Source organism: Mycobacterium sp. DL (assembly GCF_039729195.1).
GTDB classification, from domain to species: Bacteria; Actinomycetota; Actinomycetes; order Mycobacteriales; family Mycobacteriaceae; genus Mycobacterium; species Mycobacterium hippocampi_A.
Genome location: NZ_CP155796.1, coordinates 461,374 through 519,044, shown reverse-complemented (window position 1 = coordinate 519,044; position 57,671 = coordinate 461,374). Strand labels below are relative to the sequence as shown.

Annotated in this window: 50 protein-coding genes (1 of these 50 running past the window's edge); 23 read left to right on the top strand and 27 right to left on the bottom strand. The window is 67.7% G+C overall.

The genetic code is table 11. The features are described 5' to 3' along the window. The 5 genes from ABDC78_RS02460 to ABDC78_RS02440 all read left to right on the top strand — a co-directional run. Window positions 1-2,124, top strand: the 3' portion of a protein-coding gene (locus tag ABDC78_RS02460) for a lipocalin family protein (protein WP_347133305.1). It extends 12 nt beyond the left edge of the window; only the last 2,124 of its 2,136 coding nucleotides appear in the window; its start codon lies beyond the left edge, outside the window; it ends in the stop codon at window positions 2,122-2,124. A gap of 182 nt (window positions 2,125-2,306) precedes the next feature. Beyond that, on the top strand, window positions 2,307-3,278 hold the full coding sequence (locus ABDC78_RS02455) for a GGDEF domain-containing protein (protein WP_178359543.1): 972 nt from the start codon (window positions 2,307-2,309) through the stop codon (window positions 3,276-3,278). Between the two features lie 76 nt (window positions 3,279-3,354). Continuing rightward, window positions 3,355-5,601: a molybdopterin-dependent oxidoreductase gene (locus tag ABDC78_RS02450; protein WP_347133304.1), complete on the top strand. Its 2,247-nt coding sequence runs from the start codon at window positions 3,355-3,357 to the stop codon at window positions 5,599-5,601. Between the two features lie 29 nt (window positions 5,602-5,630). Next, window positions 5,631-6,386, top strand: coding sequence for a hypothetical protein (locus ABDC78_RS02445; RefSeq protein ID WP_178359541.1), 756 nt, complete (start codon window positions 5,631-5,633; stop codon window positions 6,384-6,386). A gap of 49 nt (window positions 6,387-6,435) precedes the next feature. After that, window positions 6,436-7,695, top strand: coding sequence for an FAD-dependent oxidoreductase (locus tag ABDC78_RS02440; protein ID WP_178359540.1), 1,260 nt, complete (start codon window positions 6,436-6,438; stop codon window positions 7,693-7,695). A gap of 143 nt (window positions 7,696-7,838) precedes the next feature. Here the strand turns inward: ABDC78_RS02440 and ABDC78_RS02435 are convergent, their stop codons facing one another. After that, a complete protein-coding gene (locus ABDC78_RS02435; protein ID WP_178359539.1) occupies window positions 7,839-9,629 on the bottom strand; it encodes an Hsp70 family protein in 1,791 nt (596 codons plus the stop codon). A gap of 89 nt (window positions 9,630-9,718) precedes the next feature. Between ABDC78_RS02435 and ABDC78_RS02430 the strand changes: the two genes are divergently transcribed. After that, window positions 9,719-10,177, top strand: a complete 459-nt coding sequence (locus tag ABDC78_RS02430) for a nuclear transport factor 2 family protein (RefSeq protein ID WP_178359538.1) — start codon at window positions 9,719-9,721, stop codon at window positions 10,175-10,177. A gap of 28 nt (window positions 10,178-10,205) precedes the next feature. Here the strand turns inward: ABDC78_RS02430 and ABDC78_RS02425 are convergent, their stop codons facing one another. Continuing rightward, a complete protein-coding gene (locus tag ABDC78_RS02425; RefSeq protein ID WP_178359537.1) occupies window positions 10,206-10,877 on the bottom strand; it encodes a L,D-transpeptidase family protein in 672 nt (223 codons plus the stop codon). Between the two features lie 112 nt (window positions 10,878-10,989). Between ABDC78_RS02425 and ABDC78_RS02420 the strand changes: the two genes are divergently transcribed. Then, window positions 10,990-12,534, top strand: a complete 1,545-nt coding sequence (locus tag ABDC78_RS02420; RefSeq protein WP_178359536.1) for an HNH endonuclease signature motif containing protein — start codon at window positions 10,990-10,992, stop codon at window positions 12,532-12,534. Between the two features lie 19 nt (window positions 12,535-12,553). On the opposite strand, the gene ABDC78_RS02415 is transcribed toward ABDC78_RS02420, so the two are convergent. Both ABDC78_RS02415 and ABDC78_RS02410 read right to left on the bottom strand, forming a co-directional pair. Beyond that, window positions 12,554-13,357: an SRPBCC domain-containing protein gene (locus ABDC78_RS02415; protein ID WP_178359535.1), complete on the bottom strand. Its 804-nt coding sequence runs from the start codon at window positions 13,355-13,357 to the stop codon at window positions 12,554-12,556. 2 nt (window positions 13,358-13,359) lie between these two features. Then, window positions 13,360-13,962 carry a helix-turn-helix domain-containing protein gene (locus tag ABDC78_RS02410; protein ID WP_178359583.1) on the bottom strand — a complete coding sequence of 201 codons (603 nt, stop codon included), beginning with the start codon at window positions 13,960-13,962 and terminating at the stop codon, window positions 13,360-13,362. Window positions 13,963-14,025: 63 nt separating this feature from the next. Between ABDC78_RS02410 and ABDC78_RS02405 the strand changes: the two genes are divergently transcribed. Next, the gene (locus ABDC78_RS02405; protein WP_178359534.1) at window positions 14,026-15,522 is read left to right on the top strand and encodes a bifunctional phosphatase PAP2/diacylglycerol kinase family protein; all 1,497 of its coding nucleotides are present in this window, start codon (window positions 14,026-14,028) and stop codon (window positions 15,520-15,522) included. Here the strand turns inward: ABDC78_RS02405 and ABDC78_RS02400 are convergent. Then, window positions 15,476-16,084 (bottom strand): phosphatase PAP2 family protein, encoded by a 609-nt coding sequence (locus ABDC78_RS02400; protein ID WP_178359582.1) that lies wholly within the window; start codon window positions 16,082-16,084, stop codon window positions 15,476-15,478. The two genes, ABDC78_RS02405 and ABDC78_RS02400, sit on opposite strands and share 47 nt — an antisense overlap. A 186-nt stretch (window positions 16,085-16,270) precedes the next feature. Between ABDC78_RS02400 and ABDC78_RS02395 the strand changes: the two genes are divergently transcribed. Then, window positions 16,271-16,753, top strand: a complete 483-nt coding sequence (locus ABDC78_RS02395; RefSeq protein ID WP_178359533.1) for a hypothetical protein — start codon at window positions 16,271-16,273, stop codon at window positions 16,751-16,753. Between the two features lie 34 nt (window positions 16,754-16,787). Here ABDC78_RS02395 and ABDC78_RS02390 read toward each other — a convergent pair whose 3' ends face one another. Beyond that, window positions 16,788-17,552, bottom strand: coding sequence for a trans-aconitate 2-methyltransferase (locus ABDC78_RS02390; RefSeq protein WP_178359532.1), 765 nt, complete (start codon window positions 17,550-17,552; stop codon window positions 16,788-16,790). A 48-nt stretch (window positions 17,553-17,600) separates the two neighbouring features. On the opposite strand from ABDC78_RS02390, the gene ABDC78_RS02385 reads away from it, so the two are divergent. After that, a complete protein-coding gene (locus tag ABDC78_RS02385; RefSeq protein ID WP_178359531.1) occupies window positions 17,601-18,815 on the top strand; it encodes an alpha/beta fold hydrolase in 1,215 nt (404 codons plus the stop codon). Here the strand turns inward: ABDC78_RS02385 and eccE are convergent. The 12 genes from eccE to ABDC78_RS02325 all read right to left on the bottom strand — a co-directional run bounded on the left by eccE (window position 18,802) and on the right by ABDC78_RS02325 (window position 34,398). Then, window positions 18,802-19,722 (bottom strand): type VII secretion protein EccE, encoded by a 921-nt coding sequence (eccE, locus tag ABDC78_RS02380; RefSeq protein WP_178359530.1) that lies wholly within the window; start codon window positions 19,720-19,722, stop codon window positions 18,802-18,804. The genes ABDC78_RS02385 and eccE overlap by 14 nt on opposite strands. Continuing rightward, on the bottom strand, window positions 19,719-21,092 hold the full coding sequence (mycP, locus tag ABDC78_RS02375) for a type VII secretion-associated serine protease mycosin (RefSeq protein ID WP_347133557.1): 1,374 nt from the start codon (window positions 21,090-21,092) through the stop codon (window positions 19,719-19,721). The genes eccE and mycP overlap by 4 nt, the downstream gene beginning before the upstream one ends. Beyond that, window positions 21,092-22,546 (bottom strand): type VII secretion integral membrane protein EccD, encoded by a 1,455-nt coding sequence (eccD, locus tag ABDC78_RS02370; RefSeq protein ID WP_256736136.1) that lies wholly within the window; start codon window positions 22,544-22,546, stop codon window positions 21,092-21,094. The genes mycP and eccD overlap by 1 nt, the downstream gene beginning before the upstream one ends. After that, window positions 22,528-23,397, bottom strand: coding sequence for an ESX secretion-associated protein EspG (locus ABDC78_RS02365; RefSeq protein ID WP_178359528.1), 870 nt, complete (start codon window positions 23,395-23,397; stop codon window positions 22,528-22,530). Before ABDC78_RS02365 ends, eccD begins: the two co-directional genes overlap by 19 nt. Before the next feature lie 9 nt (window positions 23,398-23,406). Beyond that, window positions 23,407-23,694 (bottom strand): WXG100 family type VII secretion target, encoded by a 288-nt coding sequence (locus ABDC78_RS02360; protein ID WP_178359527.1) that lies wholly within the window; start codon window positions 23,692-23,694, stop codon window positions 23,407-23,409. 30 nt (window positions 23,695-23,724) lie between these two features. Beyond that, complete coding sequence (esxG, locus tag ABDC78_RS02355) at window positions 23,725-24,018, bottom strand: type VII secretion system protein EsxG (protein WP_178359526.1); 294 nt, start codon at window positions 24,016-24,018, stop codon at window positions 23,725-23,727. Further along, window positions 24,015-25,607 carry a PPE family protein gene (locus ABDC78_RS02350; protein ID WP_256736135.1) on the bottom strand — a complete coding sequence of 531 codons (1,593 nt, stop codon included), beginning with the start codon at window positions 25,605-25,607 and terminating at the stop codon, window positions 24,015-24,017. The genes esxG and ABDC78_RS02350 overlap by 4 nt, the downstream gene beginning before the upstream one ends. A 1-nt stretch (window position 25,608) precedes the next feature. Next, window positions 25,609-25,917 carry a PE family protein gene (locus ABDC78_RS02345; protein WP_178359525.1) on the bottom strand — a complete coding sequence of 103 codons (309 nt, stop codon included), beginning with the start codon at window positions 25,915-25,917 and terminating at the stop codon, window positions 25,609-25,611. After that, complete coding sequence (gene eccCa, locus ABDC78_RS02340; protein WP_178359524.1) at window positions 25,917-29,909, bottom strand: type VII secretion protein EccCa; 3,993 nt, start codon at window positions 29,907-29,909, stop codon at window positions 25,917-25,919. The genes ABDC78_RS02345 and eccCa overlap by 1 nt, the downstream gene beginning before the upstream one ends. Continuing rightward, complete coding sequence (gene eccB / locus ABDC78_RS02335) at window positions 29,906-31,438, bottom strand: type VII secretion protein EccB (RefSeq protein ID WP_178359523.1); 1,533 nt, start codon at window positions 31,436-31,438, stop codon at window positions 29,906-29,908. The genes eccCa and eccB overlap by 4 nt, the downstream gene beginning before the upstream one ends. Further along, on the bottom strand, window positions 31,435-33,297 hold the full coding sequence (gene eccA / locus ABDC78_RS02330; RefSeq protein WP_178359579.1) for a type VII secretion AAA-ATPase EccA: 1,863 nt from the start codon (window positions 33,295-33,297) through the stop codon (window positions 31,435-31,437). The genes eccB and eccA overlap by 4 nt, the downstream gene beginning before the upstream one ends. Before the next feature lie 192 nt (window positions 33,298-33,489). Then, the gene (locus tag ABDC78_RS02325) at window positions 33,490-34,398 is read right to left on the bottom strand and encodes an oxygenase MpaB family protein (protein WP_178359522.1); all 909 of its coding nucleotides are present in this window, start codon (window positions 34,396-34,398) and stop codon (window positions 33,490-33,492) included. Between the two features lie 92 nt (window positions 34,399-34,490). On the opposite strand from ABDC78_RS02325, the gene ABDC78_RS02320 reads away from it, so the two are divergent. After that, on the top strand, window positions 34,491-35,111 hold the full coding sequence (locus ABDC78_RS02320; protein ID WP_178359521.1) for a TetR/AcrR family transcriptional regulator: 621 nt from the start codon (window positions 34,491-34,493) through the stop codon (window positions 35,109-35,111). A gap of 83 nt (window positions 35,112-35,194) precedes the next feature. On the opposite strand, the gene ABDC78_RS02315 is transcribed toward ABDC78_RS02320, so the two are convergent. Next, window positions 35,195-35,770, bottom strand: a complete 576-nt coding sequence (locus tag ABDC78_RS02315) for a VOC family protein (protein ID WP_178359520.1) — start codon at window positions 35,768-35,770, stop codon at window positions 35,195-35,197. Between the two features lie 89 nt (window positions 35,771-35,859). Between ABDC78_RS02315 and ABDC78_RS02310 the strand changes: the two genes are divergently transcribed. The 5 genes from ABDC78_RS02310 (at window position 35,860) to ABDC78_RS02290 (ending at window position 41,185) form a co-directional block, all read left to right on the top strand. After that, entirely contained in the window at window positions 35,860-36,501 is a 642-nt protein-coding gene (locus tag ABDC78_RS02310; RefSeq protein ID WP_178359519.1) for a TetR/AcrR family transcriptional regulator, read from the top strand. Continuing rightward, window positions 36,494-37,630 (top strand): alpha/beta hydrolase, encoded by a 1,137-nt coding sequence (locus ABDC78_RS02305; protein ID WP_178359518.1) that lies wholly within the window; start codon window positions 36,494-36,496, stop codon window positions 37,628-37,630. Before ABDC78_RS02310 ends, ABDC78_RS02305 begins: the two co-directional genes overlap by 8 nt. Continuing rightward, window positions 37,627-38,574, top strand: a complete 948-nt coding sequence (locus ABDC78_RS02300) for a 2-hydroxyacid dehydrogenase (protein ID WP_178359578.1) — start codon at window positions 37,627-37,629, stop codon at window positions 38,572-38,574. The genes ABDC78_RS02305 and ABDC78_RS02300 overlap by 4 nt, the downstream gene beginning before the upstream one ends. Window positions 38,575-38,636: 62 nt before the next feature. After that, entirely contained in the window at window positions 38,637-40,826 is a 2,190-nt protein-coding gene (locus ABDC78_RS02295) for an acyl-CoA dehydrogenase (RefSeq protein WP_178359517.1), read from the top strand. A 38-nt stretch (window positions 40,827-40,864) separates the two neighbouring features. Further along, window positions 40,865-41,185 (top strand): hypothetical protein, encoded by a 321-nt coding sequence (locus ABDC78_RS02290; protein ID WP_178359516.1) that lies wholly within the window; start codon window positions 40,865-40,867, stop codon window positions 41,183-41,185. 72 nt (window positions 41,186-41,257) lie between these two features. Here ABDC78_RS02290 and fadD2 read toward each other — a convergent pair whose 3' ends face one another. After that, a complete protein-coding gene (gene fadD2, locus ABDC78_RS02285; RefSeq protein WP_178359515.1) occupies window positions 41,258-42,943 on the bottom strand; it encodes a long-chain-fatty-acid--CoA ligase FadD2 in 1,686 nt (561 codons plus the stop codon). A 54-nt stretch (window positions 42,944-42,997) separates the two neighbouring features. On the opposite strand from fadD2, the gene ABDC78_RS02280 reads away from it, so the two are divergent. From ABDC78_RS02280 to ABDC78_RS02260, 5 genes are all read left to right on the top strand, one after another. Next, a complete protein-coding gene (locus ABDC78_RS02280; protein ID WP_178359514.1) occupies window positions 42,998-44,245 on the top strand; it encodes a DNA polymerase domain-containing protein in 1,248 nt (415 codons plus the stop codon). A gap of 150 nt (window positions 44,246-44,395) precedes the next feature. Then, a complete protein-coding gene (locus tag ABDC78_RS02275) occupies window positions 44,396-44,803 on the top strand; it encodes an STAS domain-containing protein (protein ID WP_178359513.1) in 408 nt (135 codons plus the stop codon). A 156-nt stretch (window positions 44,804-44,959) separates the two neighbouring features. Then, on the top strand, window positions 44,960-46,150 hold the full coding sequence (locus ABDC78_RS02270; protein WP_178359512.1) for an acyl-CoA dehydrogenase family protein: 1,191 nt from the start codon (window positions 44,960-44,962) through the stop codon (window positions 46,148-46,150). Window positions 46,151-46,175: 25 nt separating this feature from the next. Beyond that, window positions 46,176-47,351 (top strand): acyl-CoA dehydrogenase family protein, encoded by a 1,176-nt coding sequence (locus ABDC78_RS02265; RefSeq protein ID WP_178359577.1) that lies wholly within the window; start codon window positions 46,176-46,178, stop codon window positions 47,349-47,351. An 11-nt stretch (window positions 47,352-47,362) separates the two neighbouring features. Beyond that, window positions 47,363-47,602, top strand: coding sequence for a hypothetical protein (locus ABDC78_RS02260; protein WP_178359511.1), 240 nt, complete (start codon window positions 47,363-47,365; stop codon window positions 47,600-47,602). Between the two features lie 4 nt (window positions 47,603-47,606). On the opposite strand, the gene ABDC78_RS02255 is transcribed toward ABDC78_RS02260, so the two are convergent. From ABDC78_RS02255 to ABDC78_RS02245, 3 genes are all read right to left on the bottom strand, one after another. After that, window positions 47,607-49,214 carry a sulfite reductase flavoprotein subunit alpha gene (locus ABDC78_RS02255; RefSeq protein ID WP_178359510.1) on the bottom strand — a complete coding sequence of 536 codons (1,608 nt, stop codon included), beginning with the start codon at window positions 49,212-49,214 and terminating at the stop codon, window positions 47,607-47,609. Window positions 49,215-49,303: 89 nt separating this feature from the next. Next, window positions 49,304-49,918, bottom strand: coding sequence for a TetR/AcrR family transcriptional regulator (locus ABDC78_RS02250; RefSeq protein ID WP_256736133.1), 615 nt, complete (start codon window positions 49,916-49,918; stop codon window positions 49,304-49,306). Window positions 49,919-50,041: 123 nt separating this feature from the next. After that, window positions 50,042-51,259: an MFS transporter gene (locus ABDC78_RS02245; protein WP_347133303.1), complete on the bottom strand. Its 1,218-nt coding sequence runs from the start codon at window positions 51,257-51,259 to the stop codon at window positions 50,042-50,044. Window positions 51,260-51,333: 74 nt separating this feature from the next. On the opposite strand from ABDC78_RS02245, the gene ABDC78_RS02240 reads away from it, so the two are divergent. Then, entirely contained in the window at window positions 51,334-52,209 is an 876-nt protein-coding gene (locus ABDC78_RS02240; protein WP_178359509.1) for a LysR substrate-binding domain-containing protein, read from the top strand. A gap of 11 nt (window positions 52,210-52,220) precedes the next feature. On the opposite strand, the gene ABDC78_RS02235 is transcribed toward ABDC78_RS02240, so the two are convergent. The 4 genes from ABDC78_RS02235 to ABDC78_RS02220 are packed head-to-tail and all read right to left on the bottom strand — an operon-like array spanning window position 52,221 to window position 56,473. Further along, entirely contained in the window at window positions 52,221-53,093 is an 873-nt protein-coding gene (locus tag ABDC78_RS02235) for a sugar phosphate isomerase/epimerase family protein (protein ID WP_178359508.1), read from the bottom strand. A gap of 1 nt (window position 53,094) precedes the next feature. Beyond that, a complete protein-coding gene (locus ABDC78_RS02230; RefSeq protein ID WP_178359507.1) occupies window positions 53,095-54,126 on the bottom strand; it encodes a Gfo/Idh/MocA family oxidoreductase in 1,032 nt (343 codons plus the stop codon). 17 nt (window positions 54,127-54,143) lie between these two features. Beyond that, window positions 54,144-55,049, bottom strand: a complete 906-nt coding sequence (locus tag ABDC78_RS02225; protein ID WP_178359506.1) for a sugar phosphate isomerase/epimerase — start codon at window positions 55,047-55,049, stop codon at window positions 54,144-54,146. Then, entirely contained in the window at window positions 55,046-56,473 is a 1,428-nt protein-coding gene (locus ABDC78_RS02220) for a sugar porter family MFS transporter (RefSeq protein ID WP_178359505.1), read from the bottom strand. Before ABDC78_RS02220 ends, ABDC78_RS02225 begins: the two co-directional genes overlap by 4 nt. 136 nt (window positions 56,474-56,609) lie before the next feature. Here ABDC78_RS02220 and ABDC78_RS02215 point away from each other — a divergent pair, with 136 nt between their 5' ends. Then, window positions 56,610-57,602, top strand: coding sequence for a LacI family DNA-binding transcriptional regulator (locus ABDC78_RS02215; protein WP_178359574.1), 993 nt, complete (start codon window positions 56,610-56,612; stop codon window positions 57,600-57,602). Window positions 57,603-57,671: the final 69 nt, after the last annotated feature.

Below are 57,671 nucleotides of genomic sequence, written 5' to 3'. Positions count from 1 at the left end.
CGTTGGGCGATCTGGCTGGGAACCTTCGGCGCGGGTGCGTGCATCGCACTCGGCGCCGGACAGGGTGTCGCCGCGGCTGACACGGACTCCTCAGACAGCGGTGGTTCGACGAGCCGGTCAGGACAGGACTCGTCGCAGACCTCAGATGATTCGTCGGCCAAGCGCGACGACGCGGAAAGCTCGAAGGACACGTCAAGCTCCAAGGACACCTCAACCGATCCTGCGTCGGTTCCGTTGTCCAAGCGCTCAGACAAGGCGGAAGAGGAATCCGAGTCCGACCGGGTGAACACGCTGGACCGCGAGACCGCGGCAGACGACAGCGCTGCGCCCGATGCTGAGCCTGCCGACGCCGATGCCGACGCCGACGCCGACGCGACGACAACGACAAAGCGCTCGGCTGTGCCCGCGCCGGTCGACGCGGTCGTTGATGACCAGTCAACGCCGGCTGCCGAATCCGAGACGTCTCCCCCGCAGGAGAGTTCAGCCGAAACGACCGCCGTCACCCAACCGGTGGTGCCGGACGTCGTAGAACCCACACCCGTCGAGACTCCGGTTGTCGCCCCGGTCGCCGCCACCGTCAAGACCGCCGCGACCGGCACCCCCCGCTCGCCCGGACCGGTGGCGACCGCACTGCTCAACGTGATGTCGGCGCTCGGTTGGTCCGCACGCCCCGAGACGGTGGAGGCGTTCCCAGCTCTTGCGCCCTGGGGCAACACGGCGACCGCCTCGGCCACCGTCGCCGCGGCGCAAACGGCCGTGCAGACGGTCACCGGCGTCCAGACCGGGCGCGCCCAGCTGACGATTCCAGTCGGCCCCGACGGGTTCACCACCCGCGCGGACTGGTACCTGCCGACACAGGCGGACGGTTCGGTGGCGGCAACGGGCGTGATCTGGCTGCAGCACGGCTTCTTCGGCAACAAGCTGTTCGTCTCCGCACTGGCACGGACACTGTCGCAGCAGACGAACAGCATCATCGTGGCCCCCAACCTGCCGTCGTTCGCGCCCTGGTCGTGCGCCGCCTGCCAGATCAACTCGGTGGAGATGCAACAGGCGGTCGCCAGCATGTTCCTGGGCGATCGCACATCGCTGAACACCAGCGCGACAGCCGCCGGACTCCTGAGCGGCCTGCCGGAGAGCTTCATCCTCTCCGGTCAGTCAGCCGGCGGCGGGCTCGCGACGGCGGCCGGCGGCTTCTACAACGCCGACCCCCTCAACGAGGGTGACCTGCGCGGTGTCGTGATGTTCGACGGCGTCTCCCGGCTCGGACTGACGGGTGCCCTGCAGAGCCTCGACGACCCGTTCATCCCCGTCTACCAGATCGCGGCACCCCCTCAGCCGGGCAACGCCTCCGGGGTCACCACCACGGAACTGGTCTCCGCCCGCCCCGGGCAGTTCGTGGGAGTGACGCTGGCCCGGGGGTCGCACGCCGACTCGCTGATCGGCGCCAACCCGCTCGTCGACTTCTTCTCCCAATTGGCGACGAGGTTCTCCCCACCCGGCAACACCCAGGCCGTCTACACACTGGCCACCGGCTGGATCAACGACCTCTACCAGGGTCTGGGCCCGACCGACGGCACCGGCATCTACGGGGCGCCCAGCGACTACATCGTCATGGGCGAAACCGCGGCGATCGTGCTCGGCCCCCCGCCGGTCGTCGACATCGACAGCTACCTCGGCACCTGGTACGAGGTGGGCAGCGTCAAGCAGTTCTTCTCGATCGGGCTGGTCAACACCACGGCCGTGTACAGCCTCAACCCCGACGGGTCGATCAAGGTCGAGAACTCCGGCAACTACTTCTTCGACAACGGCCCGCAGTCGACCATCACCGGCGTCGCGTTGCCGGTCGACACCTCGAACAACAAGCTCAACGTCCGCTTCTTCGGTGCCGCCTCGGCCAACCCGCCCGGCAACTACTGGATCGTCGACCTCGACCCCGACTACCAGTGGGCGGTTGTCAGTGACTCCACCGGTCTGAGCGGATTCCTGCTCAGCCGGACCCGGGTCGTGTCCGACGATCTCTACCAGGAACTGCTGGACCGGGCGTCGGTCAGCGGCGTCAGGGGATGGATCACTCGGACCCGGCAGCCCGCAGCCACCGCGGAGGTCGCCGCAGTCTCGGTCTGACCACGCTCGATCCACAGGCGCTGAGGAACCCCTGCCAGATCAGTTTGCTGGCCGGTACAGTCGCCGTGGGGGTGCGGGGCGGGTTGTTACGAATACAGCGGTGGTGGCAGGAGCCTGACCACTTCGATTGGACCACACAGTTCCTGAGGCAGCGAGGCCTGCTGCGCTCGGCGCGGATTGTGATGGCCATCGTCGCCTCGTCGGCGGCTCTGGTTCCCATCAGCTTCCTCGGAGGGCTGCGCTGGCCCCCGGTGCCCCTCATCGCACTCGGCGTGGTCGGCGCGATCATCACCATCGGGATGACCGCGTTCTGGCTCGTCCGGTGGCCGACGCGACGACAATCCGAAGCCGCTGTCACCATCGGGGTGCTGCTGATCGCCGTCTGGAGCCTCGCCCAGCCCACCCCCGCCCTTGCGCTTCTGACGTGCACCGCCACTGCCGTCACCGGCGGTTACATCGCTTTCCTCCACAGCACCAAACTGCTGCTGTTCAACTTCGTGGTCGCCATAGCGATTGCGACGACGGCCTCGTGGCGGTTGGCCGAGGCAACCACAGTCGGGACCGCCATCGCAGCGTTCTGGCTCGTCTGGTTTCTCAATCTGACCGTGCCGCTGTCCATTCGGGGCATGGCCCGGGCTGTCGGCACATTTGCCATGCGATCGGACGCCGATCCCCTCACCGGACTGCTGAACCGTCGCGGCTTCGCGCACCGGGTCTCCAGTGAGCTCATGGGTTCGTATCCCACTGACAGACACTTGACCTTGGTGATGGTCGATCTCGACGACTTCAAGCTCGTCAACGACACGCATGGGCACGCCGCCGGCGACCGGGCGTTGACTGCGGTGGCAGAACTACTGCGGCAGCACACCCCGCCGAGTGCAGCCATCTGCCGCGCGGGCGGTGAAGAGTTTCTGATCGCGATGATCACCGACGGCAACCCCGCCGATTCGATAGCGGCACAACTGTGTACGGCGATTGCCGCGCTTCCGCACGACGTGACGGCGAGCATCGGCACCAGCGGGATGCCACTCGAAGCGCTCCGGGGTCGAGGTAGCGGATCGCTGCTCGACGACCTCATCGCGGCGGCGGACGCCGCGATGTATGCCGCCAAACGCAGCGGCGGTAACCGGGTGCAGCACGGCGCGAGGCTCTAGGCCCCCGGCGTCGCCCGAAAGTGACGTCTCGGCGAAACCCGACCGGATTGCCGCCCCGCCGCCCTACGCTGAGCGGGTGCTCAGCATTCCAGAGTCGACCATTCCCGAGTCGACCAATCCAGAGTCGACGACGTCCCCGGGTATCTGCCGCATCTGCTCCGCGCACTGCGGAGTGCTGGCCACCGTCACCGACGGCCGGCTTACCAAGGTCACCGGCGATCCCGACAACCCGATGTTCCTGGGCTACACCTGCGCGAAGGGCCGGGCGCTGCCGGAGATCCACAACAACCCCGCCCGCCTGCTGCACAGTCAGAAGCGGCAGCCCGACGGAACGTATGCACCCGTCGAGAGCGAACGCGCGATGGACGAGATCGCCGACCGTCTGCGCGACCTGATCGAACAACACGGGCCCCGCTCTGTGGCGATGTACCTGGGCACCAACGGCCTGCCCTACCCGGCGAGCCCGCTGATGGCCAACGCGTTCCTGCGGGGCATCGAGTCGCCCATGTTCTTCACCGCCAACACGATCGACCAGCCCGGCAAGCAGATCGCCCTGGCCGCACACGGGCATTGGCTCGGCGGCGACATCAACTTCAACGAGGCAGACAGTTGGATGCTGGTCGGGACGAACCCGATCGTATCCAAGGCGATCGGCATCCCGGGGCAGAACCCGGCCCAGCGCATCAAAGACGCGATCGGTCGCGGCATGAAGCTGATCGTGATCGACCCGCGGCGGTCGCAGACGGCGGCGCGCGCTGCGATCCACATCCAGCCCCGCCCCGGCGAGGACGTGCCGATCCTTGCAGCGATGATCAACCTGATCATCCGCGAAAATCTGTGCGACACAGAATTTTTGGAGCCGAATGTCGTCGGTTTCGACAAGCTCGCCGAGGCGGTGTCGGCGTTCACCCCCGAGTACGTCGCCGAGCGCGCCGACATCCCCGCCCAGCAGCTGATCGACGCGGCGCATCTGTTCGCGACGTACGGCACCCGCCCCGGCATGGTGAACTGCGGGACCGGCGCCAACTTCGCGATGCACGGCAGCCTGCTCGAATACCTCGCACTCTGTCTGACCACGATCTGTGGGCGTTGGCAGCGCGCCGGCGAACCCGTCACCAGGCCCAACACGCTGATGCCGGCCTACACCGCCAAGGCCCAGGCGCTGGCGCCCTACGAGGGATGGGGCTACGGCGAACAGCTGCGGGTCCGCGGCCTGACCGACACCGTCAGCGGAATGCCGACGGCCGCACTCGCCGACGAGATCCTGCTCGAGGGCGAGGGCCAGGTGAAGGCGCTGATCTGCATCGGCGGCAACCCGATGGCGGCCTGGCCGGACCAGCGCAAGACCCAGCGTGCGATGGAGACACTCGATCTGCTGGTCACCCTCGACACCGAGATGTCGCTCACCTCACGGCTGGCCGACTATGTCATCGCCCCGATGATGCAGATGGAGACACCAGCGATGACGCAGGGCAGTGAGCTGATCAAGTACTACGCGGCGGGCACCGGCATCCCCGCCGCCTACGCGCAGTACGCGCCGAGATTGGTTGCTCCCCCCGAGAGTTCGGACCTCGTCGAAGAGTGGAAGTTCTTCCTGGGCCTGGCAAAACGCATGGACCTCACGCTGTTCTTCGTCAATTTCTTCGGCGGAGGCGGCGGGCGGTACATGGAGTCGCCGCCGATCGTTCTCACCATGGACCGCAACACCGACCTCACCACAGAGGAACTCTTCGCCGAGATGTGTGCGACCGCGCGAATCCCCCTCGACGAGGTCAGCAGCCACCCCCACGGCAAGATCTTCGACGTCGAGGCGATGGTCGAGGACGCGGATGCCGACTGTGAAGCCCGACTCGACATCGGCAACGACCACCTGCTGAGCGATCTGGCAGCGACGCTGGCCGAGGATTTCCGGTCGGCACGCAACAACACCGAGTTCCCGTACCGGCTGATTCCGCGCCGGCACGCCAACTTCATGAACTCATCGGGCACCGGCCTGGCGAAACTGCACCGAGGCAAGCCCTACAACCCGGCCTACATGCATCCGGACACCATTGCCGCTCTCGGCCTGCGCAACGGTGACGCCGTCACGATCGCCTCGCCCCACGACAGCATCCCTGCGGTTCTCGAGGCCGACGACACCCTGCGAGCCGACGTGATCGCCATGCATCACGCCTTCGGCGGGCTCACCACCGAGGATGCCGAATTCCGCTCCCGCGGAAGCAATGTCGGGCGGCTCGTCCCCACCGACATCGAGTACGACACGATCACCGGCCTGCCCCGTCAGGGCAACATTCCCGTGAGCGTGACCGCCTGCGGAGTTTAGGCAATCGCCGCAGGGGACATGATGGAGCAGTGAATCTCCTACCGACCCCCGAGGTGAAGATCGACGACGACGCCGTCGAGGACGCCCTGCGGCGCGCCGTACAGATCATCAACCCGCTCCTGGATGTGCTGTGGGGAACGGATCCGCTGGGCCTCAAGCGACGTCGCGCCGACGAGGATGCCGGGCCGCTCGACAAGATCGCCGACGGTTTGGGGTGTGTCCTGAATGCGGCCGACGTCCCCGGCACGCTGGCGTGGGACGACATGGACACCGACGCCAGGATCAACTGGTGGGTGCGCCGCGTCGGTTCGGTGAGCACGATCGCGGTGGCGTTCCCCGGGGTCTTGGGGGCGGTGGGACGCCAACTGCCGATCCAGGACCTGCTCGGCTTCGCCAGCCAGGCCATCGTGTTGTGCGCGGTGGCCCGGGAACTGGACGTCTCGGACCAGAAATCGCAGGTGCGGATGCTCGCCGAGGTGCTGTGCCACCGCGACCTGTCGAACATCAAGAACAGCGACCCCGCCGACGAGTCGGCGGCAGCGATTCCCCGCACGCCGCTGGGCATCGCCAAAGCGCTGTGGAGGCTCGTCGGACTGTTCGACGCCATCGGCGACGAACTCGCCAAGCGGCCGCACTCGCGCGCCCCGTTCCGATACCTGGGCATGCTGCCCGGAATCGGTGCGATCGCCGCCTACCTGGGTGAACACGGTGCCCTCACCCGAGCCGCGAAGGCCGGGCGTCAGTGGATCGAACGGCATCAGGCGACTCCGTCGCCACCAACCTGATCCCGTCGAATCCGATTCTGGACCGCCGCGGATCAGCCACCATGGAGCGGTGACCGAGAAGACGACCTGTGCGGTCGTCGGTGGCGGCCCGGCAGGGATGGTGCTCGGGCTGCTGCTGGCGCGCGCCGGCGTCGAGGTGACCGTGCTCGAGAAGCACGCCGACTTCCTGCGGGACTTCCGCGGCGACACCGTGCACCCCACGACGCTGCGGCTCATCGACGAACTCGGGCTCTGGCCGAAGTTCGCCGCGTTGCCGCACAGCCGGCTCCGGAAGGGCACGTTCGACGTCAGCCCCGGGCATTCGGTCACCATGGTCGACTTCGGGCGGCTCCGCCAACCCCATCCGTACGTGGCGATGGTCCCGCAGTGGGATCTGCTCAACCTGTTGGCCGAGGCGGGTGCCGCCGAGCCCACCTTCACGCTGCGGATGAGCACCGAGGTCACCGGCCTGCGCCGCGACGGCGGCCGCATCACGGGGGTCCGCTACGAGGGCGTGGACGGCCCGGGTGAACTGAGGGCCGATCTCACCGTCGGGTGTGACGGGCGCGGATCGTCGGTCCGCCGCGACGGCGGATCGTCGGTCCGCCGCGACGCCGGGCTGCGGGTCCGCGAATGGCCGGTCAGCTTCGACGTGTGGTGGTTCCGGTTGCCGCGCCGGCAGGACGACGCGCACTTCACCCTGTTTCCGCGTGTGGCGCCCGGCAAGGCGATGATCGTGATCCCGCGGGAGGGTTACCTGCAGATCGCCCTGCTCATTCCGAAGGGATCCGACAGCCGCATGCGGGCCCGCGGCCTCGCGGCGTTCCACGCCGATGTGCTGGAACTGCTTCCCGAAGCCGGCGAGACGGTCCAGTCGATCACCACACTCGACGACGTCAAGCATCTCGACGTACGGATGAACCGACTGCGGCGCTGGCACACCGACGGGCTGCTGTGTATCGGCGACGCCGCGCACGCGATGTCGCCGGCGGGCGGGGTGGGAATCAACGTTGCCGTGCAGGACGGTGTGGCGACGGCGCGGCTGCTGGCCGAGCCGCTACGCCGGGGCATGGTGACCGACCGTGACCTGGCCGCGGTGCGGCGCCGCCGTGTCGCGCCCACCGCGGTGACGCAGGCGCTGCAGCGCCAGATCGACAAGCGGTTGCTCGGGCCGATCGTGCGCGGCGACGACAGCGCCGGGATACCTACGACGCTCGTGCGATTGGTGGAACTCGTCCCGTGGCTCGCGGTGATCCCCGGCTACCTGGTGGGTGTCGGAATCCGTCCGGAACGGGCGCCGGAGTTCGCGCGCCGACCGGCCAAGGGCTGAAATCGATAGCCGGCTCGATCGGCTGTCCCCTCCGCAGCCGATCGAACCGACGTGAAAAAGATATGCCGCCGAGCCCCCGGAAGGAATCGGGGAAAACCCTATACCTCAGGGGGATTCTGACTTGGTCGTAAATTTCCAGCAGGTTACGGAGTGTCCGGAACCGGTATCGGAATGGGCACCGGGACGAACGGAATGTCGAGATACGTCGTCGTCATCGGCGTGGTCGGGATCGTCGAGACGGTCGTCGTCGTCGGCGGCGGCGGTGACGTCGTCGTCATCGTTGTGGTCGTCGTCGTGGTCGGGGGCGTCGTGGTGGTCGTCGTCGTTGTCGTAGTCGTAGTCGTCGTGGTGGTGGTCGTCGTCGTGGTTGTGGTTGTGGTGGTCGGCGACGTCGTGGTGGTGGTCGTCGGCGCGGGCGTGACGGGCGGAGGCGTCGTCACCACCGCGGGCGGCGGAGCGACCGCTGTCGTGGGTGCCGGTGGCGGCGGCTGCACAGGCTCATTGGTGACGGTCACGGCGTCCTGCGACGGTGGCAGCTCGCTGCTCAGCGGCACGTTGCCCGGGGTCGGGGTGGTCGGTTCGTCGCTGTCGACACTGGTCAGCGCGATGGCAACACCACCTACGGCGACGAGGGCGAGCGCCGCCGCGATCCCGAACACCGCCATCGGCAGACGTTGCCAGGGCTTGACGTCGTCGTCATGCGCGACGGGTTCCGGCTCGAAGTTCTCGGTCGGCTCGTACGCCTCGGCGGTGAGGTAGGGGTCTTCCCCGGAGTAGGGAACGACGTCGTCGCCGGCGTCGTCGTCCTGCGACCACGCCAGTGCCCGGAATGTCGACGACCCCGGATCCGCTGCCGGCGGACCGGGCACTCCGGCCGGCGGTGCGACCCAGGTCGCGGTATCCGCGCTGCGCCCGTAGGCCGCAAAGAGTGCCGCACCGACGCCGGCGTCCAGGGCGGGCTGCGGCGTCGTCACCACCCGGGCGCGCGAGCGCTCCGAAAGGCGTTGCACGATAAGCGGAATGCTCGCCCCGCCGCCGACCAACGCGACCGCGGAGACAGCGGCCCAGCTGATGTTGTTGCGCCCCAACATGTCATCGAGTGCGTCGACGACGCCGGTCAGCGGCCGAGCGATCAACTCCTCCAACTCGGCTCGTGTCACGCGGATGTCGCCGCGGTATCCGGGGAGTTCGACCGACATCCCGGTCACAGTCTCCCGGGACAGCCGCTCCTTGGCAGAGCGGCACTGTTCCCGCAACGATGCCAGCGAACCGACAGCGGCGGTCTGGCCGGGGTCGACGTCGCCTCCGCCGGCGATGCCGTCCAGGACATGGCTCAGCAATGCCTGATCGATCTGGTCCCCGGCGAAATCGGGGAACCTGTCGGTGCCGTCGATCACGGTGAACGCCGACGCCGCGTCGGCCAGCGTGATGCTGGTACCTCCGCCGCCGAAGTCCAACAGCGCCACCACGCCCTGCCTGTTGATGCCCGGGTTGGCGTTCAAGGCGGTCAGGGCTGCCACGGCATCAGGAATCAGCCTCGGCACCATACCGCCGGGCGACAGGATCGAACTGGCTCTCAACGCGGCGTGCAACGCCCCCGTCATCGCCGGAGTCCAGTACGAGGGCACGGCGATGGCCACGTCCGCGGGCGGTTGAGGCGTGGCCAGGCCCGCCATCGACTCGAGCGCTTCGACCAGCAGTTGTTCGGCCGGGTAACTGGCACCGTCGGCGGCCACCAGCGGCACCGAATCACCGATCCGGTCCACGAAACCGGACAGCACCACCCCGTCGCCGCTGTGTGCCGGAGGCGTGCCGACCTCGGGGGCGGCGTGGCCGAAAACAGTCAGCACCGAACGGCGAATCACCGGCTGCTGTCCGACACTCGCTGCGACAAGGTTGGTCGTCCCGATGGACAACCCGAGGGGATCGGTCATGACCCAGGCCACGATAGCGGCCACACCGATTCCGGCCAGTCAGACACTCGGCCTACCCGTGATTGCTGAGGGTGTGCTGCAATGTCGCAATGGGTGACATCGACGACATCAAGCAGGTCAAGTACCGGTATCTCCGCGCGCTCGACACCAAACACTGGGACGAGTTCGCCGAGACTCTCACCGACGATGTGATCGGCCGGTACGGAGAGTCGATCGGCGAGGAGCACCACTTCACCAGCCGCGACGAGCTCGTCGGCTTCATGCGCAACTCGCTGGGGCCCGAGATCCTGACCGAACACCGCGTCAACCACCCCGAGATCACCGTCGACGGCGACGAGGCCAAAGCGACCTGGTACCTGCAGGACCGGGTGATCGCGCCCGACTTCAACTTCATGCTGATCGGTGCCGGCTTCTACCACGACAGGTACCGCCGAACCGAGGATGGCTGGAAGATCTGCGAAACCGGCTACGACCGCACCTACGACGCCTCGATGTCGCTGGAAGCGTTGAACTTCAAGGTCAAAGCCGGCCGCGCACTGAATCTCTGATTCACACCGGCCTGAGCATCTGTGACCGCTACTCGGTGATCGCGATCATCGCGCCCGGCCGCAGCCAGCGCATGATCGTCACCAGCGTGGCATCGTCGATCGCCACGCACCCGGCTGTGGCCCCGCCGTCGGTGCTGTGCACGAAGAACGCACCGCCCTTGCCGGGGACCCGTTCCTTGTTGACGCCCATCACCACTGCATGGGCGTACTGCGGGATCTGCAGGTTCTCGGTGCCCGCGCTCAGCGAGGTGTTGAACGGGCACTCGTCTTTCTTGCACACCTGCATGGTGTTGTAGGTCGGGCTCTCCATGTCGCCGTCCCACCAGTGGTCGGGTCCGACCTGGACGTACTGCAGGCCGCCGCCGGGGTTGGGTTCGGTGCCGAACGCGAAATCCAGCGTGTAGATGCCTTTCGGCGTCATCAATGAACCGTCGAAGTGATTGGGCGACATGCCTTTTGAGCCGATCTTCGCCGGAACCCCGATGCCGCCGGTCACCGGCTGCCAGCCCGCGGCGGTCCGCTCCCAGACATCGAGCTTGGCGTCGGACCCACCTGTGCCGGTGACCGCAAGAACCTGGGTGGCACCTCCGACGGAGCGGGCGAACCACGGCGCCGACTGCGAGAGGGACTGCGGCGCGGTCAGTATGCCCATCACCGCACAGACCATCGCCGCGCACAGCAATATCAGCGATCGGCGCATCGCTCCATCGTGACGGCTCGACGCCCCATCTCCGATAAAGATTCGGCCACGATCAGGTAGCGACGCCGGCATTGACGCCCAGCCGACGGCGTCCCGATTTGTCGGTGGTCGAATGTATGTTCGAAGCATGTCGGGAACGGGTTTGCAGGAGGCGGTGACCGCGTTGCGGGCCGCCTTCGACGCGGTCGCCGCCTGCGACATCGACCTGTTGACCCGCGCAGAGCTGATCGGGCCCCTCGACGATTTGCAGACCCTGACCTGCCAGCTGCCGGCTGTGAGTCAGCGGCTGCTGGCCCGGCTACAGACTGAGACCATTCCGCAGCAGCTGGGCGCCAAGTCCTGGAAGGACGTCCTGACCGTCCGCTGGCGCATATCCGGGGCCGAAGCGAATCGCCGCCTGAACGAGGCCGCGGTGTTGGCGCCGCGACGCACGATCACCGGAGAGCCCCTCCCTGCAGCGCTGCCGGCGACCGCGGCCGCCCAAGCTCTCGGGCTGATCACCAGCGAGCATGTCGCGGTGATCCGCGCTGCGGTCACAAAGTTGCCGGGTTTCGTCGACGCGGCCACCGCCGCCCAGTTCGAAGTCGACCTGGTCCGCGTCGCGGTCGGAGTGGGGCCGAAGGAACTCAAGGAGACCGCCGCGCTGCGGTTGTTCCTGCTCGACCAGGACGGCCCCGAACCCGACGACACCGAACGCGCCCGCACCCGCGGGCTATCGGCAGGGAAACAACAGCGCAACGGCAACATCCCGCTCTCCGGGGAGATGACCCCCGAGGCGTGGGCGACTCTGGAGGCGATCTTCGCCAAATTCGCCGCCCCCGGCATGTGCAACCCCGATGACCCTGAGCCCTGCACGTCGGGCACACCGAGCCAAGCCCAGATCGACAACGACCACCGCAGCCTGGCCCAACGCCAACACGACGCGCTGGTGGTGGTCGGGCGGATCGCGTTGATGAGCGGCCTGGGCGACCTCAACGGACTCCCGGTGTCGATCATCATCCGCACCACCCTCCAAGACCTCGAAAGCAGAGCCGGGGTCGGTGTCACCGGCGGCGGCACCATCATCCCGATCAAAGACGTGGTCCGCCTCGGCGCCCACGCCCACCACAGCCTCGCCGTGTTCGACCGCGCCACCGGATCCGCGCTGGACCTGTTCCGCACCAAACGCATCGCCTCCCCCGCTCAGCGGCTCATGCTCATCGCCCGCGAGAACGGCTGCACCAAACCGTGCTGCACCGTCGGCGCCTACGGCGCCCAGGTTCACCATGTCACCGCCGACTGGTCCCACGGCGGCAACACCAACATCGACGACCTCGGCCTCGCGTGTGGACCCGACAACAGAATGGTCAATACCAACGGCGGCTGGACCACCCGGATGAACGACCGCCACGAAGTCGAATGGATCCCACCACCGGGACTGGACACCGGCCAAGCACGGATCAACTACTACCACCGCCCCGAAGCCCTCCTCCGCCCACCAGAAGAACCCGAACCCGGCGACGCCGAACCGATCGCCTCGGAGCCGATCGACCCTGAACCGATCGTCGCCGAGCGGGTTGCCCCCGAACCCATCACCCCCGAACAAATCGACCCCGAACCGAGCGACCACACCAGCGAACCCGGCGGACCCGCACCACCCGACAACCAAGCAGCCTGACCGCTGGATTCGGCTCGGGCTAAACCACTTTCGCCAACTCTGCCATCCAGGCATGCCATTTCGGCTGTTCGACGGTGGCGATCTCGGCTGCGGTCTCACCGTAGAAGTACATGCTGACCATCAACCGGCTCTGGTCGCCCATGCCGAAACCGCCGATCACCGCGACACCCGGAGCGGGCGCGCTCACGCGCAGCATCATCTCGCGGCTCTGTGCGTCCTGGTGCACTCGCTCCACGACACCGTCCAGTTGCGGCGCCCCGGAGGATGATTGGCAGTGACTTCCGACGTCGAGACCGGACACCCCCAGCGCCGCGGCGAGCGTCGACCAGGCTTCGGTCGCACCGCCAGGGTGCACGGTCATCACACGGGCCGACGCTGCGGGCTGCCCCGCAAAATGGGCGAGGTAGACGCGGAGGACCTCGAAGAATCCTGGCCAGCCCGACTCGAAGCTCTCCAGCTCGTCGTCCCAGTCGTCACGGTCGGTGAACAGGCTGTGCACCATCCGCACCACACAGCGGTCCCCCGACCTGCTCGTCACCACGACCTCGGTCGCCACCGGCGGTGCATCGCCGCTCCAGCCGTGCTCTTCGTACCCGAACCGCACCGGCGGGTCCCATGCGGTCACTACTCCCGGACTGGCCGAGCCGTCTCCGAAGTCGAATTCGATTGCGCCGCCAACTTGTTCGTCGACCAACGTCGGGGTGAACCAGGCGCTCATCCCGGGACCCGTGGCGATGGCATGCCACACCTGCTCAGGAGTTCCCGGCACCAGGAACTCCATCTCGACCCAGCGCCTGCCATCGGCATCCTTGTTCAGTGGCATCGTCACTCTCCCTGTGGCTCAGTGGTTTTCATGGGCATCGGGTAGGCCGCCAGTACCACGCGATGACTACGGCCGCGTGGATTCGTCTCGTCGTGGTAACGCGCCACCAAAGCGGTGACCGCACCGGCCAGTTCGTCGGTGAACGCAGCCCGATCAGCAGCCGAACCGAAGGTGACCGCCGTGTCGATCGACAGCGTCGCCAAGCGCTTGTGCTTGGTCCTTGCAGTCCGCCACAGATCGCCGACCTCCCGGACCGTGCGGGCGGCCACCGCGATCAGATAGCTCGCCGACAAGCGGTCCGCTGCCCTGTCGGGGTCGACGGCCACCGGCCCCAGCGCCGCGGGCGACACGACGTACGACGATGCGGTGGCCACCAGCAGACGCTCGGTCAGTCCGCCCCAGCGCCGTTCGCCGGCCACCTCGACGAGATGGTGCTCTTCCAGCGCGCGCAGGTGGTAGTTGACCTTCTGCCTGGTGATGCCGACCCGCGACGCGAGCGAGGCCGCCGATGCGGGCTCAGCCAGCTCGGCCAGCAGCCTGCCGCGGATCGGGTCGAGCGCGCTGACCGCCGCGGCCCTGTCGGCAATGACCTCGACATCAAGCACGGAACCCATCGTGACCCTTGACAATAAATTTTGTCAAGGGACGCTTACCGCTAAGTTGGCGACATGGACCTGCTCCCTGTTCTTCGTCGTCACCGCGGAATCCGTCAGATCGGCGAGGGCCTGGGCACGCTGGACCGTGAAGTGTTCGAGGCAGTCGCGGAATCGCCCAGCCCGCTCATCGACGCCGTCATGCCGCGTCTGACCAAAGCCGCCGACCACTCCAAGCTGTGGTTCGGCATCGGCGCCGCGCTGTTGGCGTTCGGCTCGCCGTCGGCGAAGCGCGGGGCGGCGCGCGGGCTCGCCACCCTCGCGTTGACGAGCCTGGTCACCAACCAGGGGGCGAAGCGGATTTGGCGGCGGGACCGCCCGAGTCGTCTGCTCGTACCGCTGGCGCGCCAGACCCGGCGGTTCCCGACGTCGAACTCGCTGCCGTCGGGACACTCCGCCAGCGCCGCGGCCTTCGCCGTCGGGGTCGGGCTGGAGAATCCACCGGTCGGGCTGGGCCTGGCACTGCTCGCGGGTCTGGTCGGGATGTCCCGGGTGGCGACCGGCGCGCACTACCCGGGTGATGTGCTGGCCGGCTTCGGCATCGGAGCGGGCCTTGCCGTTCTGGGCGCCAAGGTGGTCCCACCCATAGTGGAAGCACGGTTGCCCGCCTCCGCCGCACCGCTGCGAGTGGACACCCCGCAGCGTCCGGAAGGTGAGGGCGTCACGCTCGTCGTGAACCCCGCGTCGGGTAGCGGCACCGGAGCCCGGGTGCTCGACGAGGTCCGCGAAGCCCTCCCGAAGGTCAAGATCATCGAGTTGGCCGAGGAAGACGACGTCGTGGAGGTGCTGCGGACGGCGGCGCAGGACGCCGAGGCGCTGGCCATCGGTGGCGGCGACGGAACTGTCGCGGCGGCCGCGGCGGTCGCCGTGGAGAAGGGGCTCTCGCTGGCGGTCTTCCCGGCGGGCACCTTCAACCACTTCGCCAAGGACATCGGGTGTGACACCACCGCCAAGACCGTGGAGGCGATCAAGACCGGCTACGTGTCGTGTGTCGACATGGTGTGTCTGAACGAACGTCAGCTGGTGGTCAACACCGCCAGCATCGGCGCCTACCCACAGTTCGTGCAGACCCGCGAGAAGTTCGAGCACAAGGTCGGCAAACCGCTGGCGGGGATCTACGCGATGTTCCACACGTTGCGGCGCGAACAACCGGTCCGCATCAGCTTCGACAACCAGACCATTCAGACGTCGCTGTTCTTCCTCGGCAACTCGGTCTACCTGCCGTCGGGTTTTGCACCGTCACGGCGGACCCGGATGGACGACGGGCTCATCGACATCCGGATGCTGGAGACAGGTCGGCGACTGAGCAGATTGCGGATCGTGACGTCGCTCGCGTTGGGCCGGCTGGAACGAAGCCCGCTCTATCACGAGCTGCGCGTGCCGGAGTTCGCGTTCGAGGCGGTGGACGGCCCGACAGTGCTGGCGCTCGACGGTGAGGTCGGCACCGAGCTGAGCAAGGCCAGCTTCAGCGTGCGGTATCGAGCTCTGCCGGTGTTTCGTCCGGCTGTGTGATGGGCTGAAGCGGCGAGACGAGCAACAGGCACAGAACGAAGTAGGCGTAACCCAGGCCCCATCCGGCGATCACGTCCGACGGGTGGTGGACGTTGAGGACCACCCGGCCGCCGCCGACCGCGAGGATCACCACAACACCGAGAGCGACCAACCACCCGCGCCGAGAGGCCCGGACCAGGGGAAGCGCGACGGTGACCAGCGCCAATACGGCGACGATCCCCCCGAGTGCGTGACCGGACGGGAACGATGTCGAGTGAGCCGTCACCAGCGCGGTATCAGGCCGCGGCCGGTCCACCAGGTTCTTGGCGATCTGGGTCACCAGGCCCGCCAGCTCCACGCTGATCACCAGGAACAACCCGACACGGACATTGCGCCGGACAAAGGCTACGACGATCACGACGACCGTCACCACCCGGAACACGGTCGGACCCAGCACCGTGCAGAACACATCCCATGCCGTCACCCACCCCGGATTCGACTCTCCGATCCGGTACATGGGCTCCAACGCCCACGCGTCGGCGCGCGCCAGCCATTCCCAGTTCTGGACGTAACCCAGCAACATCAGCACGTAGACGCCCACCCCGACCAGGGCAGAGCTGATCAACCAGACTCGGTGCGTTCTCACCTGACAATCTGTACCACCCCGTTAGCTGAGCAAAGCCACGGAAGACCACGAGGCCACCGCCGACTCCCGGAATTCATCCACAGCCGTCCCCGGGGTGCCAGGCGGCTGGGCTACCGTTTCCGCATGGCCGTATTACTTCGGAAGCTCTTCCGTATCGGCAAGCTCCCCAGCGCGTTGCGTGCTGAGGTCGACGCCGAGGGGCTGCTGTTCATCGCCGAGTACGTGCCCGTCACCCGCCGCTTCCACGGCGTGGTGCCCGGGCTGCGTTCCTCCGGCAGCATCGCCAGTTACGTCGGTGCACTGGTCCTCACCAACGAGCGGGTGCTGGGCACGCTGTCCTCGGTGCCCAAGCTGGCGGGTCGCATGATCGACCTGCGTTGGGACGCTGAGCAATCCGGTCCGGTGAGGGCCGAACTGTCCGCCACGGGACTGACCCTCGACGTCGACGTCGCCGCCGTTGATCCGCGGTGCTCCGGCGAACTGTCGTTGCACTATAAGGACAACATTCCCGAGGATGTGCTCAGCCGACTGCCACGCACGTCGCTGGCGTTCGAGGCGCCACCGGAGTTCATCTTCCGCGCGGTCGGCGTGCCGTATCACCCGTAGTAGGCAGAAGCGCCTTCTGAGGACGGGTCCAGCGTCAGGTCACCTGCGCCACCACGAAGATCCGGCGGAACGGGAAGAACGTCTTTCCATCGCGACGCATCGGATAGGCCCTGTCCAGAGCGGGAATGAGTTCCGTCCGGAACTGCTGCCACTGCGCGTCGTCGAGAGCGCTGCGGACCGGACGCAACGCGGTACCGGTGATCCATTCCAGCACCGGATTCTCACCGGCCAGTTCGTGCACGTAGGTGGTCTCCCACGCGTCCACCGAGCACCCCGCGTCGGTCAACAACCCGGCGTAGCCGTCGGCGGTCTTCACCACATCGGAATCGCGGAATGGAAAGTCCCCCAACAGCTCCGACCACTGCGGTCGGCGAGCGAGGTCACGGACCGCCTGGTGTGAGGGCGCGTCGAAGTTCCCCGGCACCTGGAACGCGATCCACGACCCGGCGGCCAGCCGGCCGGCCCACCGCACCACCAGTTCCGGATGGCCGGGGACCCACTGCAGCGTCGCATTGCTGACCACCACGTCGGTGTCCGGCGCGGGCGTCCAGTCCTGCACGTCTCCCACCTGTGCAGCGACCCCGCGCGCCCGCGCCGCATCGACCATTTCCGGGGAGGAGTCCCACGCCTCGATCGTCGCGCCGGGCCAACGCCCGCCCAGCGTCTCGGTGAGGTTGCCGGGGCCGCATCCTAGGTCGACGACCCTTCGGGGTTCAGTTGCTGCGACCCGGGACAGCAGGTCGAAGAACGGCCTGCCCCGGTGGTCGGCGAAGGCCAGGTAGACGTCCGGATTCCACATGCCGCCAGTGTGGCACCACGCCCCGACGCCCGCGTTAGCATTCCAGACGTGGAGTCCAACGGCGCACCCCAGCTCACACCTGACGACGACGAGGAACTGCCCATCCCGGTTCCGGACGTCCCCGGCGCCGACGCGACGGTGCGCGGGTTGCCGCGGCGCACGGACCTCACGCGCCGCGAGCGGCTGATCGTGGACACCTCGGCCATCGCCGATCTGGCGTTGCGCACGTCCATCGCATCTCTGATCGGCGCCACGATGGTGCCGGCGGTGGCCGGCGCACTGGGCCGGTCACAGTCGCGGGCCGAGGAGGAGCACCTGCGGTTCTACGCCGAGCTCGCGGCGGCGCAGGATCCGAATCTGTCGTTCCCCGCTCCGGAGTCGTTGCCGCGGGTCGCGTCTCGGCCCGCGAACCCGGTGGCCGAATGGATCGCCCACGGCAATGTCCGAAACATCCGATTCAACAGCACCTTTGAAGCTGTCAATCCCGCGCTGCGGGACCAGTGCGGAGCCTATGAGCGCAACAACGTCGTCCATGCCCAGCATTGGCGCCATGACGACGGGCCGCGGCCGACGTTGTGCGTGATCCACGGCTTCATGGGGTCGGCCTACCTGTTCAACGGGTTGTTCTTCTCACTGCCCTGGTTCTACCGGTCCGGATACGACGTGATGCTCTACACGCTTCCGTTCCACGGGCGGCGGGCCGAGAAGTACTCCCCCTACAGCGGATACGGCTACTTCGCCCACGGTTTCGCGGGCTTCGCCGAGGCGATGGCGCAAGCGGTGCACGATTTCCGTTCGGTGCTCGACTACCTGGAGTACACCGGGGTGGATCGCATAGCGCTGACCGGAATGTCGTTGGGCGGCTATACGTCCGCGTTGATCGCCAGCGTCGACGACAGGATCCAGGGGGTCATCCCCAACGTTCCAGTCGTCACCCCGGACAAGACGGTGGACGAATGGTTCCCGGCGAACAAGATCGTCGCGCTGCGGGAGCGGATCGCCGGCACGGACCGGCAGTTGTCGGACGCCGCGACAATGTACTCCTCACCCCTGAACTACCGGCCGCTGCCCGCCAAGGACCGCCGGTTGATCATCGCCGGACTTGGCGACCGGCTCGCGCCACCGGAGCAGGCAGAGATCCTCTGGAACCATTGGGACCGTTGCGCATTCCACTGGTTCCCGGGCAACCACGTGCTGCACGTCAGCCAACCGGACTACCTGCGCCGGATGACCCGGTTCCTGAGCGGGTTCATGTTCGACTGAGCGCGGCCCCGGTGGGCCACCGCAGTTGCGAAAGCAGATCGGCGGGCACCGGGACGGGCGTGGCCGACAGCCGTCGGTCCGAATCGGTCGCCAGGGCCGCGAGCGCGGGCCGGTGCTCTCCCCGCTCGGGGGTCAGCCCCGTCAGCGGGGCTCGAGACCCCGGCCGCTCGGCTGTTCGGATGGCGCAGGCGGCCGCGACCTCCGGATGCGCTCTGCTGCCGGTGAATTCGAGCGCCGTCCAGGTCTCGTCGTTATCCGACGTCGACAGCGCGGCAAGCGTGTCGGCAAGCTGCTCGTCGACACGGATCCGGTAAGCGGCCAGGTACCCCCGGCCGTCACTGATGCCGCGCCAGGTTTCCTTGGCCTGCTCGGGCACCGGTGTGGCGGCCGCGTCGTCGGTGCTGACGTCCCAGCCGGTCTCCCGCAGGTGGTCGGCCAACCGCCTGGCAGCCACATCGACGGTGTCCTGCAGCGGCATTCGTGACGACCGCGCGGCCAGTGCCGAGAGATTGTCCGCGGCTCCCAGGGTCAGACCGACCCAGGTCGTCCGTGCCCCGCCGACATCACGGCTGGTGACCCGGACCTTGTCGAAGTCGATGCCGTAGCGGTCGATGTAGCCCGCGATCAGCCCCAGCGGGAGGTCCGTCTGATCGCGGGGTTCGACACGCAACACCGCGGTGGCGAACTCCGAGGACTGGTGGCTGCCGCCGACGTGATTTCGACGGCGCAACATCGCGATTCGTCGGGCCACCATCGTCGTCACGAAAAGTCCACGCCACCAGGCGAACGCGACGACCACCACCGCGACGGCGACACCGAGCAGCCATCGGTCTGCAGTCGACTGCCACGGGTAGGCCAAGGCAGCGGGGATGACGAACAACAGCGCCAGGGTGAGGCGGATGATCATGAGGACGTGTCCTTCCGTTGTGCGCGCGCCACCAACACGGCGAGCACCAGAGCCGCCAGCAGTCCGACGCCGGTGAAGGCAACGGTCCGGGGCAGTGGGTTCTCCGGCGCGGGGGCCGGGGGTGCCGCGGTCTGGCGGACGGCGGCCGGGTCGACGTCGACCTCGGCGGGTACCTGCCAGGTCAGGGCGGCCACAGCATCCACCGTTCCGGCGCCCACCAGATTCGACGGCGCCCTTGCTGCGGTGTGTGCTGTCCCGGTGATCCGACCCACCACCTGCTGCGCCTTCAGATCGGGAAACCTGCTGCGCACCAAAGCCGCAACACCCGACACGTAGGCCGCCGCATAGCCGGTGCCGCCGATAGGCGACATCTCGCGGTCGCTGTTGGGCATCCCGTTGGCCAGGCCACCGTCGGCGTCGTTGCTCACCGACGTGATGTTCTCCCCGGGGGCCGCGATGCCCAGCCACGGACCCGCCATCGTGGACCGCGCCGGCCGACCCTCGGGTGTCAGTGCGCCGACCGACAGCACATAGGGCTGCCACCATGACGGGATCGACACCGAGGTCGCGCTCGACCAGTTTCGGGGATCCGACGGTCGGGCCGGATCGGTGAGCGGGTTCGATTCACAGGCCGCGCCGGCGGTTGCGCCGCCTTCTGTGTCACCGGCCGCGGCGACGATCACCACGTCCTTCTCGACTGCGGCGTATCTCAGGGCCGCACCCAACTCGCTCTGATCGATGTCCATGTTCGCCGGAATGCACGTCACCGCAGAGATGTTGATGACCCGCGCTCCGAGGTCCGCCGCCCGCACCACTGCGCGGGCCAGCGTCGCGACGTCGATGGTGGCCTGCGTGACGGCGGGATCCTCACCGGCGCTGCTCGGCGCGAACCGGGGCGAGGTCTGCCGGATCGACACGATGCGCGCAGCCGGCGCCACGCCCGAGAAGCCGTCCGCGCCGGGTTGGCCCGCGATCAGGCCCGCGACGAGCGTCCCGCGCCCGTCGCAGTCGGTGAGGCCGTCGGTGTCCGCGACGAAGTCGCCACCGGGGTCGACGTTCGGCAGCCGCGGCCCGGGCTTGACCCCGGTGTCGATGACGGCGACCAGCTGACCCTCACCTCGGCTGTGCCGCCAGGCGTCGGACAGATTGAGCGACAGCTGATTCGGATTGACCATCCCCGGGTCGGTGCCGGCGATCACGCCACTGGCGACACACTCGCTGCGCTGCGCCATGGGTTGCACCGGACCTGCGCTGCCGGTCGGTGGGCTCGCCGCCGGATCGACTTCCGGCGGGGTGATCGCCGCGGCAGACGGGCCGCCGACCGCGAGCACGGCCAGCGTCACCGCCGCGAAGGCGCCTGCTCTTCGGATCACCGATTCAGCACCAACGTGAACAGTCCGACCAGATAGGCCATCACCGGGATCAGCGACGCGTCGAAGGCCGTGGCGACGAAGCCGAGCAGTCGCCGCATCGGCAGCGAGTAGGTCTCCGGTTGGCCGATCCGCGGGTTCAGCGCGACCACCGCCCACACCGCGACCAGCCCTGCGAGCACCACCAGCGTCCACCACGCGGCACCGTAGCCACCGTTGGCCGCAAACAGCGCCAGCAACACGGTGGTGACCAGGTACGAGTGCCCGAGCAGCCAGGCCTTGCACGGTGCGGAGTCCCACACCCGCGCGCGCAGTGCCGCGCCGAGTGCTGCGGCGACCACCACGTACCACGCCCAGGGGGAGACGCCCCCGTCGCCGCTGACGGCGGGCCAGAGGACCGCAACCGAACCGATGACCGACAGCAGCACCCCCGCGGCGATGAAGCCGGTCTGGTAGGAGTCGCCCGCGCGGATCCGGCGCGGCAGATCTTCGAGGACCCGCAGTGTGGGCGCCGACGGCGTCGGATCGCCGGGGGCCGGGATGACGGGCACCGGGAGGCGCGCGCACATCGCGGACAGTTGGGCGGCCTGCACCGTGATCAGCAGGGCCACCAGGATCAGCCCGCAGCCCACGCTGACCGGGGTGAGTGTCCACAACGATGCCGCTCCGGCCGCGAGCAGCACACCAAGGCCGGTGGTGGCCGCCGCGGTGAACAGCGCGATGGCACGTTCACCGATCGTGATGCTGATGATGGCCCAGGCAGCCGCCCCTGCGGCGGCGAGCACAACCTGGGACGGACCGAAGCCGCCGGGAACTGCCAGCGCGAACGCCGCAGCCACCGGTGGCAGTGCAGCGGCCGCAAGCGCGGTCGCCAGTTGTGGGGAGCGGGTTCGGCTCAGGAGCGCGCCGAGCACCGTGACCACCGCCACGGCGCTGACGGCGAACAGCCCACCCAGCGAACCGGCGACGACGCGGTGCGCGACGGCCAGCGCGGTCGCGATCAGGATGAACCCGATGACGGCCGCGGCGGCGGCCCGCCTGATGTGGGCAGCGCCCCAGGGACGTTCGCGGGCGGTGGAGAAGATCATCGCGGCGTCGGCGATGTCCTCGACGATGCGCGGCGCCGCCGGACCCGACGGAACCGGCTGCAGTGCAAGCAGATCGCCGTCGACGACGCCCACCGTGTTGAGTGAGGCATCGAGGCTGAACGGTGCCCCTCCGATCGGTGCCAGGCTCAGCGGTTCCGCAGCGTCCCGTGTCTCGTCGGTGGGCGACACGATGCGCCGCACCGCGGGGATGATCTCCCGGAGCGGTAGTTCGGCCGGTAGGGCGACCTCGGTGAGCCGGCCCCTTCCGTCGGTGTCACCGTCGTCGCCCAGCGTGGCGGAGAGCACGGCGATGCGCACGATCGGCATCACCGCATTGTTGGGTGAGATCACAGCGGGCTCTGACATTGTTCTTCTCTCTGGTGCGGGTGTTCGTCGAAGTCTCTGGTGACGGTGTGGTCGGGAAACCACTGCCCGTCGGGTAGTGCGGCGGTCAGCCGTTCGACCGCTGCGGCGATGGCCAGCGGCGCGCCGGGGGCGAAGGTCGAGATCCACTCACCGTCAAAGGCTTTGGACGGGCTGACCAGGACACGGCCGACCGAGGTGTCCACGATGCTGACGCCCACGTCGGTGCCGACCCGGTGTCCGTCGCGATGCTCGCCCGCCACGATCTCCACGTAACTGCGTCTCTCCTCGAACGCGGCCACCACCACAGGGCGCGCGGACGATGGAATTCCCAAGTAGTCCAGCATGTCTCGTACCGAGGCGCCCGCGCGGATCTGCTCGTCGGCCTTGGCGCCGGCACGAGCGGGCAGTGCGAACTCCTCGAAACGCGCGGGTGACCGTCCGGACAGGCCGGCCACCAGCACCGGCACCAGCGCCTGCGGGTGATCGATGTCCATCTGCGTGAACGTCACCACCTCGGCGCTGCGCAGGGCGACGACGGTGCCCGCGGCGTCACGGGCGACGATGCCGCGCAGCATGGCGCCACCGCCGGCGACGAACCTGAGTTCGAGCCACTGGCGAGGGCGGCACACCCGGCGAATCCACTGCGCCACCGAGGGTTCGACCGTCCGGTCAGCGGTCAAGACCCCCAACCGCGTCAGCTGCCGGACCTGATCGTCCTCGAACTGCCGCCGCTGGGCCAGGTCGCTGTAGGGCGGCGTGACGGCCAGTACCCACGGGAAGCTCCCGGCCCCCAGGATGTCGGCGAGAAACCAGGCTGCCTCGGCAGTCAGCTCAACGGCATTAGCGCGCACTGGACCTGATCAGCCCCACTTGGCGCCCTCGGCCTGATCACGTGCGGCCATCGAGGTGGTGTTCATCTCGTGCGTGTTCGCCATGGCGCGGTACGCGCGGACCAACTCTTCCAAGCTGGTGTTCCACTGCGCCTGCCAGGCCTGGTAGGTCGTGCCGGTGTCACCCTGCCAGGCACCCTGCAGCGCGGCCTGCTCGCTGGCGATGTCGGCGCCGACGGCGTGCAGCGCCCCAGCGTAGGTGTTCATCTCGCCTGCGTGGGCGATCATCGCCGGGTAGTTGTACATGATCTGCGACATGTGTGGGCCTCTCCTGTCGTCCGGGGTGGATCAGATGCCGGTGTAGTTGCTTGCGGCGGCGGCGTCTTCGGCGACGTACGACCCGGCGGCGTCACCGATGTTGGCCTGCGCGATGTCGAGCAGCGCGTTGACCTTCGCCGAGACCTCGACGAACCGGGCGTGCGCCGCCTGGAACGCCGCTGAGGACTCGCCCATGTGGAAGGCCTGCGACGACTGCGCGGCCTGTTCGGCCTGGGCGATGGTGCTGCGCATCAGAGCGGCCTTCGCTCCGAAGTTGGCCTCCGAGGCGACGAGCTGTGGAATGTGAGCATCCAAGAGGCTCATGGGTTTTCCTTTCGGTGGTGGTGATCTTCTGGGTCGGTCTTGTCGTCGGCGGTCGGATCCCAGGTCCCCGGCAGCATGGGGCTCTTGGGTCCGCCGCCGAAGGAATCCCCGGCCAGGGTGGTCAGCCCGGTTGCCTCGGCGGTGCCGGTGGATTCGGTTCCGGCGAAGCCCATCGGTCCGGCACCGCGCGTCGAAGCGGTGACCCGCGGTGCGGATGCCGGCGGTGCGTCCTGGTCCGGGCCGTCCTCGTAGTCCATGAAGGCGTCGGCGTAGCCGCGGCCCTTGATGTCCTCCTGCTGGCGGCGCCGGCGCTTGCGCCGTTCCGCTGCCGAGGCCGCCACCCCGGCGGCCGCCGCGGGGATCGTGGCTGCGGGGGCTTTGGCGCCGGTGGTGTCGCGGACGGTCGGGGTGAAACCCTCTCCCGGGTCCTGACCGGCCACGGCGTAGGGCACCAGGGGGGCGGCGGGTGCGGCGGGTGCGGCGGCCGCCGAACCCGACCCGGCGGTCACCGAGTTCACCGGGGTCCCCGCCGGTGCGGTCGGAGCCGCGGGGACACCTGCAGCCGGCAGCGGCTGGGGATCGGAGCGGTTCGCGGGCGTGGAGGACGCCGGCGCCTGCTCCTCGGCGGGGGTGTCGGCGGGAGGGGCTTGGAGCTGGTCCAGCAGATACTGGCCCACCCCGCCGATGATGCCCAGCGTGATCGCCAGCGCCGGGAGCAACAGCAGCGACGGATAGAGGATCGAGGCGCCGATCCACGACACCGCCTGGTAGGCGACGGCCAGCAGGAAGGGGCCGTAGGTGATCAGCGCCTGCGCCGGGTTGGTCAGGAAGTCGGTGATCAGGGCGATCGTGTTGCCGATCGGGTCCTGCAGGAAGTCGATGATGGGCTCGAACAGGAACCGCAGGATATCGCCGTAGAAGTTGATGAAGTCGTTGACGATGTCGCCGATGTTCAACGCTGCGCCCGACTCCACGGCCTGCACCTGCGCCGCGGAGCTCATCAGATCCGCTGCGGCTCTTCCTGCTTCGCCGACGCCGGGGATCAACACGAACGGAGCGGGAGTCGACGCCGGGGTCGCGGCCACCGCCGCACCGGACACCGCCTCGTAGGCGCTCATCGTGGTGGCCGCCTGGATCCACATGCGGACGTAGTCGGCCTCGTTCAGCACGATCGGGATGGTGTTGATGCCGAGGAAGTTCGTCGAGACCAGCACCGCGTGTGTGGTGTGGTTCAGTGCCAGTTCCGGCAGCGTCGGCATCGTCGCCAACGCGGTCGTGTACGCGGCGGCCGCTGTCTGGTGCTGCACCGCCGCGGCGGCGCTGTTCGCGCTCTGCTGCGCCAGCCACCCGAGGTAGGGCGTGTGCGCAGCGACGTACTGCTCGGAGCTGACGCCCTCCCAGGAGCCCGCCTGCACGGCCCCGAGAATGCTCGTGAGTTCCGCTGCCGCAGTGGCGTACTCGGTGCTCAGCGACTGCCAGGCCCCCGCCGCGGCGAGCAGCGACCCCGGGCCCGGGCCGCTGCTCAGCAGCGCCGAGTGCACCTCAGGCGGCAGTGCCATCCACACTGGCGCGGTTACCGGGGCGGTCATGTCAGCCGCGCGCGATCATGTAGGCCGACGCCGCCATCGCGTCTCCGCTGGCGTAGCTGGCCGCGGATTCGCCGACACCGACCCCGGAGCGGCCGAGTTCCTCGACACCCTGGGCAGCCACCGACTGGTGCTGTGCACCATGGGCGCTGAAACCGGCGGCGGACTGCAGCGACACCGGGTCGGCCGCCGCCGGGATGACCGCACTCACCAAAGGTGCTGCGGCGGAATGGACGGCGGCCATGCGTGCGGTGAGCGCCTCCACCGCGGCGCTGGCCGCGGTCAAGCCCTCCGGAACTACTCGCAGCGTCATCAGCTGTACTCCTCTCCACTGTGTCGTCCGGGTCCTCGCTGGGCGGTCACCGATTCGGTGGCCAGCGGATTGACGAGTTGCACGAACGTCGGTGTGTCGCTGTCGTCGAGCAGCATCGCGCGCCCCGCCGGCAGCCGGCTGAACCGGTGGCCCCGAATCTTGCCGCTGTCCTGGGGATTTCCCGACAGCATGACCGTCGTCGCCTGCAGATCGTTGAGGCGGCGCAACAGAGGCGCGGTCATCACCGCGTGCGCGGAGCCCGCGGCCCGGGCCGTGACGATGACACGTAGTCCCAGATCGGAGGCCTGTGAGAGCAGGCCGATCAACGGGGTCCACGGCCGCTGTCCGACGTACGGACCGGCGGTCGCCGGGCCGTCCGGAATCTGATCCACGTCGTCGACGATCAGATAGTGGATGTGGTTGTCCTGTCCGTTCTTGTAGGACCAGCCACTGAGCTCCTGCGGACTCATCCCCACCGGCGGTCGGCGCTTCTCGATGAGCGCCGAGAGCCCCAGCATGGCCGGGGTGATCCGGTCGATGTTCGGCGTGTACTCGTTGTCGGGGAAGATCGGCTCGTCGACCAGCTGCAACCGACGGTCGATCACCGTGAACGCCACCTGGTCGGGTCGCGAGTTCATCCTGATCGTGCGGATCAGGTGACGCAGCAGCGTGGTCTTGCCCGTCTTCGAATCGCCGAACACCATCAGCAGCGGGTTCTCGGTGAAGTCGACGCTGACCGATGCGAGGTCTTCTTCGCGCTGTCCGATGACCACCCGCTCGGGTGCGGGATAGAGCGACCGGAAGGTGTCCGGTGCCAGGTTGGTCGGGAGCAGCCGCACCGGCGGTGCACTCTGGCCGGAGTGACGGGCATTGAGCGCCGGGATGGATTCGGTTGTGGGACGGGCGAACAGGAAGTGCTCGGCGGCCATCGTGAGACCGCGGCCGGGCTGGTCGACGGGCACCGAGTCGGCGGGCCGGCGAAGCGCACCCGCCACCCTGACGTTGCTGTCGTGCGAGTCGTGCAACCGCAGCTCCAGCCGCAACCCCAGGCCGTCGCGCATCGCCAGCGGCACCTCGAGCCAGTTCGGGGTGGTGATCACCACGTGGATCCCGTACGAAAGCCCCGCGTTCACCAGCTCGGTCACCTTGGCCAGCAACGGGTTCCGGGTGTTGAAGGTGTCGGTGTTGTCCCGGCTGAACGCATAGAGGTTGTCGATGAGCAGGAACACCTCACCGAAGCCGTCCCGGTACTCCCCGTTGCCCGCTGCCGCACCGAGCTTCTGGCGTGCCCGCAGCAGCTGCTCGAGCTCACCGAAGGTGCGGCGGATCCGTTCGGACTCCAGCGGTGAGGCCACGCTGCCGACGTGGGCGAGCCCCTCGAGGGTGCGCAACTGCCCGCCGCCGTAGTCGAGACAGTAGAAGCTGACCTCTCCGGGCGCGTGCAGCGCTGCTGCCGACAACACGAAGGTCTGCAGTGCGGTCGACTTGCCCGACTTCGGTCCGCCGTGGATGACCATGTTGGCCGCGGCCGAGGTGGCATCGAACACCAGCGGGTCACGCCGCATGTCGAAGGGACGGTCGATCTCGCCGAGAGGCCAGCGCCACTGCCCGGCAGCGATTCCCGTGCGTTCGAGGACGTCCTCCAACGGGATCGGCTGATCCAGCGGCGGCAGCCACAGCTGTGGTGCGTGCGGTCCGTAATGAGCCAGCTGCTCACCGACCGTCGCGATCAGCTTGCGCGGTGGCAACACCTCGACGTCGGCGCCGTCGTCGACGATGACGGTATCGGGCTCGGGATCCACCCACCCCGCGCCGAACAACTGCGGCTGCGGGATCGCATGCACGACGATCGACCTGTCGATCCGCGGCGGCTCGTAGATGCCGTCGACGTAGGTGCTGCGGAACTTGATCGGAAGCGCCCCCGGGGCCGGCACCAGGAAGCCGACACCTTTGTGCTCGCGCCCGGATTCGATGTGGTACGCGTCCTCCACCCCGATGATCTGACGCGAGACGCTCGGGCTGGCCACCTTCAGTCCGATCCGGTACGAGGTGTTCTTGTCGATGTCCTTGATGCGCCCGACGTCGAGGGTCTGGGATGCGAACAGGATGTGGATCCGGAACGAACGTCCCTTGCGCGCCACGTAGTCGAACAGGTCCGCGTATTCGGGATGGTCCGCGAGCATCAGCGTGAACTCGTCGGCGACGACGAACAGGGTCGGCATCGGAGGCAGGTCATGGCCCTCGGCTTCTGCCTTTCCGCGAGCGGCCTCGTACTCGGTGACCGAGTTGAATGCGCTGCCCTGCACCCGGCGGCCGGACTCTTTGAGCAGCTTCTCCCGACGTGCCACCTCGCCGCGCAGGGTGTCGGCGAAACGATCTGCCAGTGACCGCTTCTCGGCCATGTTGGAGATGACGGCGACGACCTGCGGGAAGTTGCGGAAGATGTCGGCGCCGGCCTCGCCCTTGAAGTCGGCGTAGATCACGATCAGCCGCTCCGCCGAATGAGTCGTCAACAGCGCCAGCAGGATCGACATCAGGGTCTGCGACTTCCCGGAGCCGGTCATACCGATCATCAGCCCGTGCGGACCCATGCCCCCCTCGGCCTCGTCCTTCAGGTCGAAGTACAGCGGTTCGCCCGTGGCGGTCACGCCGATGGGGACTCGGAGCTCATCGTCGCGATTGCGGGGCGCCCACAGCGCGGCGACGTCGAGCGCCGAGGCGTCGGGAATGCCGAGCATCGTGGTGAAGGAGGCGCCTCCGGTGGTGGCCGATCTGCCGTGGCTGGGATTGGAGTCCCACCGCGACAGCCGCCGCGCGATATGGCGGGCCTCGGCGGATCCCAGGCTGTCGGCGGTCCCGACGAACGTGCTCCAGGAGCCGTTCTGCCAACGCAGGATCTCGCCGTCGGCGATCTTCAGGATCGGCCGTTCGGGATCCGAATACTGTTCGCGATGCGGCTCATTCGAGGACCGGTGGATCACCGTCACCCCGGCGAGGCCACGGCCGACCAACTCGTCGGGGTCGGCGTCGGGGTCGTCGAGGACGACGAGCAGATGCTTCACGCCGGCGGCACCGCCGACAGTGAACGGCTCACGATCGGCCAGGGCAGGGTCGAGCAGCCTGCCCAAGGCGGTGGCCTCGGTGGCGAGATAGCGAGCCGGACCGACACCGTCGACCTGACCTGGTACGTCCACGTGCGGCAGCCATTTGAGCCATGACCAGTCGTCGCGCTCGAGATCAGCTCCGGCGAAACCGATTCCGAGAACGGACGGGTCATGCCACGTCATCGCCTGAGCGATCCATGCACGCAGCGCTCCTCCGACCTCGAGGTCGTCGCCGATCACGGTGATCCGGGAGATCTTCGTCAGATCGATGCCGGCCGGGGCGTCGTGCACGATGCGCTGGGTGTCGAGCAGTCCGCGCAGCGTGGTGTGTGACACGGGTTCGAGGTCGATCTCGTCGGCAGTGTCCTTGACCCGCAGGGCGGCGTCGAGGGCCTGGTCGTGAAGGCCCGCACGCAACACCAGGAAGTCGGAGTCCCGCGGGTCGCGCTCCCACTGCCTGCGGGTGCCCGGAATACTCGCCAGCACAGCGGGTTCCGGATGTGACCACAGCAGTGCGGCACGCTGCTCGTCGGCGTGGGCGCGCACGTTGTCCCGGACCACCGACAGGTAGCGGAGGTAGTCGGCGCGCTCGGCGTCGACCTCCTCGGTGCGCATCTTGTTGTCGGAGCCCCGATACATCGCGGTCGCCGCCAGCAACAGCACGAACGGGAAGAACAACGTCGTCGGCGAGATCAGTCGCATGCCGGTCGCGACGAGCGCGACGATCATTCCGACGATCAGGATGACGATCAGATAGGGCAGTGCCCTTCGCAGGATCGAGGGCGGCACCACCCTCGGTAGCTCGGGCGGCGGTTCGATCGTGATGGTGCCCTTGCGGGTCACCGGCGGCGGCACCCGCTTGCGATGCTCGAATATCAGCCTGCTCACGGGATCTCCAACCGGGCCGGCGCCGGATTGGGCGCAAGCGAGTCATGGGCCAGCAGCGCGTCCGCGCGTGACAGCGTGGGGCCGGCGGCGAATTGCGAGAGCATCGACCAGGGAACGGGCAGCGGCGGGACGTTCAGACCCAGCGCGGCGACGGTGTCCGTGCCTGCTGCGTCTGACGGGTCCCCGGTGTCGATTCCGTAGCGCACCCCGGTGTCGCTCACCCAGAACAGCGCGCCGCCACTCTCGACGAAGTATCCGGTGCCCGGGGGCAGCGCGACCCGGTCGGCAGGGCCGCCCGGCGTGCCGGAACTCACCAGGTCCACGGTGCGCAGACCCTCGGGAACCGGCAGCGCCGAACCCGACAGCACTGTCATCGAAGCTTCCTGAGCACCTTCGGGTTTCGCCCACGCCGCACACGTCACCGGATCGGCGACGGTGTCGACCAGGGTGAGTGGCTCCGAGGGGTACGCAGTGGTGTCGATGCCCTGGGCCGACGGGACCCGCGCCACCTCGTCCGCACCGAGACGGGGCGGTTGGTCCAGCCCGTAGGAGTTGGTGTTGCGCAGAATCGACGCCAGCACACCGGAGATGGGTTGCAGACCGTCGGGCAGCACGACGTAGTGGCGCAGCGTGTTGTCGGCCTCATACGCGACGACGACGGCTCCGACGGGCGCCGCGACGGGCAGTTCCACTGCGGCCGGAGCACCGGCGCCGGGGATCACCGGCGACGTCAGCGGCGGGGCCTCCGGCAGCGCGTTGAACAACCCGGGCGCGATCGGCTGGGGAACGGCGACCTCGCCGCCGATGCCGAGACCGTTGGTGATCGCGCGATCGGCGAGATCGATCGGGCTGCGCTTGCCGTCCCAGAGAAGCCAGGTCCTGCCGTCGATCTCGGCGAGCACCGCCTGCCCGTCGGGCAGGGTGGCCGCCCGCTCCCCGTCGGTTGCCGGCGCGCCCGCGATCACGGTCAGCCCCGTCGTGCCCGCCGCACCGGTGGCGGCGTCACACACCGTCCAGTAGGCGTCACGAGTTGTGTTGGCCACCATGCGTTCCGGGGCGCCTGGGATGCCCAGCATGTTTCCCCTGGCGAACTGATCGAGCTCGCTGCTCTTCACCATCGACGGGTTGTCCGGCCTGCCGGTGATGAGTCGGGCGGATGTCAGGTTCAGCACCGGATGCAGTTGGTCGCCGAGGCGAACGTACAGCGCGGCGGAGTCACGGTCGGCCAGCACGGAATCCGTTCCCGCGGACCCGGACGGCCGGATCATCGAGAACAGGAAGCAGCCGATCAAACTGGTCACCAGGACCAGGGCCCCGACGAGCACCGAACGAGACTGAGTGCGCAGCGGGTCGACGAGCATCCTGGTGTCGTGCAGCGCGACCCCGGAAGCGATGCGGCGCATCATGAATCGCCATCCCGTCACCTGGTGACGGGTGACGAAGCCCCGGCGGTACCGGACGGCTTCGGGGTTCTCGTTGTTCGGGGTGCGGGAGCTGAACGACCGCCGGTCCCCGTTCGGGGCCGTCATCGCTGTTCCTGCTGGTTCGGCGGCACCGACAGACCGAGGCCACGCAACTGCGGCGCGGCCGAATTGTTGACATCGGCGGCGGTGATCGTCATCAGTTCGTCGTCGGTGAAGTCCTCCGCGTCGGAGTGGTCGAGTCGGTACTCGCGTTCCTCCTCCGAGCGCTCGACCAGGTTTCGGACGAATCGGCCGTTGCCTGCGATGTCCAGGCTGCGGCGTTCCACACCGTTGGCGTCCGGAGTCGACGACTGCGCCAGGTGCGCGAACAGCCTCTCCATGTCGGTGCGGGCGGTCTCCTCGAAGCGCGAGTCCCGCTTCTCGGCCATGCGCGTGGCGATTTCGACGAGCTCCTTCGGTGAGTACGACGGGAAGTCGATGCTGCGGGTGAACCGGGACCGCAGACCCTCGTTGGCGTCGAGGAACGCGTCGAGGTCCTTGCGGTAGCCGGCGACGATCACGACCAGGCGGTCGCGGTCGTTCTCCATCCGGGCCAGCAGGGTGTCGATGGCGACCAGACCGAAGTCGTTCTTGGCTCCGGTGGACACCAGCGCGTAGGCCTCGTCGAGGAACAGCACGCCGTCGAGCGCGCTGTCGATGATCGCGTTGGTCTTGGCCTCGGTCTCGCCGATGTGCTGGCCGATCAGATCGGCACGGTGCACCTCGCGAACGGTCTCCTTCTTCAGAAGGCCCAGCCCGCAGTAGATCTTGGCGACCACCCGGGCGATCGTGGTCTTACCGGTGCCGGGTGGTCCGGCGAACACCAGGTGGTTGGTGCGTTGGGCGACGGTCAGGCCGCGCTCCTGACGCCGGATCGCCATCGCCACAGAGCTTTTCAGTCGGGCGACCTGGTACTTGACCTCTTCGAGGCCGATGAACTCGGCCAGCTCGGCCTCGGCCTCGATCAGCAGGTGCGCCTTGCGGTCCTTGGCCCCCGGGTCGACGAAGTCGGCCTCGCCGGGCTCGCTGTCCGGGTTCCACGGATCGGCGCGCGCCTCGATGCGCGCGGCGGTGGTCGTGGGGATGCCGAACGAGGTATCGGAGAGCGCGTCTTCGACATGGGCGTTCTCGGGGTTGGCGGCGTAGAGCTCCTGCAGCAGCTCGTTGGCCTCCTCGACCTCCCCCTGAGCCCGCAACGACAGCGCCTTGGCGAGCGCGCCGTCGACGGCGGCGACGGCGATCGGACCTTCAGGCCGCTCGAGGTGTGACAGGGCCGGGGCGAACATGCCCAACCGCGCGAGTGCGATGCCGAGCGTGACGCGCGCAGCATGGGCGTAGGTCTCGTCGAGCGTCTCGTCGGTGACCACCGGCGTGAGCATCCGGACCACGTCCGACCATCGTGCGGCGCGGTAGAAGATCGCCACCCGCACCCACCGGGCCTGCAACCACCCGGGCCTGCGCCCCAGGACGTCGCCGACCAGACGATCCGCGGCGGCCCACGACGCGGATCCGGTCGCGGTGTCGCACAGGTGCACGGCGTAGGCGAGCGCGAAGTCGTCGCGGGTGCTGGCACGGAACTGCAGATACAGGCCGGTGTCGTAGCTGAAGCCGAGCGCGTCGGGCGCGAGTTCGAGGTGGCGCTGCAGCAACCCCGCCGTGGCCGATGTTTGCCAGACGGCTTCGATCACCTGGGGGGAGACGTCGCCGGCAGAGGCCAGGCCCGTCCATGCGTCGCACTGGTCGTTGGCGATCCGCGTCAGCCCGGCGAACCCGGATCTGGCCGCGGTCAGATCGGCCGGGCGCTGCCGGTCGTGCACGGACAACCCCAGCGCGCGACAGCAGGTGGCGAACCGGCTGACGACGTCGGGATCGACCCGGGCGACCCCGTTGGCGGTGGCCGCGAGCGTGTGACTTCCCATTTCCATGAACTGTGTGTCGCGGAACGCGGACTCCCCGTCGATCGACTGAGCCCGATCCCCCGCCATCTCCCTTGCGACTGGTTATGTATGGCTAGGCTAACTTTTGCTGAAGTTAGCATTGCATAACCAAACTGTCGAGACGCACGGGTGCCCGTTCGCGGGTGAGCCGGGTCACCGCTGAACTCGGCCGCTGAGAGGTCAGACGAGGGGGCGACCGGTGCGAATCCGCCAGTCGACGTCCTTGAGCAGAACATTGAACGGAAACTGCCGGACGAATCGCGGAGACACCTTGTTGACGGTGCGAAGGACGGCGATCAACCGGTCGAACCTGCGTTGCCGGGCCGCGTCCCAGGGCAGCCGCATCTCATCGCGGAAGCGCTGCGGCAGGAACCCCGTGGTGATCAACAACGCGAGTCCCTCCGCCCTGCGGCGCATCGGCCCGGGCAGGCTCACGCCCCGAAGCCGGGAGACCGCAATCGGATACAGGTAGTCGCGGATCGTGTCGTCGATGTGCACCTCGTCGAGCGATTTCTGCCAGTACCGGTCGAACGCGGCCCGATCCGGCGGCCACATGTCCTCGGGCACCTGGAGCATCGTCGCCAGCGCACGGCCGCGCAGATAGACCCGGTCGGCGGTGTGGTCGTCCATCTCCCCGACGAACAACCGGTGCACGTCGACGATGCCCTTGTAGAGGCACGCACCCACCCACAGCTGCAGGTCCTTGTCGAAGGCGCTGTACTTCACCGGGCTCGATTCGGTGGACACCACCTGGGCGTGGGCGCCGTTGACGGCTCGGCGGAAGGCGGCCTTCTGCTCGTCGGTGCCGTTGGTGGACACCGCCAGGTAGGTGAAGGTGGTGCGCGCACGCTTGATGGGGTGCCGGTCCACCCGGCCGCTTTCGACCGGGCTCTCCATCACGCCGTATCCGACCCCGGGCCGCGCGAGCTGCATGATCACGTTGGCGGGCCCGGCGAGCAGACCGAGGCCGAGCATCCCGTCGTCGGTCTCGGCGCTGTTCGCCTTCTGCGGCCCCGCGGCGACCGCCGCGTCGTTCACCGCACGTTCGACTAACGGAACGGTCGCGCCGACCGACTCGTCCAGCGTCATGGTCACTCCTCTGCGCAGGGGCGCGCTCCAAAAGTGCGAACGCCTGTTTCCTGATATTGCCCCTGCCCCCGGACGAGTGTCAATATGGACTCATGGCCCAGGTCCGTCCCTACCGCGGCGTGGACGCTCTGCAACGGATCGCCGAACGCAGGCGCCGTCTGCTCGAAGCCGGCCTGGACCTGCTGGGTGGGCGGACACTGCCCGCCGATCTCACGGTCCGGGCCATCTGTTCCCAATCCGGCCTCGCCGCGCGCTACTTCTACGAGAGCTTCGCCGACAAGGACGTTTTTGTCGGCGCGGTGTTCGACTGGGTGGTCGCTGACATCGCTGCCACCAGCCAGGCCGCGGTCGCCGCCGCCCCGGCAGCGGAGCAGAGCCGGGCGTGCATGGCCAACATCGTGCGCACCATCTCCGATGACGTCCGGGTCGGCCGACTGCTGTTCAGTGCACACCTCGCCAACCCCGTGGTGGTGCGCAAGCGGGCGGAATCAGGCGCCCTGTTCGCCCTGCTCTCGGGACAGCACGCCGGTGTCGCGCTGCAACTCGAGCACAACGACCGCATCAAGGCCGCGTCGCACTTTGTGGTCGGCGGCGTCGCGCAGACGTTGAGCGCGTGGTTGACCGGCGACATCGGACTCACCCCCGGCCAACTGGTCAACCACCTCGCGGCGTTGATCGACCAACTCGGCGAGCCAGCGCTCTACCGCGACTGACCGACCCCGCGACTGACCCCCGCCGAAACGGTATTCCACGCGGGGTTTCTGCGGGTTTGGCCGCGTAGAACGCAGTTTCGGCGCTAGGTCGCCGCGGGCACCCGCCGGTCGGCGGCGGTCTTCGGCGTGGTGACCGTGTCGCTCTCGGTGAATTCCTTGGTCCAGCACGCGAACTCCAACGTGATGCCGTCCGGGTCGAGGAAGTAGAACGACCGCACGTACACCCCGGGGTGCACGGTCGCGGAGACCTGGGCCGCGCTCTCGTCGTGGTTCAGGATCGGCCCGACGCGGACGCCCTTGGCCTTCAGACGCTGCCGGTACTCGTCGAACTTCTCGGCGGGCACGTGAAACGCCAGGTGATTCATCGTGCTCACGGCGCTGACGATGTCGCCGATGCCGGGGATGGCCTCAGGCGAGGAGATGCCGGGCACCCGGTCCGGCGCGTCGGCGAACCAGAAGAACGCCACACAGTCGCCGTTGCCGGCGTCGAAGAAGAAGTGCTGCCCCATGCCGCCCGGCAGGTCGAGCGACTTGACCAGTGGCATGCCCAGCACGTTCGAGTAGAAGTCGACGGTCTTGGCCATGTCCGAGCACACCAGCGCGACGTGGTTGATGCCGCCGAACTCGAACTCGGTGTTGGCGTTGCGGGGCTTGATCACGATTGCGCGCCTCCTCTGGCCATGGGCAGAAACTGAATCTAACATCAGGTTCAGTTTGAGATCAACGGCCGCGAGGAGCGCAGAAGCAGGTGAGTGTCAGCCCCCGCGAACAGTTGCCGACACTGCGCGGACGCCAGACCCAGGCCGCGATCGATTCGGCGGCCCGCGCGGTCGTCGCGCGCAAGGGAATCCTCGCCGCCACGGTCGCCGACATCGCCGGCGAGGCGGGCAGGTCGACGGCGTCGTTCTACAACTATTACGACTCTAAAGAGGCCATGGTCCGAGAGTGGGCGGTGCGATTCCGCGACGAGGCGCGGCAGCGTTCGATGGCGGCGGCGCAGCCGGGGCTCTCCCACAAGGAACGCTCCTATCAAGCAGCGGCCGCGCACTGGAACACCTACCGCAACCGGCTGGCCGAGATCATCAGTGTGTCGCAGATGGCGATGGTCAGCGACGATTTCGCCGAGTACTGGAACGAAATCTGTTCAGTGCCTATCGGTTTGATCACGTCACTGGTGAAACAGGCGCAGCAGCAGGGCTTCTGCGCCGGCAGCGATCCCCGGCTCATCGCGGTGGCACTGGTGTCGATGCTCAACCAGTTCTGCTACACCCAGCTGTCCGGCCGTTCGATCCACGACGCCACCGACATCGACGACGCGGCCTGCATCAGCACGCTGGCCGACATCTTCTACCGGACCATCTACCACCGGGAGGCCGAGAACCATGAGTAGCACTGCGTCGCTTCAAACACCTGGCGTCACCAGGGAATTTGTCGGTCTGGATTCGACGACGGCCCACAGGGCAGGTTCGGGAGGTCATCCGTGCCAGGGCATCTACCACCGTGGGGTCGGCCGCAAGCCCAAGGTGGCGATGATCGCGACGCACTATCAGATCGACTTCTCCGAGCACTACCTCGCCGACTACATGGCCACCCGCGGCATCGGCTTCCTCGGCTGGAACACCCGATTCCGGGGGTTCGAGAGCAGCTTCCTTCTCGACCACGCGCTTGTGGACATCGGCGTCGGCGTGCGCTGGCTGCGCGAGGTCCAGGGCATCGAAACGGTGATCCTGCTGGGCAATTCGGGCGGGGGATCGCTGATGGCGGCCTATCAGGCCAACGCCACCGATCACCACGTCACCCCGCTGGAGGGGATGCGGCCGGCCGCCGGACTCGACGACCTCCCGCGCGCCGACGGTTATGTGGCCAGTGCCGCGCACCCGGGACGACCCGAGGTGCTGACCGCGTGGATGGATGCCGCCGTCACCGACGAAGGTGACGCTGTGGCAACCGATCCCGATCTCGACCTGTTCAACGAACGCAACGGCCCGCCCTACGACGCAGCGTTCGTGCGACGGTACCGGGCTGCCCAGGTCGCGAGAAACGACGCCATCACCGACTGGGCCGAGGCCGAACTCGTCCGGGTGCGGGCCGCAGGGTTCTCCGACCGGCCGTTCACCGTGATGCGCACCTGGGCAGACCCCAGGATGGTGGACCCCTCGCTGGAACCCAGCAAGCGACCGGCCAACATGTGCTACGCGGGAATTCCGGCCAAGGCCAACAGATCCACTCACGGCATCGCGGCGGCGTGCACGCTGCGCAACTGGATCGGCATGTGGAGCCTGCGGCATGCGCAGACCCGCGCCGAGCCGCATCTGGCCCGTATCGACTGCCCGGCGCTGGTGATCAACGCCGATCAGGACACCGGCGTGTATCCCTCCGATGCGCAGCGGATCTTCGACGCGCTCGGCGGCACCGACAAGACGCAGTGCGCGATCGACACCGACCACTACTTCACGACGCCGGGCGCCCGCACCGAGAAGGCCGATACCGTCGCCCAGTGGATCGCGCGCCGCTGGTGAGAGTCCTGGCCCACTTCGTTCCCGGTGACAAGGTCCTGGAATTCCTTGAGCCTCATGCCGATTGGCTCGACGTCCGGTTCTGCGCGGAGGACGACGACAACACGTTCCACCACGAACTGCCCGAGGCCGAGGTGATCTGGCATGTGCTGCGGCCCCTTTCCGGTGACGACCTGGTCGAGGGGTCGCGGCTCCGGCTCGTCCACAAACTGGGCGCCGGGGTCAACACCATCGACGTCGACGTCGCGACGCAGCGGGGCATCGCGGTGGCCAACATGCCCGGCGCCAACGCGGCCTCGGTCGCCGAGGGAACGGTGCTGCTGATGCTGGCCGCGCTGCGCCGGCTACCGGAACTGGACCGGGCCACCCGGGCCGGTGCGGGCTGGCCGTCAGATCCCACCCTGGGAGAGACGGTGCGCGACGTCGGCGGCTGCACGGTCGGGTTGGTCGGCTACGGCAACATCGCCAAACGGGTCGAGCGCATCGTGGTCGCGATGGGCGGCGAGGTGCTGCACACCAGCACCGGTGACGACGGACACCCGGGCTGGCGCAGCCTGCCCGACCTGCTGGCCGTCAGCGACGTCCTCTCGCTGCATCTGCCGCTCACCGACGGCACCGCCCACCTCCTCGACGCGGACGCGCTGGCCCGGATGAAGCCGGGCGCGATCCTCGTCAATACCTCGCGCGGCCCGATCGTCGACGAGCACGCCCTCGTCGAGGCGCTGCGCTCCCGCCGACTGGCCGCCGCCGGTCTCGACGTCTTCGCCGTGGAGCCGGTACCGGCCGACAATCCGCTGCTCGGACTCGACAACGTGGTGCTCACCCCGCACGTCACCTGGTACACCGCCGACACCATGCACCGCTATCTGGAGTTGGCGGTGGACAATTGTGAACGACTTCGTGACGGGCGGGACCTCGCGAACCTGGTGAACCAGGTGGGCGGGTAGTCTCGGTCCCAACCAACCGGTTGGGACCAGTCACGACGACGTGAAGAACAGGTGCAGCAGCTATGCCCATCGCGATCAACGAAGAGCACAACGACCTGGCCGATTCGGTGCGGTCCCTGGTGGCGCGGGTGGCGCCGTCCGAGGTGCTGCACGAAGCCCTCGAGACGCCGATCCCGAACCCGCCGCCGTACTGGAAAGCCGCGGCCGAGCAGGGTTTGCAGGGCGTACATCTCGCCGAGTCGGTCGGCGGACAGGGCTTCGGCATCCTGGAGTTGGCCATCGTCGTCGCCGAGTTCGGCCATGGCGCCGTCCCAGGCCCGTTCGTGCCGTCGGCCATCGCCAGCGCGCTGATCGCCGCCAACGATCCCAAGGCCGCCATCCTCGAACAGCTCGCCTCGGGTGAGGTCATCGCCGCCTACGCGATCGACTCGGGGTTGACCGCCACCCGTCACGGTGAGGCCCTGGTGCTGCGCGGCGAGGTGCGCGCGGTGCCCGCTGCGGCTCAGGCCTCGGTGCTGGTGCTGCCTGTGGCGATCGAATCGGGCGAGGAATGGGTGGTCATCGATGCCGACAGACTCGAGATCGAACCCGTGGCCGGCGTCGACCCACTCCGCCCGATCGCCCATGTCCGGGCCAACGCCGTCGAGGTGTCCGACGATCGTGTGCTGTCCAATCTGAGCCGGACGCTGGCGCGCGCAGTGATGTCGACGCTGCTGTCGGCGGAATGCGTCGGTGTGGCCCGGTGGGCCACCGAAACCGCGTCGGAGTACGCCAAGATCCGCGAACAGTTCGGCAGGCCGATCGGCCAGTTCCAGGCCATCAAGCACAAGTGCGCGGGAATGATCGCCGAGACCGAGCGCGCCACGGCGGCGGTGTGGGATGCCGCCCGTGCGATCGACGAGTTCATCGGCGGGAATGCCGAATCCGCCTACGAGTTCGCCGCAGCCGTCGCCGCGACGCTGGCACCGGTGGCCGCGCAGCACTGTGCGCAGGACTGCATCCAGGTGCACGGTGGCATCGGCTTCACGTGGGAGCACGACACCAACGTGTACTACCGGCGCGCGATCGTGCTGGCGGCGTGCTTCGGCCGCGCCGCGGACTACCCCCAGCAGGTGGTAGACACCGCGACGACGACCGGTATGCGGTCCATCAACATCGACCTCGACCCGGACACCGAGAAGCTGCGCGACGAGATCCGCGCGGAAGTTGCTGCACTCAAAGCGCTTCCGAAGGACGAACGCACCACCGCCATCGCCGAGGGTGGTTGGGTGCAGCCGCACCTGCCCAAGCCGTGGGGCCGCGCCTCGAATCCGATCGAGCAGATCATCATCGCTCAGGAGTTCTCCACCGGGCGGGTCAAGCGGCCCCAGATGGGCATCGCCGCATGGATCATCCCGTCGATCGTCGCGTACGGCACCCACGACCAGCAGCAGCAGTTCCTGCCGCCCACCTTCCGGGGCGAGATGATCTGGTGCCAGCTGTTCTCCGAGCCGGGCGCCGGGTCGGATCTGGCCAGCCTGACCACCAAGGCCACCAAGGTCGACGGCGGGTGGCGCATCACCGGGCAGAAGATCTGGACCACCGGCGCGCAGTACTCCGCCTGGGGCGCGATGCTGGCAAGGACCGACCCGAGCGCTCCGAAACATCAAGGCATCACCTACTTCCTGCTCGACATGAAGTCCGAGGGCGTCGAGGTCAAGCCGCTGCGCGAGCTGACCGGCAACGCGATGTTCAACACCGTGTTCATCGACGACGTGTTCGTGCCCGACGAGATGGTGCTGGGCGAGGTGAACCGGGGCTGGGAGGTCAGCCGCAACACCCTGACCAACGAACGCGTCTCGATCGGCAGCAGTGAGCCGCCGTTCCTGGCGAGCCTCGAACAGTTCGTGGACTTCCTGCGCGACGGACACTTCGACCAGATCGAGCAGCACGAGGCCGGCAGGCTGATCGCCGAGGGGCACGCCGCCAAACTGCTCAACATGCGCTCGACGCTGCTGACCCTCGCCGGTGGCGATCCGATGCCTGCGGCGGCGATCTCGAAGCTGTTGTCGATGAAAACCGGTCAGGGGTACGCCGAGTTCGGGGTGTCGTCGTTCGGCACCGACGCGGCCATCGGCGACCAGGGAGAGCTGTCCGGCAAGTGGAGCGAGTATCTGCTGGCGGGACGGGCGACCACGATCTACGGCGGCACCAGTGAGGTGCAGCTCAACATCATCGCCGAACGACTGCTCGGCTTGCCGCGCGATCCCTGATACGGATTGCCGGTCGCCAGACCGGGAACCCCACCGGCATGACCAACGATGTCGAGAAGCGGTTCAACCAGCCCGGGTCCTTCCGGGCGGCCGCCGTCTACATGTCTGCGGTGGTCGCCGTGGCGGGCGTCGCGTTTGCGGTTTTTGCGTTCGCCGCCCGCGACTCGGTGTTCGTCGCGGCGATGGTGCCCGCGATCCTGTTCGCCGGTGGTGTCGGCGCGCTGATCCACACCTACCGCATCTGGAAAGCCGGCGGTGGTTGGTTCGCGTGGCAGGGCGCCGGGTGGTTCCTGCTGCTGCTGATGCTGGTGGCGCTGGCGATCCCGGGGTCAGCGTTCATGGCCGGCGGGGTGCAGTAGCGCCGAGATTGCAGTCAGCGCGCGCGAGAACGCGAATTCGCCGCGTGGAATACCGTTTCTGCGGGCGCCGGGCTATTCCATCTCGCGAAGTTGGCGCTTGAGGATCTTGCCGGTGGGATTGCGCGGGAGTTCGTCGAGGAACACCACCTCGCGGGGCACCTTGTAGCGGGCGAGGTTCTCCCTCACGTAGGTCTTGATGGCGTCTTCGTCGATCGTCGCGCCCTCGACCTTGACCACGAAGCACCGGAGCCGGGCTCCCCACTCCTTGTCCTCGACACCCAACGCGGTGGCCTCGACGACCTCGGGATGGCCGCTGACGAGGTCCTCGATCTCGGCGGGGAACACGTTCTCGCCGCCGGAGACGATCATCTCGTCGTCGCGGCCGCTGACGTAGAGCAGGTCGTTGTCATCGAAGTAGCCCACATCGCCGGAGGACAGCAGCCCGTCGATGATCTGCTTGCCGCCGCCGCCGGTGTAGCCCTCGAACGGGAAGAAGTTGCCGACGAAGATCCGGCCGACCTGGCCGCGCGGCACCTCGTGGCCGTTGTCGTCGAGGATCTTGACCTTCATGCCCCTGACCACCGGTCCGACGGTGGCCGGATTGATCGAAAGGTCCTGCGGCCGAGCGATACTCGCGAATGCCACCTCGGTGGATCCGTACAGGTTGTAGATGACGGGCCCCAGTTCCTTCAGCGCCCTGGTGGCCAGCTCGGCGCCCAGCTGCGACCCGGAGACGAAGACGATGCGCAGCGAGGACAGGTCCGGTTTGGGTGAGGTCTTGTCGAGCTCGTCGAGCAACCGGGACAGCATCACCGGCACCACGACCATCGCGGTGGCCTTGTTCTTCTCGATGTCGGCGAGCACGGTGGCAGGTTTGAACCGGCGGCGCAGCACCAGCGTCGAGCCCAACATCATCGCGATGGTGGCGTGCAGGAAGCCCAGCGCGTGGAACATCGGCGCCGGCAGCGACGTCACCTCGGCGGCCTTGAACGGCACCGACGACAGCACGCCGCCGATCGGCGCCAGCGACGGCGGTGCGCTTCGGTTGGCTCCCTTGGGAGTTCCGGTGGTGCCGCTGGTCAGGATGATGATCGACGAGTTCTTGGTCGCCTTGGGCGGCGGCCGCTTGTCGGTGCGGGCGATCAACTCGGCCAACGTCTCGTCGGTGCTGCCCGACGGCTCCTCGGAATCCGAGTTGACCCCGAGCGCACGCAGCTTGCCCAGCGCCGGGTCAGCGTGCGAGACGGCGGCGGTGTACTCGTCGTCGTAGATGACGAGCTTGCTGCCCTCCCGCTCCGAGACCTCCTTGATCTGCGGGCCGGAGAACTCGCTGTTGAGCAGGATGATGCGCCCACCGACGCGGGCGGCGGCGTAGACCGACACCAGGAACCACCGGTGGTTGCGGGCCAGGATCGCCACTCCGTCGCCGCCCTTGATCCCCTTGGCGAGCAGTCCGTTGGCGACGGCGTTGACCGCGTCGTCCAACTCCTTGAACGTCATCTCGCCCTCGTCGTCGACCACTGCCGCCCGGTGTGGGTAGCGGCGCGCATTCAGCGCGGGGATCATCCCGATCTCACCCCAGCGCCGGATGTCGGCGATGAAGGCCGCCATCGCCTGCGGCGGCTCGATCTTCAGGGCACCCGCTTCGAACATCTTCCGGGCGTAGTGCAGCTCGGCGGATCCGCGATCGAGATACTTGCCGGCGGACTGCTGGACCTTGGCCACTACCTGCAAGGGGACATCGCTGAGCTTGGGCATGGGTCAACAATATGTGACCGCGATCGCAGTCGGTCTCAAACCTACGATGAAGGGATGGCTGCTCCCGAGTACCTGGAGATCGGCGGTCGACAGGTGCCGATCACCCACCCGGACAAAGTGGTGTTCGGCGATCTCGGCGTCACGAAGCTCGACCTGATGCACTACTACACCGCGGTCGCCGACGGCGCGCTTCGCGGGGTCCGGGACCGGCCGATGATCCTCAAGCGTTTCGTCAAGGGGATCGGCCAGGAAGCGGTCTTCCAGAAGCGGGCACCCGAGAAGCGGCCCGACTTCATCGACGTCGCCGAACTCAAATACGCCTCGGGGACGTCCGCCAAGGAGGCGGTCCTGCGTGACGCGGCCGGGCTGATCTGGGCGGTGAACCTCGGTTGTGTCGACCTCAACCCCCACCCGGTGCGCGACGACGACCTCGACCATCCCGATGAACTCCGCGTCGATCTCGACCCGATGCCCGGAGTGGGATGGCGGCAGATCCTCGACGTCGCCTTCGTCGCCCGCGAGGTGCTCGAGGATCACGGGCTGGTGGCCTGGCCGAAGACGTCGGGTTCGCGCGGCATCCACATCTACACGCGCATCCACCGTCGCTGGCCGTTCAAGCTCGTGCGACTGGCGGCCGAGGCGGTTGCCCGCGAGGTCGAGCGCCGCGCTCCGGAGTCGGCGACGGCACGGTGGTGGAAAGAGGAACGCCACGGTGTGTTCGTCGACTTCAATCAGAACGCCAAGGACCGCACCGTCGCGTCCGCGTACTCGGTGCGCGCCACCCCGGACGCCCGGGTGTCCACTCCGCTGTTCTGGGATGAGGTCGACGGCTGCCGCCCCGAGGCGTTCACCATCGCCACCGTGCCCCGGCGTTTCGCAGAGGTCGGAGATCCGTGGGAGGGCATCGACGACGCCGTGGGTGGGCTGGAGTCGCTGCTCGACCTCGCCGACCGGCTCGGGCCGGCGGAAAAGGCACCCAGGGGTACCCGGAGGTCGCCCGGGGGCGGACGGCAAGCTCGGGTCTCGTCGAAGCCGCTGATCGAGATCGCCAGGACCAAGACCCGGGACGAGGCGATGGCCGCGCTGGCGTCGTGGCGGGAGAAGTATCCGGCCGCAGCCGAAAAGCTGCAGCCCACAGATGTTCTCGTCGACGGGATGCGAGGTCCGAGTTCGATCTGGTACCGCATCCGGATCAACCTGGAACACGTTGCCGAAGGCGAGCGTCCACCGCAGGAGACGCTGCTGGCCGATTACAGCCCCTGGGCGAGCTACACCGGATCCCAGCAGCAGCGCAGAGGATGACGCCAAGTTACCGGCGAGTTTGCTGGCCGGAACGAACGCAGTTCTTAGCGAAGTATTAGTAGTTACTCCCCACGGCCTTAACTTGGCTCATTACGTTGACTGTTGTAACGCCCACTGAGGGCCATGTCAGCACGATCGAGGGAGGCTGCAATGTACGGCAATCCGACGTTCGACTGTGATGGCGCTGAAATCCGGGCGCACTGCCGCCAGTTGGCCACCGTAGTGACGATCAAGGGTGGGCTCGACGACGTCAACGTCGATCGGGCCACGCGATACATCCGGCGCTTCATCCTCGCCGAGAAGCCCTTCGTGCTCGACCTCAGCGGTGTCACATTCTTTACCCGGGATGCGATTTCGCTGCTGTTCACCGTCGACGACGTCTGCACCGCAGCAGGCGTGGAATGGTCGATGGTCGCCAGTCGCTCCATCGAGCAGACACTGCGCGACTGCGGCATCGAGTTCGCCGCGGCCGGGTCGGTGCCCGAAGCGCTGAACCACTTCGCCGACGCGATGGTCGCGCGACGCCAACTACTCCCCCTCCTGACCAAGACCGCGTAAGGATCATTGTGCTCATTGATGTTCGCTGGCTCCGGTACCTCCTCCACTCCCGTCACAAGTCAGATGCGGAGCACCTCGCACTGACCGCGAACTGATCGTTCGCCCCAGACCGTCGAGTTGCCCATCGGCTGACTCGCCACGATCTACTGTGCTCCTATGAGCACTGCTGTCGACCACGTGACCGAGGCGGCGCATCGCGTCGTCTCGGAGCACGATCCACGGGCCGTGCCCGTACCCCAATTTCTCGGAGCCTGCTTCGACGCGGGTCTGTCGTGGGTGCACTTCCCTGAAGGCCTCGGCGGCCTCGGCGTCTCCCGCGGACTACAGGCTGTCGCCGACCGCATCCTGCAGGACGCCGGTGGCCCGGTCCCGCTGGCGCTCAATCCGATGGGCTACGGCATGGCCGCCCCGACGGTGCGCGAGCACGCGCAGACCGACGACGTCCGCAGGAAACTGTTGCGTCCACTGGCGACCACCGAGGACATCTGGTGCCAGCTGTTCTCGGAACCGGGTGCCGGGTCCGACCTCGCAGGTCTGGCGACGTCCGCGGTCCGCGACGGCGAGGACTGGGTCGTCAACGGACAGAAGGTCTGGACCAGCCTTGCGCACCGGGCACGGTGGGGGCTGCTTCTGGCCCGCACCGATCCGAACGTCGCCAAACACCGCGGCCTGACCTACTTCGTCCTCGACATGCACGCCGACGGCGTGGAGACCCGTCCGCTGCGGCAGCTGACCGGGCACGCCGAGTTCAACGAGGTCTACATCACCGATGCGCGCATCCCCGATGCGCACCGGCTGGGTGGGGTCGGCGACGGCTGGCGGGTCGCGATGACCACCCTGATGAACGAACGCAGTGCCCTCGGCGCCAGCGGCAGCCGGCGCGGGGCCGGCACCATCAGCGACGCGGTCGCACTGTGGGCGTCTCGGCCGGATCTCCACACCCCCGTGCTGCGCGACCGGCTCACCACCCTGTGGCTGCGCGCCGAATCGCAGCGGCTGACCTCGGAGCGGTCCAGGGCGACGGCGACCGTTGGCGGGCCCGGGCCCGAAGGGTCGATCGGCAAGCTCGTCGGCGCCGAACTCAACCAGCACATCTACGAGTTCTGCATGGATCTTCTCGGGCCGGAGGGCATTCTGTACGACGGTTACGAGATGCACGGCCGCGACGCCGACGCCGGTGACTGGCGCGGCTCGATCCAGCAGCGGTTCCTGCGCAGCCGGGCCAACACCATCGAAGGCGGTACGTCGGAAGTGATGCGCAACATCCTGGCCGAACGTGTGCTCGGGCTGCCGGGTGATCTGAGGGCGGACGCAGGGATGCCGTGGAAGGAGGTCCCGCGTGGCTGAGGAGCTTGCGGATCAGCCCGACGGGATGGCTGAGGAGCTTGCGGAAAGCGCGGAGTTCACCTTCACCGACGAGCAGAACCAACTGCGCGCCGCCGTGCGCGCCTTCTGCGCCGAGCAGATCGACGAGAGTGCGGTGCGCGCGTCGATGACGTCCGATCCGCCGTTCGATCCGAAGGTGTGGGCCCGGCTGGGATCCGAACTCGGGGTCCTGGGGTTGGCCGTGCCCGAGGACGACGGCGGTGCCGGCGGCTCGCTGGTCGACCAGGCCGTCGCGGTCGAGGAACTGGGTGCCGCCCTGGCGTGCGGCCCCCTGTTCGGCACCGTGTACCTCGCCATTCCGGCACTTGTCGCCGCTTCGGCGGGTGGTGATCTGCTGGCGCCGTTGGTCGAGGGCACCCGCACGGCGGCGCTGGCCGTCGGTGACGTCGCGGGGGCCTTCGATGCCACGGCGATCCGCGTGCAGGCCGTACCGGCGGACCAGGACTGGGCACTCACCGGAACCGTCGAGCGGGTCGTTGACGCGGGTGCCGCCGACACCCTGCTGGTCGCCGCGACGGGACCCGACGGCGTCGGACTCTACGCGGTCGATACCGATGGCCCTGGGGTGCAACGGCTTTCGTTGAACACCCTCGATCTGACCCGGCCGCAGGCCACCGTCGAACTCCGGGACGCGCCCGGGCGACTCGTCGCGGGCCCCGATGAGGCCGACCGGGTGATCACCCACGCGCTGCAGGTCGGCTCGGCTCTCCTGGCTGTCGAACAGGTCGGCGCTGCGCAGCACCTACTCGATCTGTCCGTCGAGTACGCGAAGGGCCGACTTCAGTTCGGCAGGGCCATCGGATCGTTCCAGGCGGTCAAGCATCGCCTCGCCGATGACCTCGTCGCACTCGAGCACGCGAGATCGACGGCCTACCACGCGATCTGGGCGCTGACCGACGGCTCCGACGATCCGGCACTGGCGGTCAGCATTGCGCAGGCAACGTGTTCGGCGGCGTTCACCCGGGTAGCGACCGACACGATCCAGGTCCACGGCGGAATCGGGTTCACCTGGGAACACCAAGCGCATCTGTACTACAAGCGCGCCTATACCGACGCGGCACTGCTGGGCACCGCCGAGCAGCACCGGGACCGGGTCGCCGAGATGGTGCTCGGGGACCCCGGCAAGGACGCGCCCCGCGTCGCCACCGGAGTATCCAGGTGAGAGGAAGCACAGTGACACAGACGATTCGGCGCTACCTTGCAGCAGCGGCTTTCGCCGCCGGCGCGATCGCACTGCCGTTCGCGGCCGCCGTCCAGAGCGCCCCCACGACCTCGTTCGCACAGTGCCCGCCCGGCCAGACGGGCGTGATCTACGGATGCGCGCCCTTCTGCGTCGAAGGTAAGTACCTCAGCCCCGTGAACGGGCTGTGCATGCCGATCGCACCGCCCCCGCCGCCCGCTCCGCGGATGTAGCGGCTCAGTACACGTCCCGCAGATAACGATGCTGTGTGATGAGGTCGTTGACGTAGGCATGGGCTCCGGTCTCGTCCAGACCGCCTGCAATGGAGACGACTTCATGCAGGGTCCGGTGCACGTCGCGACCCATGCGCTCGTCGCCGCAGACGTAGAAGTGCGCGCCCTCCTGTAGCCAGGTGAACAGTTCGGCCGCGTGTGCCAGCATGTGTTGCTGCACATACTCTTTCGGGCTTCGGTCACGGGAGAAGGCGGTGTTGAGCCGGGTCAGCACTCCCGCCTCCAGGAACCCTGTCAGTTCATCGCCGTAGAGGAAATCGGTCGCGCGGTGCCAGTCTCCGAAGAAAAGCCACGACTTGCCCGTCGCCGCCGTGGCCTGGCGTTCCTGCAGGAACGCGCGGAACGGTGCGATGCCGGTACCCGGGCCCACCATCACGATCGGCACATCGGGGCCGGGCAGTCTGAAGGAGTCATTGGGCGCCAAATGGATTCGGACAGTGCCGGCGCGATCGGCCAGGAACCCCGACGCGACGCCGGTGTGGTCGCGATCGTCGCGGCGGTAGTGCACCGTCGCGACAGTCAGGTGGACACGGCCGGGATCGACGAGGGGACTCGAGGCGATCGAGTAGTCGCGGTGCTGCAGGGGGCGCAACGTGTCGAGGACTTCGTCGACGCTCACATCGGCGAGTTCGAGCAGGTCGAGAACGTCGCGGCCGTAAAGCCACTCGTTCAGGGCGGCCGAGTCTCTACTGCCGAGAACCGCCCGCGCCCGGATGTCTCGGGTGCGCGCGGCCACCAGACTCTGCAGCGCCCCCGTCGGTGTCCGGATCTCGAGGTGGTCGGTGAGCAGCACACCCAGTGGCTCATCGCGGCCGGGCACGACGTGATCAGCGCCGACGCCCAACCGGCACAGGATCGCGGCGACGAGCGCGGGATCGTTCGTCGGATGGACGCCCACCGAATCCCCCGGCTGGTAGCTGATGCCGCTGTCGCCGAGGTCGATCTCGTAGTGGCGCACACACTTGTCCGAGCCCGCGGCAGTGAGCTCCCGACTGCCCACCAAGCGCCCCGGGAACGGATTCCGGCGGTGCCACGGTGAATCCTGTTGTTCGACAACGTCTTGTGTGCTGTCCATCGCGGGGGCCGCGAACGTCGCCTCCGAGAGGAGTTTGATCACGTCGGTGGTCCACGCCTCGGCCGGCTCCTCGAACTCGAGGTCACAGTCGACCCGCTCGGCCAATCGTCGCGCGCCGAGTTCCTGCAGTCGCGCGTCGAACATCTTGCCCGCATTGCAGAAGAGCGGATAGAAGCTGTCACCCAGACCGAGGACGGCGAAGGTCAGGTGGTCCAGACGAGCAGCGTCCGCGGAGTTCAGCGACTCCCAGAAAACCTCGGCGTCGTAGGGCACCTCACCGTCGCCGTAGGTCGCGGTGATCACCAGGAAGTGCGTGGCGGTGACCAGGCTGTCGACGGTGAGGTCGTTGAGGTACTGGGGTTCGACCTCGATCCCGGCGGCCCTGGCAGCCTGGGCGAACTTCTTCGCGACCATTGCGGAGTTCCCGGTCTCGGTGGCGAATCCCAGGATCAGTTCACACGCAGTGGTGTCGGACATCGATGGCACCTCGTCCCAGCCGGCAATAAGTAAGGAGACCCTTAGTTAGGGTGACCTTACTGGCCGGTCGGAGTTCTGTGCACCGTCCGTCAGCCGTGTTCGGCGGCCACGCCGAGAATCACCGCGCGAATCTGGCTCTGGATGTGGTCGCGCGTGGCCGGCTGTGTCGCACCGTTGGCGAAGCCGAACACCATCCCACTGAGAAACGTCATCAGCACCGAGCCCTGTTCGGCGACGAGCGCTCGATCCAGCGGAGTCTGGGCCGGCTGCATGCCGATGACGAGTCGCTCCGCCAGCGAGCGGTATCGCTCGAACACCTCTTGAAAACCCGTCGCGAGGTCGGCGTCACGTTTGGCCAACATGGTCAACTCGAGGCGTGCGCGCGTTCGTGACAGGCTGGGCTCTTCGCGGATCCGGATCATCTGTTCTGCGAGCATCGCCAGGATCGCCTGACCGTCGAGCTGGGCCTGACCCTTGAAGGCCTCGGCGAACGCCTCGACGTCGTAACCGACGATCTGATCGGCGACGCCGTGCAGCAACGCCGAGCGGGTCCGGTAGTAGAACGACGTCGTCCCGTCGGGGACGCCGGCGCTCCGGTCGACCTTCAGGTGGCTGAGCCCTCGTGCGCCCTCCTCGGCCAGCAGGGCGATGGCGGCGTCACACAGGTGACGTCGTCGCTCGGCCGGGTTGGGCTTTCGTCGCATCTCTACACGGCGAACTGTAGTTTCTCGGCCGCCGATCGGCGAGAGGGTCGCGGCCGCACTCGCCGTTAGTTCAGGCCGCATCATCGGCCATGACATGGCCTGAACCAGGGCTGGAAATCAGGGTCATGCTGCTCGGGTCAGCGCCGCAGACGGCATCTCTGTGTCTGTCTGACCACCGCGGCGGACCGACGCGGCAGCGAACACCGTCGTCAACACACCCAGCAGCATGACCGCCGACGCGACAGCCATCCACTGGCCACCCGACCAGGCGACACCTCCGAGCCATCCGAACACGCTGGAACCTGCGTAGTACCCGATCGTGTACAGCGCGGTGGCCTGCGAACGTCCCCGCTCGGCCCGTGCGGCGACCATGCTCGACGCGACCGCGTGCCCGACGAAGAACGCCGTGGTCAACACAGCGACCCCGGAGATGATCACCACCAGAGAGCCCGACAGGGTGACGGCCGCACCGAGGGCGATCGTCACTCCGGCGGCGCCCAGCACGACGGTCGGGCCAAAGCGCCCGCCGAGCCGTCCGGCTGCCCGGGATCCCGCTGTGCCGCCGAGATAAGTCAAGAACACCAGCGAGATCGCGGTCGGCGCAAGCTCGTACGGCGCTCCCGCCAGCCTGAAAGGTAGGTAGTTGAACACCGTCATCATCGCGCCGGAAAGCAGCATGCCGACGATCAGGATCGGCCACATCCCGGGATCGCGCAGGTGCGTGACCAGCGAGTCCACGGTGCCGCGACCCCGTGGCGCTGCGTCCGGGCGGGGTAGCAGGCAGATCATCGTGACCATCAGCACCGCGACGGCGATACCGAGAACCAGAAGCCCGGTCCGCCAACCCCAGTGGTCCGCGGCAGGCACCGCGAACAGGCGCCCACCGAGTCCGCCCACCGAGGTGGCGGCGACGTAGCTGCCCGCGACCGTCGCGGCACGTGCCGGGGAGGCGAGGTCGTGCGACAACGTCATCGCGAGCGCGGGGATGCCGCCGAGCGCAACACCGTGAATCAGCCGCCCCGCGAGCAGCATCTCGAAGGTCTGCGAGAAGGGCACGACGACAGCGCACACCGCGGCCGCCGCGGCCGCCGTCCGCATCGCCGACCGCAGCCCGAACCTGTCGGCCACCCACGCCCACGGCAGCACAGACACAGCGAGGCCCAACGTGGCCGCTGATATCAGCAATGCCGCCTGGGATGCATCGACCGACATCTCGCGAGCGATCTGCGGGAGCAGTCCCTGCGGCGCATACATCGCTGCGAATGCCGCCAGCCCCACACACCACAGGCCCAGGACGAGCCGACGCTCGACAGACACCGGTGCGAGGGCGGGGATCAACACCCGACCATTGGACCCGACATCATTTATCGTGTGAAGGTCGAATAATGTCTTTGAGTTATAGGAAAGCGCTATCAATGGTTGAGGTTCGCGAGGCCCGGTACTTCATCGCAGTCGCCGAGGAGCTGAACTTCGGCAGGGCCGCCGAACGCCTTCAAATGTCCCAACCACCGCTGTCGTCGTCGGTCAAGGCGATCGAGAAGCGCCTCGGTGTGCTGCTGTTGAACAGAACAACACGGCATGTCGTGCTCACGTCGGCGGGCAGCGTGTTCCTCGACCGGTGCCGTCGGGTGGTGGCCGCAGCGGATGACGCCGAGTCGGCAGCCCGGATGGCTGCCGAGGGCCAGCTCGGTGAGCTGCGGATCGGAGCGGTGACAACCGCATTCACCCACGTCCTGCCGAAAGCTCTGGCCACTCACTCCCGTTCGCGACCGGGTGTCGAAATCAGCGTGCGCGAAGTCGACACCCACCTCGGCTCAGAGTTGCTGCAGCGCCGCGAGATCGACATCGCGGTCGTCCGCCACGGCCCGGCCCGCGCCTGGCTGCGGCACGTCACCCTTTCCAGCGAACCATTCGTCCTCGCCGCCCCCATCGGCTGGGATCTGCCGCGCGGCCTTCAGTCAGATCTGTCGAAGGCCGCCGAACTGCCGTGGGTCTGGATACCGCGTTCGGGCACGCCCGACTACCACGATCAGGTCGCGGCCTGCTGCCGCAACGCCGGATTCTCGCCTCACGCCAAACATCTGGCGTTGTCGATCAACAGTCAGCTCGCGATGGTCGCCGCCGGACTCGGGGTCGCCCTGGTCCCCACGAGTTCGGCTGCCGGGCAAGACGGCATCAACACTGTCCGGGTCCGGTCACCACTCACGATCGCGATGAGCGCACTGTTCCGGACCGATGCGGACCTTCTCGTCGCTGAATTCGTTGATGCACTGGCCGATGCGGCACGCTGACTCTCGTTGGGTCAGTGGTGTTTGGTGATGTAGTCGGTGATGGTTTTGAGTTGGTACCGGGAGACGTCGTGGGCGGTCTCGTCCTCGGCGAAGACGCTGGAGACCATCACGGTGTCATCGCGGTCGTAGAAGCCGAGCCGGCCCAGACCGGAGAAGAACTCATCCCAGTCCACATCGCCGTCGCCGATCTTGAGGTGCTGATGCACCCGCACCGGATTACCCGGCGGGTTGGTGATGTAGCGCAACCCATGACTGCGGTGATGATCCATCGTGTCCGCGACATGGACCAACCGCAGCTTGTCCCCCGCCGCGTCCATGATCTCGGCCATCGAACCGCCCATGTGGAAGCTGTGACAGGCCACGAACACCATCCCGATGTTCGGCGAGTTCACCCCGCGGATGATGCGTAGCGCCTCCATGCCGTCCTCGACGAAATCATCCGGGTGCGGATCGATGCGCACATCGATGCCCTCCCGCTCGAAGATCGGCACCAGTTCTTCCATCGACCGGAAGAACGCCCGCTCGGATTCCTCGGCGCGCTCCGGGCGACCGGAGAACTCGGTGTTGATCACATTGACACCCAGATCCACCGTGATCTGCACAACCCGCTTCCAATTGCGCACCGCCGCCTCACGGGCATCCTCGTCCGGGCCCGACCACCGCAGCACCGGCAACACCGAGGCAATCCCGACACCGGCATCCGCGCACGCGCCGCGGAACTTCGCCACCAACGCATCATCAGCACGTGGATGGTTGAAGAACGGAATGAAATCCCGATGCGGAGTCAACTGCAGATACTCATAGCCCAACTCCGCCACCACCCGCGGCAACTCCAACAACGAGTAATCATGATGAAACGGCGTCGGATCCAACGCAACCTTCATGTCAGGCCCCCTCGATGGTGGTGCGGTCGGCAAGGGCGACCTGCACCGGAAGTCCGCTGTGGAGGGATTCGACGCCGGCCTCACAGACCGCCGTCGCGGCGTATCCGTCCCAGGCACCGGGCCCGTCGGTGTAATTTCCGGTCGCACTCCCCTGCTGCACTGCGTCGACCCACCGCTGGATCTCGGTGTCGAAGGCCCGGCCGAACCGTTCCTTGAAGCTCGGAGTGACGGCGCCGCCCCACGAACCGGGCGCGCTCTTGCGGATCAGGTTGACGTCCAAACCGATCATCGCGCTGCCCTTCTCGCCGACGACCTCGGTCCGCACCTCGTAGGCGATCCCTGTGGTGACGAAGAGTTCGACGTCGACGTGCTTGCCGCCGGCGGTCCGCAGGATCGCGATCTGCGGATCGGCGAGCCCGTCCGGCGCCGACGGGTTCGCCGCCGGTTTCACCATCTGGATGGACGTGACTTCTTCACCGAACAGGAAACGGGCGACATCGATCTCGTGCACCAGCGAGTCACGCACCACCATCTCGCTGGTGAAACTCTGGGGCACTGCAGGGTTGCGGTGGGCGCAGTGCATCACCAGTGGCTCGCCGAGCTCACCTGCTTCGATCATGGCGCGCAGCGCGGCGTATTCGTCGTCGAAGCGGCGCATGAAACCGACCTGAATCAGCCTGCGGCCCAACTCGGCTTCGCGTTTGACCACCTCCAGCGAGGTCTCGACGTCGGTGGTCAGCGGCTTCTCGCACAGCACCGGTTTGCCGTGTTCAAGGCATGTCAGCAACTGCTTCTCGTGGGTGGGCCCCGGCGTTGCGAGCACCACAGCATCAACCTCCGGGTCGGCGATCGCGTCGAGTGGATCCGACACCGCACGGCAGCCGTCGATGCCCGCGGCGAGCTGTTCGGCCTTCTCGGCCACGTAGTCGTTGACGACCGCAACCCTGGCGCCCTTGATACGGCGGTGGATCCGGTCCACGTGCTGGGCACCGATCAGCCCGACACCCAAGACTGCTACGCGTAGTTCGGTCATGTTCGTCTCCTCGGGTCTCAGTTGAAGCGGATGGCCGGAATGCCACACGCGCCCAGATACTTTCGGGTGCGGGTGGCGATGGGCAGAGGTGCGTCGACCTCGCAGGGGTACATGTCCTGCTCGACGATCGCGAACACGTCGATGCCGAGTTTCTCGATCTCGGCGAGCAGCGGCGGCATCTCGGGAATGCCCAGCGGCGGTTCGGTCATCGCGCCGAGTTTCACCGCCTCGCCGAATGGCAGGTCTTCGGCTTCGACTCTGGCACGCACTTCGGGGTCGACCTGCTTGAGGTGCAGGTATCCGATGCGCTCGGGAGCGCGCCGGATGATCGCGATGTTGTCACCGCCGCAGTACGAGATGTGGCCGGTGTCCAGGCACAGGTTGACGTACCGGCTGTCGGTGCCGTCGAGGAACCGGTAGACGTTGCCCTCGGTATCGACGTGGGAGTCGGCGTGCGGATGGTATTGCGCACGGACACCGTATGTTTCGAACATTGCCTTGCCGAGGTCGTTCATCCCGCCGGTCTTCTTGCCCCACTGCTCGTCGGTGAGGTTGCGGTCTTCGAGGACCGCACCGGTTGCCGGGTCGCGCCACATCTCGGGGATGACGACCACATGCGTGCCACCCACCGCGGCGGTGAGCTTCGCGACGTCCTCGATCTGCTTCCACACCGCCGACCACGAGTCGTCCTGGTGCAGGTGCTCGAACACGGTGCCGGCCGACAGTTTCAGCCCGCGCGCCGCGAGCTCGTCGGACAATTTGTCGGGATCGGTGGGCAGATAGCCGTAGGGTCCGAGCTCGATCCACTCGTAGCCGGACGCGGCCACCTCGTCGAGGAATCGTGTGTACGGCGTCTGCTGCGGGTCATCGGGAAACCACACCCCCCATGAGTCGGGTGCGGATCCAACACGAATGGTGCTCATACAGAGGTCCTTTCGGGGTGTGACGGTGGGGCGTGAGGGTCGGCTCCCTCGGCTTCGAGGCGCTCTTCGAGTTCCTCCAGCGAGGTGCCCTTGGTCTCGGGGACAAGGCGTCGAACGAAGAACCACGACCCGATGTTGACCATGACGAACAGCGCGAAGGTTCCGGTAGAGCCCAAGGCGTTGTTCAGCAGCGGGAACGCGAACGAGATGGCCGCGTTGGTGCACCACAGCACAAAGACCGCGATGCCCATCGCGAACCCGCGGACCGACAGCGGGAAGATCTCCGAGAGCAGCAGCCACACGCAGGTTCCGATGAACATCTGCACGAAACCGACGAAGACCACCATGCAGGCCAGGATCACGTAGCTGCGGGTCGTGGAAGCGGGCAACAGGAATGCCGCGGCCAGAGCGGCTTGGGAGGCGGCCACCCCGGCGAAGCCGATGAGCAGCATGGTGCGACGACCGATGTAGCCGAGCAGGATGATGCCGATGATCGTGGTGATCACCGACGTCACGCCGACGGCGATGGTGGCCACCAATGCGGCGCTGACACCCAGGCCGCTCTGTTCCAAAATCGTGGGTGCGTAGTAGTTGACCGTGTTGATGCCGGTGGCCTGTTGAACGATGGCGAGACCACACCCGATCAGCACGATCCGCCGTATCCAGGGCACGTCGCGGATCACCGAGAACGGAGTGGTGGTGGTCTTGAGCATGTGACTGGTGTGGTCGGCGATCACCGCGTACTCGATCTCGGCGTCACGCGGTGTTCTGCTCAGGGACAGCACTTTCCGGGCCTCAGGAAGTCGGTTCTTCGCCGCGTACCAGCGTGGTGAGTCCGGAAGGACGAGCATTCCGACGAGCAGCGCGATGGCGGGGATCGAGGCCACCCCGAGCATGGTCCGCCACACATGCGGGTCCTGGATCAGCTGGTCGAGCAGGGCGTTGGTGGCGAAGGCCAGCATCTGACCGGTCACGATCATCAACTCGTTGATGGTGACCATGCGGCCACGCCGGTCCGCGGGCGCCATCTCCGCCAGATACAGCGGGCAGGTGACGGCGGCCGCACCCACGCCGAGGCCGAGGACGATGCGTGCGGCGACCATGATCTGGACGTTCGGGGCCAGTGCGCAGCCGATCGCGCCGACGAGGAACAGGCCGGCGCACACCAGCAGGGTGCGCTTGCGGCCGATTCTGTCGGCGACGCGGCCGCCGAAGAGTGCACCGAAGGCCGCGCCCGGGAACAGCAGGGAACTGACCACGGTGGCCTCGCCGAACGCGGACAACTGCAGGTCGTCCTTCATGTACAGCAGTGCCCCGGAGATCACGCCGGTGTCGTAGCCGAACAGCAGGCCGCCGAGGGTGGCGATGACCGTCAGCTTCGTCAGGAACCGGCCCGGCGGGGCGGGCGCGTCGTGGACGGACATCGGTGACCTCTCTCCGGTTACTAACGCGCGTTAGTTAAGCGCGTGAGGTCTACTATGAACCGACGCCTTTGATGTGTCAACCGTCACGTTCTGGAGGATCAGCGCCTTGGCCGAATCCCGCCCCCGCCGTCTGACGATGGCCGACGTCGCCGAACGCGCCGGGGTGTCGCGCACCCTGGTGTCGTTCATCCTCGACGGCAAGCCGGGCGCCAGCGAGGAGACCCGGCAGCGGGTCCTGGCGATCGCCGAGGAGATCGGTTACCGCCCCGACTCCGCTGCGCGACTCCTGGCCCAGGGACGCAGCCGCACCCTGGGCGTCATGACCGACGTCCGGCAGTTGTTCCAGTCCGAGTTGGTGACGCATATCTACCCCGCTGCCGAACGGCTGGGCTACGAGGTCCTGCTGTCGGCCAACCTCCCCGACCGGACCGAGGGCAGAGTCGTCGACTCGTTGCTCAGCCACCGGTGTGGAGCACTTGTGCTGCTCGGCCCCAATGCGGAAACGGAGTTCTTCACGGAACTGGCGCACAAGGTTCCGGTGGTGGTGGCCTGTCGACGGCTGCCCGGAAGGGGCGCAGGCACAATGCTGTCCACGGTGCGAACGAACGACGCCAAAGGGATCCGACAGGCGATCGACTATCTGGTCACGCTCGGACACCGGGCCATCCACCACGTCGACGGCGGCACCGATCCCGGTTCCGCCGACCGGCGACGCGCCTACAAGGCGGCGATGCGGGTCCACGGCCTGGCATCTGAGGTCAGGATCATCGCCGGAGCGCACAACGAAGACGCCGGCGCCGCGGCAGCGCGGGAGATGCTCTCCGAGACCGTGTTGCCCACCGCCGTGCTGGCCGGCAACGACCGCTGCGCTCTGGGCATTCTCGACGTCTTCACCCGCGCCGGTGTCGACGTTCCGCGCGACGTCTCGCTGATCGGTTACGACGACACCCGACTGTCCGAGAACCCTCGCATCGACCTGACCACCATCCACCAGGATGCCCATGAGATCGCCTGCAGCAGCGTCGAACTGGCGGTGCAGATGCTTGTCGAAGGCCCGTCGCGCGCAGCAGACGTCGTGCTGGAGCCCACGCTGATCGTCCGCGGGACGACAGGGCCTCCGCGCGCCTGACGGATTGCTGTCACAAGCGGCGGGTGAATGCCGCCTCGAGGGCGGCCTGCCGCGAATGCACGGTTTCTG

Coding starts and splice junctions, on each gene's coding strand:
- ABDC78_RS02455 (WP_178359543.1), top strand. CDS start 2,307: ATGGCCATCGTCGCCTCGTCGGCGGCTCTGGTTCCCATCAGCTTCCTC.
- ABDC78_RS02435 (WP_178359539.1), bottom strand. CDS start 9,629: ATGACCGATCCCCTCGGGTTGTCCATCGGGACGACCAACCTTGTCGCA.
- ABDC78_RS02430 (WP_178359538.1), top strand. CDS start 9,719: ATGGGTGACATCGACGACATCAAGCAGGTCAAGTACCGGTATCTCCGC.
- ABDC78_RS02425 (WP_178359537.1), bottom strand. CDS start 10,877: ATGCGCCGATCGCTGATATTGCTGTGCGCGGCGATGGTCTGTGCGGTG.
- ABDC78_RS02420 (WP_178359536.1), top strand. CDS start 10,990: ATGTATGTTCGAAGCATGTCGGGAACGGGTTTGCAGGAGGCGGTGACC.
- ABDC78_RS02415 (WP_178359535.1), bottom strand. CDS start 13,357: ATGCCACTGAACAAGGATGCCGATGGCAGGCGCTGGGTCGAGATGGAG.
- ABDC78_RS02405 (WP_178359534.1), top strand. CDS start 14,026: ATGGACCTGCTCCCTGTTCTTCGTCGTCACCGCGGAATCCGTCAGATC.
- ABDC78_RS02400 (WP_178359582.1), bottom strand. CDS start 16,084: ATGTTGCTGGGTTACGTCCAGAACTGGGAATGGCTGGCGCGCGCCGAC.
- ABDC78_RS02395 (WP_178359533.1), top strand. CDS start 16,271: ATGGCCGTATTACTTCGGAAGCTCTTCCGTATCGGCAAGCTCCCCAGC.
- ABDC78_RS02390 (WP_178359532.1), bottom strand. CDS start 17,552: ATGTGGAATCCGGACGTCTACCTGGCCTTCGCCGACCACCGGGGCAGG.
- eccE (WP_178359530.1), bottom strand. CDS start 19,722: ATGATCATCCGCCTCACCCTGGCGCTGTTGTTCGTCATCCCCGCTGCC.
- eccD (WP_256736136.1), bottom strand. CDS start 22,546: ATGTCAGAGCCCGCTGTGATCTCACCCAACAATGCGGTGATGCCGATC.
- ABDC78_RS02360 (WP_178359527.1), bottom strand. CDS start 23,694: ATGTCGCAGATCATGTACAACTACCCGGCGATGATCGCCCACGCAGGC.
- esxG (WP_178359526.1), bottom strand. CDS start 24,018: ATGAGCCTCTTGGATGCTCACATTCCACAGCTCGTCGCCTCGGAGGCC.
- ABDC78_RS02350 (WP_256736135.1), bottom strand. CDS start 25,607: ATGACCGCCCCGGTAACCGCGCCAGTGTGGATGGCACTGCCGCCTGAG.
- ABDC78_RS02345 (WP_178359525.1), bottom strand. CDS start 25,917: ATGACGCTGCGAGTAGTTCCGGAGGGCTTGACCGCGGCCAGCGCCGCG.
- eccB (WP_178359523.1), bottom strand. CDS start 31,438: ATGACGGCCCCGAACGGGGACCGGCGGTCGTTCAGCTCCCGCACCCCG.
- eccA (WP_178359579.1), bottom strand. CDS start 33,297: ATGGAAATGGGAAGTCACACGCTCGCGGCCACCGCCAACGGGGTCGCC.
- ABDC78_RS02325 (WP_178359522.1), bottom strand. CDS start 34,398: ATGACGCTGGACGAGTCGGTCGGCGCGACCGTTCCGTTAGTCGAACGT.
- ABDC78_RS02320 (WP_178359521.1), top strand. CDS start 34,491: ATGGCCCAGGTCCGTCCCTACCGCGGCGTGGACGCTCTGCAACGGATC.
- ABDC78_RS02305 (WP_178359518.1), top strand. CDS start 36,494: ATGAGTAGCACTGCGTCGCTTCAAACACCTGGCGTCACCAGGGAATTT.
- ABDC78_RS02295 (WP_178359517.1), top strand. CDS start 38,637: ATGCCCATCGCGATCAACGAAGAGCACAACGACCTGGCCGATTCGGTG.
- ABDC78_RS02290 (WP_178359516.1), top strand. CDS start 40,865: ATGACCAACGATGTCGAGAAGCGGTTCAACCAGCCCGGGTCCTTCCGG.
- fadD2 (WP_178359515.1), bottom strand. CDS start 42,943: ATGCCCAAGCTCAGCGATGTCCCCTTGCAGGTAGTGGCCAAGGTCCAG.
- ABDC78_RS02280 (WP_178359514.1), top strand. CDS start 42,998: ATGGCTGCTCCCGAGTACCTGGAGATCGGCGGTCGACAGGTGCCGATC.
- ABDC78_RS02275 (WP_178359513.1), top strand. CDS start 44,396: ATGTACGGCAATCCGACGTTCGACTGTGATGGCGCTGAAATCCGGGCG.
- ABDC78_RS02270 (WP_178359512.1), top strand. CDS start 44,960: ATGAGCACTGCTGTCGACCACGTGACCGAGGCGGCGCATCGCGTCGTC.
- ABDC78_RS02265 (WP_178359577.1), top strand. CDS start 46,176: ATGGCTGAGGAGCTTGCGGAAAGCGCGGAGTTCACCTTCACCGACGAG.
- ABDC78_RS02255 (WP_178359510.1), bottom strand. CDS start 49,214: ATGTCCGACACCACTGCGTGTGAACTGATCCTGGGATTCGCCACCGAG.
- ABDC78_RS02250 (WP_256736133.1), bottom strand. CDS start 49,918: ATGCGACGAAAGCCCAACCCGGCCGAGCGACGACGTCACCTGTGTGAC.
- ABDC78_RS02240 (WP_178359509.1), top strand. CDS start 51,334: ATGGTTGAGGTTCGCGAGGCCCGGTACTTCATCGCAGTCGCCGAGGAG.
- ABDC78_RS02235 (WP_178359508.1), bottom strand. CDS start 53,093: ATGAAGGTTGCGTTGGATCCGACGCCGTTTCATCATGATTACTCGTTG.
- ABDC78_RS02230 (WP_178359507.1), bottom strand. CDS start 54,126: ATGACCGAACTACGCGTAGCAGTCTTGGGTGTCGGGCTGATCGGTGCC.
- ABDC78_RS02225 (WP_178359506.1), bottom strand. CDS start 55,049: ATGAGCACCATTCGTGTTGGATCCGCACCCGACTCATGGGGGGTGTGG.
- ABDC78_RS02220 (WP_178359505.1), bottom strand. CDS start 56,473: ATGTCCGTCCACGACGCGCCCGCCCCGCCGGGCCGGTTCCTGACGAAG.
- ABDC78_RS02215 (WP_178359574.1), top strand. CDS start 56,610: ATGGCCGACGTCGCCGAACGCGCCGGGGTGTCGCGCACCCTGGTGTCG.